The sequence below is a fragment of the Aquabacter albus genome (assembly GCF_040049275.1).
In the GTDB taxonomy this organism is placed as follows: domain Bacteria; phylum Pseudomonadota; class Alphaproteobacteria; order Rhizobiales; family Xanthobacteraceae; genus Aquabacter.
The window spans coordinates 54,934-112,604 of the sequence record NZ_JBDZDT010000012.1 but is presented as its reverse complement, the minus strand read 5'-3'; the positions used below and the strand labels follow the sequence as shown (position 1 = coordinate 112,604).

Genomic DNA, 57,671 nt, shown 5'->3' with positions numbered 1-57,671 from the left:
TTGCTCTCGCGGCTGCTATCCGGTCAGCTCCTGCTTGTGGGTTTCGGGGTGGTATATCTCACCGAGGTCTACGGTTTTTCGAACCAGGTGGCTGCCCTGGTTCTCGGGCCATTCGGCCTCGGTTATTTCCTAGGTGCCGTCGGTGGGGCGATGGTCGTCGACCGCATGCACAGGAGATGGCCGGGCACGGGGCGCGTCCTCTTCTTTCAGGCGGCACAGTTTCTATTCGCCGCTATCGCTTACTTTGGCACTCAGTTCGATTGGGGCCGGATCTCTATCTTCATGGCCTTCTGGTTCCTGATGGGTCTCACGATGGGGGTGAATCCCGGCGTCAACAGGCCGATCGTCATGGCGGTCGTGCCGCCGGCGCTGCGCACCCTCGCTTTCGCCATCTTGGTGGCGATTGTCGAATCCCTCACCTGGGCTCTGTACAACCTCGGCGCCGGCTGGCTGGGGGACATATACGGGCTCAAACCTGTATTTCTTGCGGTACTGGTGGGCGCTATGCTCGCCAATGGGATCGTGGTCACCTTGCTTTATGGAACCTACGCGCGCGACGTCGAAGCCATGCCTGAGCGCGGCGCGCGGCGCTCCCAAGCATTGGTTCTGGGTGAGGGGACGGCCAGCTAGGCGTGCAGAGACTGCGTCGGGAACGATGCAGGCCAGGTGATTTCCGGGGCGATGATGCTAAGTCGACCCGCACGCAGGATGGTCACGGGATCCCGCGCATCTTGAGCCGACAGAAGGCTGACGCATTCCGATTTGACCCGCGCATGGGTGCGTCGGCGCATGTCTTCGATCGCCTCCAGCCGTATGCCCGGGAGAAGCTGACCATGATAAAGCTTCAGGGTGGCATCGAGTGCGTCCAGCCGGCGCGCCATCGGCGCCGCCGCATCGGCAACGGCATCGAGCGAGAGGTGCAGGTCTCTAAGATCGGTCCGCACATGGTCCACATTGAGTCCCACGTGGTCGTTCTCGTGCCGGATGCTCTTTGAGCCGATGAGGAGGCGTAACCGGTAGATCGTGGTGCGCAGCGCATGCATTGCCCTGTCTCCATCGAGCTTCGGCCACAGCCAATCCGCTAATGCCTCCTGCGGAAAGTCCTGGGTTTGCGCGAGCAGATGCCACAGAAGCTCCAGCGGCTTGCGCGGCGCCTTTCCCTCCGGCGTCTCGAGCCGCTTACCATCGACATGAATTTCGAACCCGCCCAGGGAACGGATGCGCACCGGATAGGGCCATGTCTCATGAACCGCGCCCTTGCGCGGTGGCGCGAGCCGCCATAGCGCGATCAGCCGGCGGGTCTCCGCCCCCGCCCCCAGTGCCAAGGCGTCGTTGGCGAGTTCCGCGATGGCTTCGCGCTGCATTCCGGTGATCTGCCGCCAGCCTAGCCGCAAAGCGATCTCGACCATGGCCTGCCATGAGGCAGCGAAGTCCTCCCGGCGCCCCTGAACATGGGCCAGGACGGTCTCGGCGAAAACGGCCTGTATCCGAAAATTGGCGTTATCGGTGCGTTCCGCGGTCTGCCGCACATCTTCGATATGGGCCAGAGCTCGGTCGTCACCCTTCATGGCGAGCGCTCTCGCTAGCACCATGGCCTGATGCCCGGCCTGCTGCGGCCCTCCATATCGCTCGGCGTACTCGTGCCCATGCATTGCTTCGGCGATGGCTTTGTCCGGGTTGGACCTGCACAGTGCCACCACGGCCCGTAAATAATGAGCGCCGAGCAGGTCGGCGCGCCTCCACCTCTCCGGGGCACTCGCCACGTAGCGCGTGATGGCGGCCTCTGCCCGACCGAACTCGGCCGCATCGGCATAGGCTTGCGCCACCACCCAGAATGCATTGGAAAGCCGGTGATTGACGCCACGCTGCTCTGCGAAGGTAACGGCAGCGTCGGTCAGCTCTTGCAGCCGGTCCAGCGCGCCGTCGCGATAGGCAAAGGACAGGGCTCCGTAATACCAGGTCATGATCGCCAATGGTGGCATGTCGCCCCGGCGCGCGAGCACCTCCAGGCCTTCCAGATAGGGCCGCGCGGCCGTCAGGTTACCGCGCCACCAGATCAGGTAGTTCATCAAGGCACTGCCAAATAGCAGCTGGGACCCCGGCGTCAGCCGCGGCAGCAAGGTCTCGATCTGTATGCGGGCGGCTTCGATCTGAGGGTGTGTGGGCCAGCCGAGGAGCATCGCCATGCAGCGCACCAGGGTCAGGCGCTGCTCCAGAGCTGCCGGCAGTCCTCTAAGGCGGGGCCGCACACGATCGATCTCTTCGATGAGCGGCGGTAGTTCTCGATAATCCGACCATTCGGAGAGCGTCGCGTGCACCTCACCGGAAAGCGCCAGCACATACTCGACCGGCGCCTCGTCCGGTGAGAGGGCTCGGCGGATTTCGCCCAGCAGATCGCGTACGGCTGCCGGCTCGTGGGGCAAACGGGCGAACGCCGACCAGATCGCGAACAACGGGCGGTCGCGCTTCTCCGGCGGCAACATAAGAATGCTGTCACGCAGGTCCTGATTACGGCCTGAGTAGAGCAGCGTGTTGAGCCAATCCAGCACAAGGGCTGCCTCCGCAGGCACGGCGCCTGCGTCGAGCGCGAGGACCCCGGCGGAGGTGAAGCCCAGGCGTGCCATGCGCTGCGCACCCGCCTGTAGATCGGCCTCATTCTCGAGCCCAAGCCGGTCGTGGCGCGCAGCCTCGGCCTCGGCGGCGTCTACCGGCTTTCCAGCCGCGTCGTGGCTGCCGTGCGCCTTGAATGCGCTCATGATCGTAGATCCCCCCAATGATGGGCTCCCGCACTACACGGAATGTGGCGGATCACGCCAGACGCCAGATTTCCAGATGTATCGGAGGCAGCAGGCGGTATCGTTCAGAAGGCATATAATACCGCCCTATATTCTTGCGGCGTGTCATCGATGAAGATCGCACGCTTCATGAGTTGAATCCGTGACAAGCCGCGCAAGCCCGTTCACTTATAGTGTCCTTCTTGGCGATTATGCACCGCTCATTCGCCGGTTTCGCAGGCACCCGCCCCGGCTTTTGCGTCGCCATGGCCGGACGGCGTCGACACAATAGATATTCCCGTGGACCACAGGGGGCGGGGCATCAGCGCGGCTTTTACTGACGATTGCTCATGTCTCCGCTCCGCCCTTGTGCGGACATTGGCGTTGATGGAAGGACAGCATTGCAATGACGGGACGGATGGAACTTCCTGTATCGCTCGTGATGGCCGATCTGCAGAGTCTCGCGGAAGCCATTCGCACGCGGGCTGTTTCCTGTGTCGAGGTAATGAGCGCCTACCTCGATCAGATCGAAGAGTTCAACCCCAAGATCAATGCAATCGTCGCACTGCAACCGCGCGATGTACTTCTTCGCGAAGCTGGGGGACGCGACGCCGAGATTGCACGCGGCCAGTATCGCGGCTGGATGCACGGGCTCCCCTGGGCGGTAAAGGATCTCGCCGTCACCAAGGGGATCAGGACCACATTTGGCTCGCCACTGTTCAAGGACTACATCCCGACCGAAGACGGCCTTATGGTGAGCCGCCTGAGAAAAGCCGGTGTTGTCATCGTCGGCAAGACCAACGTGCCCGAGTTTGGTTGCGGCTCGCAAACCTACAACACCGTCTACGGCGTCACCGGCAACGCCTATGACCCCACCAAGACCGCGGGCGGCTCAAGCGGCGGCGCCGCATCGGCCATCGCGCTGCGCATGCTGCCGGCCGCTGACGGCAGCGACATGGCGGGATCGCTGCGCAATCCGGCTGCATTCAACAATATCTATGGCCTGCGCCCCTCTTTCGGTCGCGTGCCGCTCGGGCCTACTGACGACGTCTTCCTCCAAAACCTCGTCTATGAAGGGCCACTGGGCCGCACCCCGCGGGACGTCGCCATGCTGCTCTCTGCGCAGGCAGGTTACGATCCCCGTTCCCCCCTTTCCATCACGCAAGATATGGCGTCGTTCACGGCACCACTCGACCGGGATTTCAAGGGTGCGCGTCTCGGCTGGGTTGGGGATTGCAGCGGCGAGCTGCCGATCGAGCCGGAGGTGCTGGAGGTGTGCCGATCAGCACTCGCGAGCTTCGAGGCAATCGGCTGCATTGTGGAAGATATACCCCTCGGCTTCTCCACCGAGCGTCTGTGGAAGAGCTGGCTTGCGCTGCGAAGTGTATGGGCGGCTGGCCATCTCATCGATACCTATAAGGATCCGGCGCAACGCCCGCTGATAAAGCCGGAAATCCAATGGGAAATCGAAACCGCCCTCGGCGTCTCGGGCATCGATGTCTACAACGCTGGCGTCGTGCGTTCCGAATTCTATCTCCACGTGCTGAAGCTGTTTGAAACCTACGACTATCTGCTCGCACCGACAGCGCAGGTCTTCCCGTTCGACAAGACCACCCACTGGCCAACTGAAATCTGCGGGCGGAAGACGGACGCCTATACGCGCTGGATGGAGACGGCCATCATCTGGTCATTGGCCGGCGGTCCGGCCATCAGCGTTCCCGCCGGTTTCGGAAAATCCGGCCTGCCCATGGGCCTCCAGATCATCGGCCGCAACCACGCGGAGTTCGCCGTGTTCCAGCTCGCCCACGCCTATCACGAAGCCACCCGCTGGAGCGAGGAGGTCCTTCCGCCACTCCTCCGGGAGGTTTGAATACGTGGATTGTTCCGCCGGCCGCATGAGGTGCGGCGCGAGTAGAGATCGACATGCACCTTTTAGGACGCGCACCATTTTCGGAGACGGACCGTGAAGTTTGCAATGTTCCGCAGCCATGCCGCGTTGTTCTTGGCAGTCTTCATCGACATTTTTTCCTTCGGGCTGATGTATCCGCTGATCGTCGGACTGTTCCACACCTCACCGCTTCTCGCGGGTACCGCGCCCGCCATGCGCGACACCCTGATGTCGCTAGCCTTTGCCCTATTCCCCATAGGTGCTTTCTTCGGCTGCACGCTGCTCGGCGACCTTTCCGACGCCCTGGGGCGCCGGCGCACGCTCGTCATCTGCATGGCGGGCCTGGCGCTCGGCTACGCCCTGATGTGGCTTGCGCTGGAGGTGGGGATGCTGTGGCTGTTCTTCCTCGGGCGCCTGGTGGCGGGGCTTATGTCCGGCACAGCGCCCATCGCCCAGGCCAGCGTGGCGGATGCGGTTCCCGCCAGCGAGCGCGGCGATGCCTTGGCACAGATCACGCTGGTGAACACCATAGGCCTTATGGCGGGACCGGCCATCGGCGGCCTGCTCGGCGAGGTGGAACTGCGCCTGCCGCTCGCTTTCGCGCTCGCCCTGTGCGTGATCAATGCGGTGCTGCTGGCGCGCGCCCGGTTCGGCGAAGAGACGCGGCGGCGGGCTTTCTCGTTCGACTGGCGCCAGCCCTTCCTTCTATTCGCCCGCATCGGGGAACGGCCGCAGGTGATGGCGCCGCTCGCCTCGTTTTTCCTCTTCCAGCTCGGCTTCCTCATCTACTACACCCTCATCCTCATCGTGATGCAGCGCGAGCATGGGTTCTCCACCGCCCAGCTCGGCCTGTTCGCCGTGGTCATGGGCATCGGCTTCACCTTCGGCTCCGGCATGTTCTACAAGCTCGTCGCCGCGCGGCTTTCGGGGGAACGCGCCGTCGCCATCTTCGGCATGGTCTCATGCGGCGGGCTGGTCCTCTTGTGCGCCCTTCCTTTGCCAGCCTGGGGGCAGGTGGCGCTCACCTTGGTCATCTGCGTGACCAATGTGCCCGCCTTCGTCTCGCTGCTTTCCGCGCTCTCCGGCTGCGTGGAGGAGACCGAGCGCGGCTGGGCCATGGGGCTTTCCAGCGCCAGCGTCGCGCTCTGCGTATTCGGTGCGGGCATCCTCACCAGCCTGCTGACCCTCGTGCCCGCGAGCGTGCTGCTGTTCGCGGGCGGCGTCATCCTGATCGCCGGTGCAGTGCCCGCCCTGCGCATTCCGACGGCCTTGACCGTGGCGGAAAACTGAAGCGACGCTGCACCGCGCCGCGACTGCCCGGAAAAGCTGCGGATCCGCACGGAGCCAGGGCTTCTATGCAGTCGCCGCGCTGCCGGATATGTACCGGGCCGGTTGGGAGAACGACAGCTATCATCGATGGGGGACGCGTTGGTGGGGGCAACGGCAGCATTGCGGACGGTTAGCTTGCCTCACCTCGTACTGACGGGCGTGGTGCTCGGCATTCTCACGGGGCTCGTCTTTGGCGAGCGTGCAGTGGTGCTCGCGCCCGTTGGCTCCGCCTATACGATGCTGCTCGAGATTGCCATCTACCCCTATCTCGTCTGCTCGGTGCTGCAGGGGCTCGGGCGCCTCGCGCCGGGCCGGGCGATGCGCTTCTTCCAAGCCAGCTGGCCCCCTTTCCTGGCAGCTTGCCTGCTTGCCCTATCGTCGGCCTGGCTGCTGGCTCAGGCGATGCCGCCTACCCCGCCGCCCCTCGTGCTGGATCCTGCGAAGGATGCCGCCACGCAGGATTTGCTCGCTCTGTTGATCCCCGCCAACCCCATTGCAGCCCTGCTGAACAATCGCGTGCCGGCAGTGGTCGTGTTCGCCGTCCTCTACGGCATTGCCGTTCAAGGCGCTCCGCGGCGGCAGACGTTCCTCGATGTGCTGGAGACCGTGAGCAAGGCGAGCGTGACCATCTGGAACTGGATCGTAAAGCTGTCGCCCATTGGCGTGTTCGCGCTCCTCGCCAACACGGCCGGCACGCTACGCCCCAGCGAGGTTGGAGGCTTCCTCACCTACAACCTCCTCTTCTTGAGCGGCACCATCATTCTCGCTTTGGTCGTCCTGCCGCTCGCCGTCACCGCGCTCGCGCCCGTCACCTGGCGGGACTACCTGAAAGCGATGCAGCCAGGTTTGGTACTGGCGCTCGTCACCACCTTGCCGGTCATGGCCCTGCCGGCCATCCAACGCGCCGCTGAGAAGATCGCCGCTCAAGCCGGATGCCCGGAGGGAGAGGAGAATGAAGACGTCCTGAAGGCTGCCGTCGCCCTGAGTTATGTCTTCGCCCAGGTCGGCAACCAGTTCTGCAACCTGTTGATCTATTACGCGGCTCTGCTCGCCCATCGTCCCCTCGATCTCGTCGAGCATCTTCTTCTGCCGCTGCTCAGCCTGCTCTCCTGCGTGGGCACGCCGAGCACCACAATCGGTGCGGTCTCCTTCCTCTCGTCCTGGCTCGGCTTGCCACCCGGGACCACCGACCTGTGGGTCGAGACGTCAGCCCTGACGCGCTATGGACAGGTGCTGCTCTCGGTGAGCGCACTCGGCTTCGTATCCATCCTTGTGCCGTTGATCTATTGGGGCCGTTGGAGGCTCCGGAGCAGGCGCGGGCTGCTTGCATTGGGCAGTTGGGTCATCTTGCTTGGCCTCGTCGTGGGCATGATCGTCGCACTGCGCCCTGCCTTGTTTCCGCTGTCCGATCACAACCGCCTGACGGCCTTGAGCCTCGATCCCGCGCTCACACGGGGTGTCGAAGCCACCGTCTTGCGGCAGGCAGCAGCCTTCTCCTCTGTCCTAGACACACCGCCCACCGTGCCCGCCATTCGCGCATCTGGCGTGCTGCGGGTGGGCTACAATCCAAACGTGATGCCGTTCAGCTATTTCAACGCTCGGGGGGAATTGGTCGGATACGACATCAGCCTTGTCTACCGCCTAGCACGGGACCTGAATGTGAAGCTTGAGTTCATTCCCTTCACTTGGGATGGCCTTGAGACCGACCTCGTTGCCCACAAGTTCGACCTCGCCATTTCCGGCATTTATGTCACTGACAGCCGTTTCGCGAGGATAACGCCCGGCCCGACCTATCTATCGAGCCCGCCGGCCCTCATCGTTCGGACCGATGCGGCGCAAAGCTTCACCAGCCGCGCAGCGGTCAACGCGCGACCGAACCTTCGGCTCGCCGTATTCCGCAGCGATGAGATGACTGCACTCGCGCGTCAGCTGTTCCCCAATGCCACGATCACCATGGTCGAAACCTACGCCGACCTGGAGGCCGTGGGCGCTCGGGTGGATGGAGCGCTATGGACCCTTGATCAGGCCCGCGCCTGGGCCGAACTCCATCAGGGCTGGACGGCGGTGGTGCCACGCGATGTCGGCGCTCCATTGCCCATGGCCATCATGCTTCCACCCGATGCGGCGCTGTTCAAGGCCTATCTCGACACCTGGATGAGTCTGCAGTTGGAGGATGGCTTTGCCGATGCCCAGCGGGCCTATTGGCTGGAGGGCAAACCACGCATGCAGTCCCCTTCGCGCTGGAACCTCATCGACGCGCTCTCCGGCAGCGGCAATAGCCAGGACCGATAAATGCCCGGCGCAGACTCCCGGCTCACGCGCCGTCAAGGATCATGGGCTCCGCCACGAAGCGGAAACCGCTGCCCACGCGCGCCACATGGCCAATGCCGGGCCACGGCGCGTGATAACTGATCACCCGCGCGCGCTCGTCAGCCACCTGGCCAAGCAAGGCGAGCCGTGTGGCAGCTCCGATCTCGGCGTCATAGTCATAGGCGCTCGATGTCGCCGGAAAGTCGAACGACAAGGGCACGTGAAAAGTGGTGTCCGCGAGCACGTAAGCCCGCTCCCCTTCAGAGGAAACCAGGAAGGCCGTATGCCCTGGCGTGTGGCCGGGCGCCGACAGGGCATAGATGCCGGGCAGCACCTCGTCGCCGCCAGCGAAGAAGCGGATCCGGTCCCGCAGCGGGACGACCTGCTGCCGGAACCCGGCCACCGCGAGTTCCAGCGCCGGCTCGTTGCATGCGTCCCAGAAGCCCCATTCGGCCTCAGAGATATGCACGGTGGCATTGGGGAAATTCGGGATGCCGTCCGCGCCCATGGTGCCCCAGCAATGATCGGGATGGGCATGGCTAAGGATAAGATCGGTGACCATCTCCGAGGAGACGCCCGCCCGGGCCATGTTCTGCCTCAGGCGCCCCGCATGCGGGCCGAACAGATCCGATTCCCCCATGCCGTCGTCGAACAACGCGACCCTGTCATCCCATTGGAGCAGAAGGCAGTTTTGCTCGGCGCGGATCGGGCCTTGAGATAGAAAGGCAGCATCGAGGCTCGCGCCGATCTCTGCTTCGGAAAGCGCCGTAAAGATCGCACCGGGCTCAGGCAGGAGAATGGGTCCATCCGACACCACAGCACCTCGCATCTTACCGATGCGGAAGCGATAGAAGCCCGGTGGTGTCTCCCATTCGCACGTCAAAGTCGCCTCCGGTCTGGTCCGTCCGTCCTTCTGGACTGCGACCAGATCGCGGGCAAGCTGAGAAAACGCTTTCAAGACTTCAAATTCGCCTCCGCCCTATCTCAGGTTCTGCGTGAGTTGAATCCGTGACCTGTCCGCCGGAACCGCTCGCTTATAGTCCGGCGCCGTGATCATCGATTTCAGATCACCAGCTTCGCCTTTCAGATACGGGGCCGGGCCTATCGAAGGTATGGGCGTTGACGGCCCCAGGCGCGAAAGCCGGCGAAGAAAATGCGGGAATTCGGCTGCAATCAAAGGATGCATGCAATGAAGATGTCTGTGTGTGGGGTAATTCTGTCGATCGTTTGCGCGGTCGCGTCCGCGCAGGCTCAAACTACAAAGCCGCAGGAAAGCGCAAAAACCCAGGACAGCAGCAGCTTCGAGATGCCCCCTGCCAATTGGCTGCTGGTTCAAAGCGCCGCTCAAGCGAGCTTCGATGGTAAGACCCTGACCCTGAAGGGGATCAATCCGAAGATTGTCATGTTCGCGGACCGTCCAGACCGCATGACCGGCAGCGTTGACGCGCAGTCCTTCGTCGACAACTGGACCAAGGGCAAGGACAGCCTGGAGAAGGACCCGCCGAACGCGACTTTGAGCACCATCGTTGACGGGAAGGAGGTTCTGTCCGTGGTCGAGCTTACGTCGCCGAAGCTCGAGGGCGATACGCTGAGCTATTCGGCCCGAGTGCTACAGGGAACTCCGCCGACGAGCGGCACCCTGGCGACCCTGTTCATCGACTGGTGGATGGGCCCGCGCGGCGGCATCTGCCGGCACAATGCCTGGGGCCACGTCTATTGCGTGCCAAGCTACGGCAGATACCCCAACCCAGCCTACTACAACTGAGTCCATCAGAAGACACCTTCCAGGCGCCCGCCACCGCGCGCGCCTGGAATTAGTTGCCGTCGGGCTCCGAGATCGCCAGACGGCACCCGGGAGAAGGCCTTGTTACTCACGCGACGCGACTTCGGTCTGTTGGGCGGTGCAAGCCTCTACCTGACTTTGTCGAACAGGTCCGAGGCGGCCTTTTCAACCCTGTTCCCCGGCGAAGAGCTGATCGACGCTGCCGGCTTCCCCTCCCTGGTGAAGTTCGTCAAGGGACGCCCGGACAAGCCGCTCGTGGTGTTCGTTCCGGGAACCTCATTCCTGGGCCGCATCTCCTACGGATTTCCCGGTGGGCGGCCTGCGGACTTTCTCGCGCACTGGATCGTCGAGGAAGGCTATTCCTTCCTCGGCACGTCCTATCCGCTCGATCAGCCCGTCTATGGGCGCGCCTGTCCCGAGTTCAACGTCACCGACTGGGGCCGACAGATCGTGGCGGCGGCACAGCGTGCCATCGCTGCCAACGGGCTCGGCAAACGCATCATCGTTATCGGTTGGAGCATGGGCGGCAAGCCGGTGCAGACCATAGCCGACGCCGCCCGCGCGGCAGGCCTCGACCTCTCGCTGTTCGTCGCACTCGATGCGCTTCCACCCGGCCCCAATCTCTTCCCCGGCAACGCGGAGCAGTTCACCCTCGCCCCGGACGGGATGGTGGACCAAGCTCGCTCCCTCATGCCCTGGTTCCTCGCCATGATGGCGAAGCAAAATGAGATCAATGCCCACACCATCATTCCGGAGGACATTTTCCGCGCAGACTTCACCGGCAATCCACCACTGGACATCCAGGGCGAGAATGCGCGTTTCCAAAATGGCCAAATCGTATCCGACCCGGCCGCGGCGGCGGCGGATGCCGGCACGTCCCGATATGACTCTTATCCCCCAATGGCCCTCATGATCAGCGACAGCGTCGCCGACTATCCCAACGTCCTGCTCTGCCAAAGTAATTGGGGGGAATTGATCGGACAGCAGCTTTACCGGGTGCATGTCTATCCCCGTCGCGAGCAACTCGCTGGGATCACGCCGACGCAATGGAAGGCGCTCCAGGACCTGTTCAAGTCGGCCATAGACCGACTGACCATGCAAATCCACGGAACCCACTTCCTGTTCGTCGGCGAGCAAGGCGCGCGCGCCGCCGCCAAGGGCGTTACCGAACTTGCGGAGCGGGCATCGCAGCTCGACCACGAGATCGACGCCCTGCTGCGCGTCCGCTGATCGAAGGGGCGAACTAGTGGTCGACATGCGCGCCACACGTGTCCAAGGTGGCGCCATATGGTCGCCGACACTCGACAGTGGTTTCCGCTTCCGCCGATCCAGAGCGTTTTCATGACGGGTCAGCGTCTTTAAATACCCATCAGCGAAAACGCGGTCTTGCTGACGACGCTGCCCGGTTCGGCTAGGCGCTCCGGCTCCTGGAAATGGTTGGCGTCAAAGACCACTTCGCGCGTGGCAAGCCGACCCATGCCTGCCAGCGCATCCGCAAAGACCTGAGATTGGCGCTTGAACTCGGGGCTGTCCTGGTCGGCGGAAAGCACTGCGATGGGGCAGCTGACCTGGCTCAGATGCCGCATGGGGCTGAACTCTGCCTCCTCTTCGGGGGTGATGTGGAGGAAGGCGCGGCGGGACGAAATGAGCACCGGATAGAGGTCATACATGCCGCTCATCAGCATGGCGCCTTTGATGGCATCCTTGGGCAATCCGCGCTTCGTCCAATCGGTGATGAGCACACAGGCTGCCAGATGCGCGCCGGACGAATGGGCGGAGAGGAACACCCGCTCCGGGTCTCCACCGAAGCTCGCGGCGTTGCGCACGGTCCATTCCAAGGCAATCCGGCAATTCTCCACCATATCCGGCAGACGCAGCGTCTTCAGACTCCCGAAGTCCGGGGCCAGCCAGGCTGCGCCTCGCCCCACAAAGGTCGGCGCTGGATAGGAAGCGTCCTGTCGGGTGTTGCGAGTCCATGCGCCGCCATGGATGAACACCATCACCGGGGCGTTCTTGGCACCGGCCGGCATGAAGATGTCGATGAGGTCGGCTTCGTTCGCCCCATAGCGCTGGGTGCGCGGCGGCATACTGTTGCGCACCGCCGCACTGTTCGTCCCGTCCTGCGCTTCCAGCTCCGCCATCTGCGGTGCCCAGAAGGACTGGTCGTAGGCCTTGTCGATCTGCTCCTGGCTGTAGTCCAGGAAGACGGGGCGCGTGTCAGCCATGGCTCTGGCTCCAAGAAGGAGAGGCAACGCGCCCGTGGCTGCGAGGAATGACCTACGATGCATGGAACTAGTCCGATTTGTCGTTCAACAGGAGCCTGCCGCTTCGGATACACACGTCTGCTTTCAGATTCCCCTGAACTCGGGCTTCCGCTTTTCGAGAAAGGCGTTGATGCCTTCCTGAAAATCCGCACTGTCATAGACCTTCCGCCGCATATCCTGGATGCGCTCGAAAACCTGTGCAGCAATGGGCTGATAGTCGGAAAGCACCCGAAGCTGCTCCTTGATAACGGTGACCGCCAGCGGCGCCTTGGTGGCGATGCCTTCCGCCAGCGCCCACGTAAAGCTCTCCAGCTCGACCGACGGAACCAGATGATTGACGATGTGCCAACGTGCCGCGTCCTCGGCCTTAAGCGGCATGGCGGTGAAGAACATCTCTTTGATGAGGTTCATGGGCAACCGCCCGATGAAGTGCAGCAAACCCGTGGTGTTGTAGGGCAAGCCGAGATTGACCGGTGTGGTGGCGAAGCTTGCCGTCTCGTCCGCCACGATCATGTCGCACGACAAAACAAGGTCGACCGCACCGCCCCACACGGTTCCGTGCACCATGGCGATGACCGGTGTCGGAAATCCGCGGATCGCCCGCAACGCTCGTTCGAGAGGATCGGCATAGCCCAGCGGGTCCTCGTGGCCGTGCGGCAACTCCCTGATATCGTGACCGACAGACCAGACCTTGGCATCCGCAGAAGCCCGCAGGATAACCACACGCACGTCCCGCGCTTTCAGGCTGTCCAGCGCGGCGATGAGGGCATCCAGCAACACCTTGCTGAGGGCGTTCCGCTTGGCGGAATTGTTGAGTGCGAGGGTGGCGATACGGCCCTCGACTGCCACCGATACCATTTCGGAGGCGGGGTTTTCGCTCACGCCCCCATCCCTACGAACTCGCTAAGGATTGCGGCGCGGTTGGCATCGAGCTCGGGCGGCGGCGAGAAAGTCTTCAGCTCCGGCGCGCCCACGACCTTGATGGGATTACCCGCCACCTTAAGCTCGCCGGCGACGGGGTCATCAACGGTGACAATCATGTTGCGCGCCGCCACCTGCGGCTCGGCCATCATGTGCGGAATGTCGTTGATGGGCGCGCAGGGCACGCCTTTTCCATTCAGGGCTTCGAGCCAGGCAGAAACCGGCTTCGTGCCGAGGGTTTTCTCCATCTCGGCCTGGAGCACGTCGCCATTGGTGTGGCGCAGGTCGTTGGTCTTGAAGCGCTTGTCGTCGAGCAGGTCAGGCCGCTCCAGCGCGTGCGCCATCAGACTGAAGAGGTGATCATTGCCCGCGGCGATGATCACATTGCCATCCTGCGCGGCATAGGACTGGAAGGGGCAAATGGACGGGTGGCGCGTGCCCTTCGGCCCGGGCACCTCGCCGGTCTTCGCATAGGCTGTGACAGCGTCCTCCATGATCGCCACCTGACAGTCCAGCATGGCAATGTCGATCCTGTTTGCGACCCCCGAAACCGCGCGTTTATAGAGCGCTGCCGTGATGCCGTTGGAGAGATAGATCCCGGCGGTGATGTCGCCGATGGAGATCCCGACGCGCGCCGGCGGTTGGCCGGGATAGCCGGTGAGGCTCATGACACCGCCCATGCCCTGCACCACCATGTCGTAGGCTGCGCGCTGCGAGATGGGGCCGCTGTCGCCGAAGCCGGAGGCTGCGCCATAGATGAGGCGTGGAAACTTCCGGTGCAGCACGTCCCAGCCGTAGCCGAGTTTCTCCATTGTGCCGGGCCGGTAGTTCTCCACCAGCACGTCGGCCTTCTCCACCAGCTTCTCGAAGATGGTCCTGTCTTCCGGGTTCTTCAGGTTGAGAGCTATGCTCTCCTTGTTGCAGTTGATCGCAGAGAAATAGAGGGATTTGCCGTTGTGGAACGGCCCGAATGCACGAGCATCATCGCCGGTGCCGGGAATTTCCACTTTGATGACCCGAGCTCCCATATTGGCTAGCGTCATCGTGCAGAATGGTCCCGCGAGGACACGGGAAAGATCAATAATAGTCACGCCCTCCAGCAATCCACCGGCAGTTCCAGCCTCATCAATCATAGCCATTCCTCGCTGCTGAAAAGGTGAGTTCAGAGGCGTCTTTCCAGAGTGTCGGCCCAGCCCATCAGAAGTGATAGGCGAACCGCGCATTGGCGCTCTGGCTGAGGTAGGAATTGCCGATATCGGCGGTGTATCCCACCTTCAGCTCGAAGCCGTTGGCGCGGTAGACCTGCAGGCCGAGGTCGATCCGCCCGAGAAATTCCGGCGTTTCGATATAGTCCACAAACGTCCCGTTATTGACGGTCTCGTTGGCGAAGCTCGACGCGATGGCCCGGGTATTCTCCGGCAGGTAGCTGACGCCGAAACTCACATAGGGCCGAAGCGTGGTCTCTCGATCCAGATTCACCCGTCCGCCGAATTCCATCATCGCCGAGAGCGCGACGCTCGTCTGGCTGCTGCCCTGGACGTTCAGCGCGTAAAGCGAGGTTCCCGATTCCTGGACTGCGGGCAGGTCCGTATAGACCACGTCGAGATCGCCGTAGGGCCGGAGATACCAGTCGCCGAAGGTGAACTCGTAGCCGGCACGCAGGCGGGCACCGGCCAGGAAAATGCTGGGATTGCTCTCCAAAACCTGGGTGAGGCCTGGAAGGTTGATGGCGCGGTAGGTGTCGTACGAGCCGTAAGCCAGAGCCACCGAACCGGCGAAGTACCAGGGGCCCATGGTATGCTTGAGGGCAAGAGAGCCATCCACGGTGTAGCCATCGCCCGTGGAGCCGCCATCCATGTTCGCGGACGTGTCCCCATAGGCCAGGGAGCCGCCGAGATACCAGTTGGGCGCGACCTCATGCTGGCCGCCGATGCGATAACCCGCGGTGGTGACGTTGTATCCCTGGGTGCTGTTGGTGGTGCCCTGGTTCGTCCAGCGCCCGGTGATGGTGGCCCAGGCGCAATTGTCTTCACTGAGCAGCACGCTTTGATCGACGAAGACCGGGCAGCTCATGGAGGCGCCGAGGATCGCTCCGGCATTATTGGCCAGGGCGATCGACTGCGCCTCAATGTCCTGGGCGGAGAATGCATTCAGCATCACCGTATATTGCTGGCTCGTCGTGATCTGCGACATCGACGCGAATTGGCCGGCGAAGGCGGTGTCCGCATTCGCCCAGGCCTCAGAGAAATAATTGGCCAGCGAGGCCTGGCTGCGGTTGAGGGGCACGCCCGCCGGGGTGAAGGTCGAGTTGGGCGTGATTGAGAGGGCATTGCCGGACTGCGAGGCATCCCACCGGAACAGCAGGGAATCCTGCGCATCGGCCGTGGAGGCCAGGGACCTGGCAGTCACCACAGGCACCGTCCCCGGAAGAAGCGTGATGGCCGTTGGAACGATGACACCGCCAATGGAGGCGGCCCCGTCGATGTCCAGCTGGTCCGCAGCCTTGAGAAGGGAGTGGATGGTCACACCGAGCTGGCCGCTGCCGGTCTGCGTAAAGTTGCCGGTAATGCGGGTGGCGCGCAGTTCCTGGGGCAGGCCGATATTCATGACGCCATGGTTGACGACGTTATCCTGCGCGCCCGCGCCGGTGTTATGGACACCGCTACTGGTGTTGGTGAACGTGCCACCGCCCAGGTAGATCGCGCCCGTCACCGTGCCGGAATTGGTGACATTGGTGGTCCCGCCTCCCGTCTGCACGATGGCCGTGCCGCTGGTGCCGGACATCGTGTTGAGCGAGCCGCCGGAATTCACGGTCACCTGGTTGCCGGATCCGCTGTCGATCTGGATGGCGCTGCTGCCGGGCTGGGTGGGCGTGGCGGCGGTGCCGCTGCCACCCATCACACTGCCATTGACGGTGACGCTGACCTGCCCATTCGCATGCGCCGTGTAGCCCGTGCTTTGCGCGAAGATGCCGATCCCGTTCGCACCGGTGGACGAGACGGGGCCGTTCGTCGTCACCGTGACGGCGCCCCCCTGGCCGCTGGAACCGGAGGCGTAGAGGTTGGGGGAGCCCGCATAGATCGTATTGCCGTTCGCGATGAGCCCGCCGCCGGCGCCGACGCTCTGCGCGAGAATGCCGACCGCGCCCGCGCCGGTGACGGCGATGCTGCCATCGGCTTCGACGGTCACGTCCCCGCCCATGCCGTTGCCCGGAATGGATTTGGCGATAGAGGACAAGTCCGTGGTCAGCGCCGGAGTGTCGCCGGAGAGGTCAACCAGGCGTATGACGCCGCCGCCGCCGCCGATGGATTGTGCGACGACGCCGTGTGCACCGATGCCCGCCGTGGTGATGGTGCTTTGGCTCCCCAACGTGACCGTCACGGCCCCGCCATAGTTGTTCGGCGCGTCGAACCACGTGCCGCCGCCGATCGTCAAGCTGGGGGAAGTCGTAGAGCTCGGCTGGCTTATCACGAGGCCGCCACCGCCGCCGATGCTCTGCGCCAAGATGCCGAAGGAATTGTTGCCGGTCGTCGAAATGACGAGGGGGGTGTCGGATCCGCTGGAGGGCGCGAAAGTGACCGCGCCGCCGGCGCCACCGGCCCCCGCGCTGCCCCCCGCGTTGAGCGTCAGTGTCCCCGATTGCTTGAAGGCCCCGCCGAAGAGGCTGCTGCCGGCACCCGCGGCGCCGCCGCCGCCGCCGATCGATTGCAGGATCACGCCGTCGGCCGCCTGGCCGATGGTGGTGATGGTGGTGGTATCGGGGTTGTAGTAGTTGAGCGTGACCGTGCCGCCATTGCCGGCGGAACCGCCCGAGCTGCCGAGGGTCCCACCCACCGAGAGCAGGCCCGTCGCGCTATCGGAGCCGTCGGCGCCGATGCCGCCGCCACCGCCGACCGACTGGGCGATGATGCCCGCAGCGCCAAATCCAGCCGTGGTGATGCTCGTATTGTTGTCCCAGGAACCGCCCTGGTTGCCCTGGCCCAGATAGATCGTCACCGGGCCGCCGTTGCCGGCGGTCCCGCCTTGCCCGCCGACGGCCATGTCGACATTGATCGTGACCTCGGGAAGCCCTCCCGTGCCGCTCGCCGCGGCCGAGCCACCCTTGCCGCCGCCGCCACCGATGCTCTGCGCGACCACGCCGCTGGCCCAGTCCCCTGACGTCGTGATGGGCGCGTAGAGGCCCGCCCAGATGGAGTTGCCGTTGCCGCCTGTTCCACCCTGGCCGCCGATGGCGAAGGAGAAGGTGGCATCGACGGAGACACCCGGACTACCCTGGAAGTAGCTCTGGATATTGCTTTGCGCTTCACGCGCTGCAAGCGCGGCGACCACCGGATTGTCCGCCGACGCGTCGGAGCCGGCCGATCCGCCGAGGCCGCCGCCGCCGCCGATCGACTGAATCAGTATACCCGTCGCATCCCCGCCATGGGTCGTGATTGGTGCCTGCGCTGATACCGTGACGTTGCCGCCATCGCCGCCGGTGCCGCCCGTGGTGCCCAAGCCTATTTTCACCCCCGGGCGGAAGCTGTTGTTGCCCACAGAGAACGTCTGGCCGGCACTGACGGAACCACCCTGCGACGCCCCGCCGCCACCGCCGATCGACTGCGCAACGATACCGATCGCCCCCGAGCCGTAGGTCGTGATGCCGTTTCCCGCGAAGAGATAAGCCCAGATATCGCCGCCATTGCCTCCGGTGCCGCCCGTCGAGCCCAGGGTCACGCTGACCGACGTGTTGTTGCCGCTTCCGAACGCCTGGGTATTGGTGCTGCCGAACCCCGCATTGCCACCGCCGCCGCCGATGGACTGCAGGAGGGCCCCGTCCGCAAAGTCGCCATAGGTGACGATGGAGGTCGGAGCACTGCCGGATGGGTCTTGCGAGAAACTGCCGTTCACGACGGTGCCGCCGAGCGCCAAGTTCACGGTGTCGCCGGAGCCGCCTGCACCGCCATTGCCCCCCATCGCGAATGCCACCGTCAGGGACAGTGATTTCGCGCCCTCGGGCAGAGTCTGACCATACCCCACCGCTGCCGCGACCGAAGAGGAATCGCCGCCCGTGCCGCCGCCGCCGCCGATGCTCTGGACCAGCACGCCGGTGGAACCCTGGCCCATGGTGGTGATCGTGCCTCCGTTGGACAGCGCAAACTGCGCAGCCCCGCCCGCTCCGCCGGCGCCACCGCTGCCGCCCATGGCGACGGATGCCGCCACCGCAATCTGATCGCCGGCCTCGGAAACGGGGATCGAGACCGCGACCGCCTGTGCCATCGCCGATCCGCCGAGACCGCCGCCGCCGCCGATGCTCTGGACCAGGACGCCGAAGTCGTCGACCGGAAGGAGGTTGCAGGGCAACGACGGGCACGGCGTGCCGCCGGCATTGCCGTACATCAGCAGCGGATTCTGGCCGGTGGCGATCGAGCCTCCCTGCAGGGTGTACGCAACTGAACCGCCGTTTCCGGCCGTCCCGCCCGAGCCGCCGATTCCCACCGCGGCCGAGAAGCCTGCGCCCACCGAGCCGGCGAAAGCCGCGCCGCCCGCCCCGCCGCCGCCGCCGATCGACTGCGCCACGACGCCCGGTGATTTGGAGCCGATGGTGGTAATGGCAGAAAAGAAGCTGATGAGGTTTACCGACCCGCCGTTACCACCGCTACCCCCGCTGCCGCCGACGCTGACGGATGTGAACAGCCCGTTGCTGCTGGCATTGCCCGCATTCCCGCCGCCGCCGCCGATGGATTGCATGACGATGGCGGGCGAGACGTCGCCCGATGTGGTGATACTCGAGCCGGTGTTGAATCCGCCACTGACCGACCCGCCGCTGCCGCCGGCCCCGCCGCTGCCGCCGACGCTGACCTCGACACCCGACGCGCCGCCGCCATCGCCGCCACCGCCACCGATCGACTGGCCTAAGACTGCGATTGCGGAGAGGCCGCTCGTGGTGATGTTGCCATAGTTGTTGACCGACACGGTGTTCCCGTCGGCCGCAAGCGGATTGGTGGTGGCGCTACCGCCGACCGCAACGAAGCCCGAGGCCTGCCCGCCGGCGCCTCCTGGACCGCCGATGGACTGCGCGAGGATGCCCTCCGCATTTGCTCCGACGGTCGTGATCGACCCGACATTCCCAACATTAACTTGGCCGGTTTGACCGCTCGATGCCCCCGAGCCGCCATTACTGTAGAAGCCGATGCCCGTGGATCCCCCCGATCCGCCGGTCCCCGCCATCGACTGCGCCAGGATGCCACGGGCTGTCGCGCCGTTCGTGCTGATCGAGCCACTATTCTCAACCGTCACATTGCCTGCACTGCCGCCGGCGCCACCATTGCCTCCCCAGGTGGCAGTCCCGCCAGCTCCGAAGGAGTTGCCGCCGGCGCCGCTGAGGCTCTGTGCCACGATGCCCGAGGAATCGGTTTCCGAAGTGTTGATCGAAGAGGCGGCGTCCAGCGTGACTGTCACGCTACCCGCGCTGCCACCGGCCCCGCCGTTACCGCCCGTGCCCGAGCCCAGGCCCCCATTGGCCTCGCCTCCCTCGCCGCCCATGCCCCCCTGAGACTGGGCGACAATTCCTGGAGACGTGGTCCCGGACGTCGTAATGGAGGTGGAAGCCAGGGAGACGGTAATGTCACCACCCGGTCCTCCGCTGCCGCCATTGCCACCAACGGTGTCATGGCCGTCCCTCTGGGCCCAGCCGCCATCGCCGCCGGCGCCGCCGGCGCTCAGGGCCGAGATGCCGGGCGAGGTGTTGCCCGAAGTCGTCAGATTGAGCGGATTTTGAGCCGACCCGGTAAGCTGGATGGAGATGGGTCCGTTGATGCTGCCGCCGGCTCCGCCATTGCCGCCAGTGGTTGAGCCAAGAGCATTCGCGTATCCGCCCGCCCCGCCGGCTCCCCCCTGGACAAGCGCCACGATGGCCGGTGAACTGGTGCCGGCCGTCGATATGGTGACCGGTAGCGTGGCAGTCGTGACCTGAATGGTCGCGGCATTGTTGCCATTGCCCGGGCCAGCGGCCCCGCCGTTGCCGCCGTTCTGGTAGGACTGACACGTTAAGCTGCAGTTGGGGTCACCGCCCAGTCCGCCCGCGCCCCCCAGCTCGTGGACCAAGAGGCCGGGCAGCAGGTTCCCGGATGTCGTGACATTCGCGTCCGTGACCGTGATTTGCGCGGCGCTGACGTATCCGCCATTACCTCCACTTACGCTTTCGCCGCTCGCCCCCTGCCCTCCGTTACCGCCGACGATTGCCGCCGCGACGCCGGCGCTGGGACTAGGGGAAAACGCCGCCGTTGGGGGAGTGCCGTTCTCCACGACGCTCACGTTACCACCCGCGGTGAGAGTAACCGCTGCGGCAAACCCGAAGCCACCGTCCCCGCCATTGCCCGTGCCATTGGAAACGGCACCATTTCCACCCACCGACTGCGCCAGGACACCGTACACGCCCCAATTGGAAATGGGGTTCTGCCAGGTCAGATTGACGTTGACCGGAGCGGAGTTGACGACCGTCGAGGTGCCGCTGTTGCCGCCGGATCCAGCGCTTCCGTTGGACGCCCCGTTGCCCCCCAGCGCGAGCGCCTCGATTCCGCTGTATTGATATTGGACGCCGACCGAGGCGGAGATTGGGCCGCTGTTGGTGATGCTCGCGCCGCCCGAACTCCCCCCCCCGAGAGGGTTGCCACCATTTCCGTCACCTCCCTGCGCCAGCGCGTAGAGGGCGGTTCCACCCCATATCCCGAAGCCTTGCAAGTTGATGGCGATGGGCCCGGAATTGGTGATGGTCAACGGCGTCGGAAGAGGCGAAGCGCTCACATAGGTATTGCCGCCGGGATTGTCCTTGCCGCCGTACATCGCCGCGGACAGCCCATAAATGGCACCAGCAACGGGATTCTGTCCCCCTGGCGTCATCGTCAGCGATCCCGTGTTGGTGATCACCATGCCCGAGGTGTCACCACCACCGGTAAATCCCGACCCAAAGGCCCAGATGTTTAGTGCAGAACCCTCGTTAGACGCCGCCGTGCCGGTGATATCGGCCGCAGTCGTCACGGATATGGGCGCGGCAGTTCCGTCGCTGTTGCTCGGTCCGGTGAACGATATTTCGGAAGAGTGGGATCCGGCGGGAAAGTTACAGGTATAGACATTGTTTTGTAGCGAGCAGATTTGGGCCGTCGCCGGGGCCGGCACGACGAGCCAAGCCGCGCTTCCAAGAAGCCCGGCCGAGAAGCCCTGCCGGATCACATTTCGCCTTCCTTGCATGGGCAACCCTCAACGCTGCGGTTCGTTTCCGAAGGGCTACGTCTAAGGGATAGGTCACCCCGGCTGACTCACAGATGGGTCACAGATTGCGTCGCAGGCGAAAAAAATTCGACCTTTTCTTCTTGCCGGCTGATCCAAGCATGCCGATGGCGGGCAAAGCGCCGCCGGGTCTGGCATTTACCCGACAACAGCGGGTCTATTTCCACCTGCCGGATAAAAATTCGGGATCGCGAACGCTGGTGTAAGGGCGGCGATGTCGCTCGGCTCACAGCGGTTTTTTTGGCTCCACCGCGTCGTGACCGTCGCGCGCTTTGGCTGCGCTCCTGATAGCACACCAACCCAAGATGAGGCTCACACACAACATGGAATTCGTCTGACCCCGCAAGATGAACGTTTATAAATGTAAGACGGCGGGAAAGCCTTATTTAGCCGCCCAACAACACCTCCATCCAATTCTTCTCTCTGCAGGCTCCATGAGTTGAATCCGTGACCGATCGCACACCCGCACTCACTTATGATGTCTTGCCTTTAAGTATGTAGCGTTCGCTCACCAGCTTCGCAGCTGCCGGTCTTGGCCGAGGGAGTTGGGAGATAGGAACACTACCAAGCGGGATTCGCGTGCGTTTACCCTGACACAGCTTGCCATTCGCGGCCTCGCTCGAAGCCGTGAACCAGCAAACTGAGTTGCGTGTGACGTTCGGTGGCGTGGGCGGTTGGTCCAACGGGAGGTGTGTTGTGCACGATGTTCTCGAAATGACACGTAGCGAAGCCATCGCTATCGATCGTGATCGCGACGTAAAGAAAAAAATAATGGATGCGGTCACGCAGACGCTCATTGCTTTGGGTGAAGACCCAGACCGGGAAGGGCTGCGGGAAACCCCGCGCCGTGTCGCAAAGATGTATCTCGAAATATTTTCCGGTCTTAACGAAGATCCGCGCAAGCATCTTACGACGCAATTTTGCGCCGACGGGCACGAAGACATCGTCATCGTCAAGGACATCTCATTCTTCTCGATGTGTGAGCATCACCTTTTGCCTTTCTTCGGAAAGGCCCACGTTGCCTATCTGCCACAGGACGGCCGGCTGGCGGGCCTGAGCAAGATTGCCCGCGTCGTGCACACGTTGGCGCGCCGCCCACAACTCCAGGAGCGTCTCAGCACCCAGATCGTCGAGGCGATGTGGGATGCGCTGCGGCCCAAAGGCGTCTTCGTGCTCATCGAGGCGGAGCACCTCTGCATGGCCATGCGCGGCGTCCGCGCGCCGAATAGCGCTACTTTAACAGTTGTGTCCAAGGGCGTGCTCGAAACAGACGCCGCGATGCGCGCCGAAGCTTTCAAACTCCTGCGCGGCTGATCCGTGGCCGTCAGTGGCCCGGGACGCGCGGGCCGGTCGATATGGTCAAAGGCATCGGCTGCGATGTCGGGCAATCCTCGCGTCCGGCATCGCCTCGCCCGTGTGGCATCTGAGGTACGGCATCGAGGCTGGCCATGAAAACGCTCGTCGTCGACAACTACGATTCCTTCACGCATAACTTGGTTCATCTTCTGGCGGTCGTGAACCAGGAAGACCCGATCGTCATTCGCAACGATGAGGTCGAGTGGGCAGAACTCGATCGCTGGTCGTTCGACAATGTGGTGATCTCGCCGGGGCCGGGCCGACCGGACCGAACCATTGATTTCGGCATCTGTGCGCGGCTCATCTCCGACTGCGCCCGCCCGCTCCTCGGCGTATGCCTCGGGCATCAGGGCATCGCCGCTATGGCCGGCGGCGCGGTGGTACGCGCGCCCTCACCGACGCATGGCAAGGCGAGCCGGGTGACCCATCACGGCGTTGGCCTGTTTCACTCCATTCCCTCGCCCATCGCAGTGGCCCGTTATCATTCCCTGATCGCCCATCGTCCGCTTCCCGGCAGCCTGATGGAGACCGCCTGGACCGACGACGGCCTGATCATGGGCCTCGCGCATAGGATCCGGCCGCTCTGGGGCGTGCAGTTCCATCCGGAATCGATCATCACCGAGCACGGCCGGACGCTTATTGAGAACTTCAGGAATATGACCCGGCGTGCCGCGCCGCGGCGGACCTCGGAGGGATGGAACGGTCGCCTGTCGCAGAGCCGTGCATCGCAGCCCGCTTCGGCATCGGTCTCCATCTGGCAGGAGATTCCGCACGCCATCGATGCTGAGGCGGCATTTGTCCGACTGTTCGGCACCGCCTCCACCGCCTTCTGGCTGGACAGCAGCTTGATCGAGGCGGGGCGTTCGCGATGGTCCTATTTTGGAGACGCGAGCGGCCCCGGCGCTGGTCTCTACACGTATGACGCCGTCGCGCAGCATCTCGATGTCCTGGATGCTAGCGGGCGCCGTCACGAACAGACGAGCGTCTTCGACCATCTCGACCATAGCCTCCCCGCAACGGTGGAGAACCCGCCGCCTTGCCCGTTCACCGGCGGATACGTGGGTTGGCTCGGCTATGAGCTCGGTCGCGAATGCGGCGGTGACACGTTGCGGAAAAGTGAGACACCAGACGCGCTGCTCCTGCGCGTCGGCCGTTTCGTAGCGGTCGATCACCGCGACGACCGCACCTATGTGGTTTCGGTCGGGGACCGGGCCGGGCTCGAGGACGCCCGCCTCTGGGTTGACGCTATGGCGGAGCGCCTGGCGCAGATCGAGCCGGTGCCGGCACCGCAGATGGGCGCGCGCACGGAGCCCATCCACTTCCGGCTGGACCGGGACCGCGCCACCTACCTCGCCGACATCGATCAGTGCCTTGAATGGATCCGGCAAGGCGAGACCTACCAAGTTTGCCTGACCAACGAGATCACGGCGGCGGTCGATATGGACCCGCTCGTGCTCTATCGCATTCTCCGGCGTGTCAATCCGGCTCCCTATGCGGCCTTCCTGCGGTGGCCCGGTGGCGCGGTCCTCAGCGCATCGCCGGAGCGTTTCCTGCACGCCGATGCGCACGGCCAGGTCGAAGCGAAGCCGATCAAGGGCACGATCAAGCGGCATGCCAACGCGGTGCTCGATCGCCAGTTTGCCCAGCGGCTCGGCACGAGTGAGAAGGACCGAGCCGAAAATGTGATGATCGTCGATCTGCTGCGCAACGATCTGTCCAGGGTCTGCGAACCCGGCAGCGTCGTCGTTCCGAAACTCTGCAACATCGAGAGCTATGCGACCGTGCACCAGCTCGTCAGCACCATACAAGGGCGGCTCAGCGATGGGCGCTCGATCGTCGATCTCGTCCGCGCCTCGTTTCCCGGCGGTTCCATGACAGGCGCCCCGAAGGTACGCACGCTCCAGTTGATCGACCGGCTGGAGCAGCGCGCCCGCGGGATCTACTCCGGCGCACTCGGATGGTTCGGCAATAACGGAGGAGGTGAGCTCAGCATCGTCATCCGCACGATCGTGCAGACAAACGGGTGCCTTTCCATCGGCGTCGGTGGCGGCGTCGTGGCGCAATCCACGCCGCAGGGCGAGTTCGAGGAGATGCTGCTCAAGGCGGAAGCATCGATCCGCGCCGTGGTGCTCGCCGCGACCGGCAGCTTCGATGCAGATCGCTATATCCTGGAGGGGGCGGACGACGTGTGCCCGGGTCTTGAGCATGCGCCGCAGATCGCCGGCTGATACCCGGCGCCGCGCTTCAGAGCTGGTCCGGCCGCGGGGTCACCAGCCGGTGAAGGATCGGCCGCACCGCGCCGACGACGTGCAGGGACCCGGTGACAAGTATCCAGTCTTGCGCGGCGGCGAAGGCGGAAGCCTTTGCAACCGCATCGCCAGGGTGCGCCGCCACCACGGCGGCGAGCCCGAGGCTGTCGGCGAGGTTGCGGAGTTCGGAGGGCTCGTAGGAGGGCGGCCCGGAGGTGGTTCGGGTGCAAATCACGATGCTGGCGTGCGGCTTGAGGACGTTCAGCATTTCGCGTGCCTGCTTGTCGCGCCCGAGCCCGAATACGACGGCGCAGGGGCCTGCGAGGTCGGCCATGTTGCCGAGGTCGGCCAGCACGGCCTCGAGGTTGAAGGGCACGTGTGCGCCATCCAGGATCACCGGCAGGAAGGCTCGCGGCGCATAGTCAAGACCGTTCGCCACGGTGGCCAGCGGCAGATCGAACCGCTCCATGCGGCCCGGCAGGCGCGCGGCACGGCGGGTTTCCGCATCAACGAGCCATCCCGCCACCGGGCCGGGCGGCAGATCCGGCCGGCAGATCGACACCCCGCGACGTCCAAGCTCGTCGAGCACCGCCTGCGCGAGCCCGGTATTGATCTCGGCTATGGCCTCTCCGGGTCGCGGCGGACGAAACACGATAGGGCATCCGAGCTCTTCCGCTGCAGCACGCACGACTGCTCCGGCCTCACCGTCCGGCTCCACCGCGGTGACAAGCGTCGCACCCCGTTTGAGGATGCCGACCTTCTGGTAGGCGATCGCGGTATGCGTCGTGCCGAGGATCGCAGTGTGTTCCAGCCCGACATTGGTGAGGACTGCTACTTCCCCGTCGACGACGTTGGTCGAATCGGAGCGGCCGCCCATGCCGCATTCGAGTATCGCCCAATCGACACCGGCCTCGGCGAAGGCAAGGATGGCTGCCAGGGTTTCGAGATCGAACCGCGTGACGGCATACCCCGGCCCGCCTTGCCGGAAGGCCTCTTCGCGGACCGACCATGCCCGTTCCAGGGCTGCGGCGAGCGAGCGCTCGTCGATCTCATGCCCGCCGAAGGTCACGCGTTCCGTGACCCTCTCAACATGGGGCGAGGAGAAGCGTCCCACCTTCAAGCCCGCGCGATGGAGCCCAGCCTCGATGAGGGCGGCAACGGAGCCCTTCCCCTTCGTGCCGGCCACGTGCACGGTGCGAAAGGCGAGCTGAGGGTTGCCGACACGATCGAGCAGATCGCGCAGCGGATCGAGCACGACCGGCATGCCGCCTCTCCGATCCCTGTTCTCCCAATCGATGAGGCTTCCAAGTTTCGAGAGGACCAGAGCCAGACTGGGATCGAGCGCGTCGCGTCGCATCACGTCATTCTTCCAATTTTTCGATGTTACGGCCCAAGGCCCGCGCGAGACGGGCGACCAGAGAGAGACCATTTTGGAAAAAATAAGGAACAGATTCAAGTTGTTACGATAATATTCGTACTAATTCTATATATCTTACGGAATAAGATTGACAAACTCGACCAGATAAAAGGACAAGAACGACGCAAATACGCAATAGAAAGCTTCGACGTGGCGCCTGTTCTCCGGAAGAAGGGCAACCTTAGCCTCGCCACCGTGAAGATGCGCCAATATGATCCCGGGCATTTTCTTTTTTTGAGTGTGCGGGGGCGCCATGACTGAATTCACGCTCTCGTTGGGTAGCAATGTCGGCGACAAGGCTGAGAACCTCCGGCGCGCGATCGAGCGGTTCGGAACGGAGCCCGATATCTCGATCATCACCGTTTCGCCGTTCTACCGGTCCGCGCCATGGGGGAAGACTGACCAGGACTGGTTCGTCAACGCCTGCGCCATCGGCCGCACGCGCCTCTCTCCGTTGGAGTTGCTGGGCCGGTGCCAGAGGATTGAGGCCGATCAGGGCCGTGTGCGCGGTGTGCGATGGGGACCGCGGGTGATCGACGTCGACATCCTCATCTACGGCGATGTCGAACTCGAAACGGAGACACTGACCCTTCCCCATCGGCGTCTGTTCGATCGCGCCTTCGTCCTCGTTCCGCTGGCGGCGATCGACAGCACTCGCGTGATCAAGGGGCGGCGCGTCGCCGATGCGCTTGCCGCGCTGCCGGACGGCGGCGCCGATGTAGAGAGAATGGACCACATGCCAGCCATGGTCCTGGAAACAGCGATCGCCCTCAATCCGATGGAGGAACGGCCATGAGCATGAACGAGACAGCCGTCTATGAGCCCTTATTATTCAGTCGCGAGACTATCTTCTCGCTCAGCGCGCTCGATGACGAGATACAAAAGGCGCTCCCGGTTGCGCAGGCGGCTTATACCTACATGCATCGGAACCCGGAACTCGGACATGCCGAGTACAAGGCACATGCTTATGTGTCGGAGCAGATTTCGGCGCTCGGACGATTCTCGATCTTCCCCTCGCAGAGCGCGCCCACCGCAGTGATCGCCGTGTACGACACGGGCCGACCGGGACCCGTGATTGCGATCCGCGCCGAGCTCGATGCGCGCCCCCTAGATCCCGGAGTCGTCGAGCCGCACGATCACAATCCCCGCTCCGAGATCGACGGGCTCATGCACAATTGCGGCCACGACGCGCACACCGCCATGCTCCTGGCGATGGCGCGCGTGGTCCACGCCCAACCCCACTGGTTCGCGGGCAGGATCGTGCTCGTGTTCCAGCCGGCGGAAGAGATCGGCCGCGGGGCCGACGACCTCATCCAAGAAGGCATCATCGCCCGCCTCGGCGTCGAGCAGGCCTTCGCACTCCACGTCTCTCCCCCCCTCCAGCTCGGGATCGTGAGCATCGCCTCCGGCCCCCGGCTTGCGGGCAGCAACTATTTCAGGCTGGTGATCGAGGGCAGAGGCTCCCACGCCGCGGCTCCCTATGCGGGTGACGATATCCCCTCGCTCGCGGCCCGGCTCGTCGAGGCTCTCACCACGTTGCCGGCGCGGCGCCTCGATCTGGCGAACCGTCCGATGGTGTTGTCGGTCACGAGCCTGAAGGCCGATTCCGGCGCCTCCAACACCTTGCCCGGAAGCGCCGAGCTCGTGGGCACGATCCGGGCGTTCGAGGACCTCCGCGTCGCGCCGCCCGGCGAGAGATCGCTGGAGGCGATCATCACCGACACCATTGTCTCGGTGTTACATGGCGTGAGCTATGAATGGTCGCTCCGGCAGGCCACTCCGTCCATGCGGAACGACGAGGAGCTTTTCTCCAGGATCGTGCCGCCGTTGCAGCTCATTTGGCCCGGCGCCCTCGACGTGCGGTCTCGGCGGGGCATGTTCGCGGATGATTTCGCCTATTACACGCAGGTGCTGCCGGCGCTCTATTTCGGCCTCGGCGTCGCGAAGGACGAGTTCGGCCGGTCCGGCGAGCACACGGCAGACTTCAATATCCATCCGGACAGCCTAGCCAGCGGCATCCGCCTCATGACGCTGCTGGCACATCTCGCCACGAATGCCGAGAAGGGCGCGTAATCATTGATGCCGGCTTGCCGGGCAATGACGCTCGGCAAGCCGGCATCACGCGCACAAAGGTCTTCACAGACAGATTTTTGAACTGACACCCGCCATCAGGGAGCGATCGATGTCGAAGGGATCCGTCGACCGGGACTACTGGTCCGCCGTAGCAGACGAATGGATCGCCTGGGCCCGCCTGCCTGACCATGATGCATTCTGGTCCTATCGCAGTGCACTCTCCGGGTTCATCGGCAAAGGCAACGGTGCGGCGCTTGATGTGGGCTGCGGCGAAGGGCGCGTGTCGCGTGAGTTGAAGACGCTGGGATATCACGTCACCGCCTGCGACGCGGTGGACGCGATGGTGGCCGCCGCCGCCGCGGCCGAGTCGGCCGACGACTACGCGGTCGCAGATGCCGCCGCGCTTCCGCTCGATAGTGATCGGTTCGATTTGGTTGTCGCCTACAATATGCTGATGGACGTTGAGAACGTGCCGGCCGTGCTGAGGGAGATCCGACGGGTGCTGCGGCCAGGCGGGCGACTCGTGTTGTCACTGGTGCATCCCTTCCGCAATCGCGGTCGCTTCGTCAACACTGCGCCGGACGCCCCCTTCGTGCTGGACGGCACGTACTACGGGCGGGAGCGTTTCGAGGGCGAGGAGAAGCTCGACGGCGTGCGCGTCCGCTTTACCGGATGGTGGTCACAGCCGCTGGAGACCTATGTGGATGCGCTAGCGGGCGCCGGGCTGGCGATCACCGCCTTGCGCGAACCTCTGCCGGAGCAGCGGGACGGGCGGAATGCCTTGCAGCAATGGATGCGGGTACCACTGTTCCTTTGGGTAGAAGCGAGGCCGCTGGCCTGGTGAAAGGGCTGTGCAGTGGTTCGCAACATCCCGATCGAGCGACCAACTCGCGGCGGCCGACCGGACACGGGCAAGGTTGGTCGCGTCCAGTGCATCGTGGCGGCGGACAGGCAGAGATAGCCGATGTGGAGGAGCGTGAAATGGGGCATGAGAGCGAGATGCCGCGAGCTTACTCGAACCTACATCAGATGATGTCGATGACCGAGCCGGCGATTAGCCTGCTCGCCGCCGTTTGCGAAATAGGCCCCGTGCTCGCCACACGCGCCCACGACATCGAACGCGAGCGCCGAATACCCATCGACGTAGTGGAACGCCTGAAGGCGATCGGCGTATACCGGCTGTTTGTGCCGCGAAGCCATGGCGGGCTGGAGCTCGATTTTCCGGCGGGACTGGAAATCTTGCGCGAAGTCGCGAAAATCGATGGATCGCTCGGCTGGACCACTATGATTGCTCTCGCCGGCGCGCTTTTTACGCCCTTGTTGCCGCGCCAGACCTACGACGACGTTTATCGCAATGGCCCGAATGTCATCGTTGCTGGATCGGTCCAGCCAATAGGGACTGCCGAGCTTAGGTGTGGCGTCTGGCATGTGAGCGGCCGATGGCCGTTGGTCAGTGCCTGCCAACATGCCGACTGGCTCGTCGGCGCCTGTGTTGTTACCGAAGGGGGAAGCCTGGTTCCCGGATCAACCCGCTCCTTCGCCTTGCCTGCCTCGGAGTGGCAGATCGAAGATACCTGGCACTCCGCAGGACTGAAGGGCACGGGAAGCCATCACATCACCATCGAGCGTGTGGCGGTTCCGGAGAAGAATTTCTTCGATTCAGAAAAGCAGACGTCATGCGTCCCGGGGCCACTCTACAAGACTTTGAAACTGTTCATCCCGCTCCTGCATGCTGCTGTCTCTCTCGGAATCGCCGAAGCCGCCTTCGATGACATCGTTGCGATAGCGAAGGGGGGCAGGCAACAGGAGAAGGCAACCGCACCGATGCGGGAGAGTGAAATGTTTCGAAGTGAACTCGGCCGTGTGGATGCCGATCTGCGCGCAGCACGCGCGTATTTCCGGGACCAGGTTGCACGTCAATGGCGCCACGCTCTCACTGTGTCCCTAGATGATGCGACACTGCATGTGGAAGGCGTTCAGAGCGCGATCTGGGTTACCAACAGGTGTGTTCAAATCGCTGACATGTGCTTTTCGCTTGGGGGCGCTGCTGCCCTTTATGACAGCTCGCCTTTGCAACGGCGAATGCGCGATTTGCATGCTGCCGCCCAACACCCGACCGTACAGATGCGACGCTATGTTGAGGTGGGCACAAGGCTTCTGAGTTGAAGGGCAGCATGATATCCCTGAGCGCGCTGGAGGCAAGAATGGCTTTTTTTGTGTGTACCGGGTGCGGAACTCAGTATCCCAAATCGGAAATGCCGCCCTCACATTGCACGATCTGTGAGGACGAGCGGGAGGCAACGCCTTCGACCGGTCAGAGGTGGACGACGCTCCCGGCACTGCGCCAGACCCATTTCAATGGGTGGCGTCGCTATGAACCGGATCTGTTTGGGATCGGCATGTTCCCTGCTTTCGGAATCGGCCAACGGGCCCTTCTCGTACGCACGCCAACGGGCAATGTGCTGTGGGACTGTGTCACCTTACTCGACGAAGCAACGGTCGATCTCATCAGGTCGTTAGGCGGAATCGACGCCATCGCAATAAGCCACCCGCACTATTATTCCTCGATGGTGGAGTGGGCTCATGCCTTCGACGCCCCAGTCTGGTTGCACGAAGGTGATCGAGACTGGATCATGCGCCCGGACCCCGCAATTTGCTTATGGGCCGGTCATACCCACGAGCTGAAGCCGGGGCTCACTTTGATAAATATTCCAGGCCACTTCGATGGCGCAACGGTGGCCCACTGGGCGGCTGGCGCAGACGGCCTTGGAGCACTTTTGTCGGCGGATATCGTGAACGTCAATCGGGACCGTAAGTCCGTTAGTTTCATGAGGAGCTTTTCTAATTTTATTCCATTATCACCTGCCGATGTGCAGATCGCTAGAGATCAGCTGACACCATTCGCGTTCGATCGCCTCTATTCCGCGTGGTGGAACCTTACGATCACCTCGGAAGGCAAGCAGGCCATAGCCAACTCCGAAGCACGCTATATTGATCGGGTCAGGGGGCTAGCATGACGAGGCTGGATAGGAATTCCGCCTTCTCAACGGCACCCAATCTGTCTGTTCAACCGAGCCTCGAAAGCACGTTCGTATGCGGGGCCGAGCTTCGTGGCAAACGGTATAGCCGAAGAGATTTGAATATTGCTCAAGCATACCCGCTCCCGACGAGGTTACCACCCTCGCCTCCACCCGCCATTCTGCGGGATAGCGCGGGTCACGCAGGGGGCGGACCGCATGATGGCCGCCAGCATGACCATGCCGCAAGTGGCCATGCATGCCCGGGAGCGGGCGGGAGACGACGTGGTGAACCGCATTGTGGTTGCCGTTCCCGGCCTGCGTCAGGTGGCGTGAGGTGCTTTAAATGACCATGGGCGCCGCACCGGCCCGGGTAATCGAGGCATGCGACCGGCGCCTGACGCTGGGGCCGCGCACCCTCGTCATGGGCATCCTCAACGTGACACCCGATTCCTTCTCCGATGGAGGGCTGAGCGCCACGCCGGAGGATGCCGTCGCCAACGGCCGTCACATGGCGGCTGAGGGCGCGGACATCCTGGACGTGGGCGGGGAATCAACGCGCCCCGGCCATACGCCGGTGCCGGCCGACCAGGAATGGGCGCGCGTCGCGCCTGTCATCAAGGCGCTGGCGCGGGACGACATGCCCCCCGTCTCCATCGATACCTGGAAGGCCGAGGTGGCGGCAAAAGCCGTCATGGCGGGAGCGGTGATCATAAACGATGTCTGGGGCCTCACCCGCGATACGGACATGGCCCGCGTCATCGCGGACACGGGTGCGGCGGCGGTGCTCATGCACAATCGCGAAACCATCGACGGCACACTCGACATCGTTCAGGACATGCTCGCCTTTTTCAAGCGGGCGCTGGAAAAGGCAGAGAAGGCCGGCGTGAAGCGGGAGCGCATCGTGCTTGATCCCGGCATCGGCTTCGGCAAGACCTTCGAGCAGAATCTGTCCACCCAGAAGAACCTTTCCGCCCTGCGCGCGCTTGACCAGCCGCTGCTGCTTGGCACTTCGCGCAAATCCTTCATCGGCAGGATCATCGAGACCACCACCGACGAGCGCCTGCCGGGCACCATCGCCTCCAATGCCATCGGCATCCTGGCCGGTGTCGAGATCATCAGGGTCCATGACGTGGCAGCCCATATCCAGGCCGCGCGGGTCACTGAGGCCATCCGCGACGCGCAATAACGGCACGGAGGTCGCGCAATGCGGACTGATCGGACGATCGCTGCTGCAGGCGGAGCGTATTTCACGTCAAGGAGAACCCGAACGCTTTAGCCGCGGCTCCTGGCAAACTATTTGAAAATGGCTGGGGATACAGGATGTCCATTGCAGTCGCGCGTTCACACCGTCACTTGGTCTTTGGCACCATCATGCTCGCGACCTTCATGGTTGCGATCGAGACGACCATTGTCGCAACCGCCATGCTCCGCATCGTCGGGCAACTCGGCGGATTTGCCTCCTATAGCTGGGTTTTCTCCGCATTCCTGCTTGCACAGGCGGCCACGACACCAATCTATGGCAAGCTGTCGGACATGTTCGGTCGCAAGCCGGTTCTGATCGGCGGCGTCCTGCTTTTCCTCGCCGGCACCCTGATGTGCGGCTTTGCGTGGTCGATGCCTTCGCTGATCCTGTTCCGTGCGCTGCAGGGGCTCGGCGCGGGCGCAATCTACCCCGTGTCCATGACGGTTGTCGGGGACCTCTACACTCTCGAGGAACGGAGCCGTGCACAGGGTATGCTTGCTATTGTCTGGGCGGTGTCGGCGGCCGCCGGGCCAGTAGCGGGTGGCGTCATCATCGACAGCTTCTCGTGGGCATGGGTCTTCTGGATCAACCTCCCGCCCGGAGTGCTCGTAATCACCGGATTATCTTTCTTTCTGCGGGAGAACGTGGCGTCCCGACAGGTTCGGATCGACTACGTCGGCGCGATCCTGTTTTCGATCGCGATCGTTGCGTTCCTGCTCATCCTCACACAAACTAATGCACTGGGGTGGGAACTGGCGGCGCTCACCTTCCTGTGCGTTGTTGCAGGTTGGCTTTTCATTCGTCAGGAAAAGCGGGCTACGGAACCGATCATTTCCATCGACCTGTGGACGCGGCGCCTGATCGCGAGCAGCAATATCGCCACGTTCCTCGTCGGCATGGTGTGGATCGGGCTCACAACCATCCTGCCAATCTATTTCCAGGCCGTGCTCGGGCGCTCGCCGATCGCCTCTGGCGTGACCTTGACGACGCTCGTCTTCGGTTGGCCGATGGCCGTGATGCTGTCGGGCCGTCTCTACAGGACGTTCGGCATCCAGCGCACGGTGCGGGCCGGGAGTTTCATGTTTCTGCTGGGCACTATCTTCCTGTTGTTCCTGACGCCACAGAGCGGCCTCGTGCTTGCCGGCGTGGGATCGTTTCTAATGGGCTTTGGAATGGGCATCATCAGCATCACCGGCATCATGCTGGTACAGGAAAGTGTCGGATGGTCTATGCGCGGGGCCGCAACATCATCGATCATCTTTTCACGCAGCCTTGGCAATACGCTCGGAGCGGCAGCGCTTGGCGCTATTCTGAGCATCGGTATCCAGCACTATGCCGGCGGCGAACGCGCGACCCAGCTTCTCGCACTTCTCAATGAACCTACCGGGTTTGCCGAGCTTGCTCACAATACGGACATCCGCATGATCTTCTACCACGCAGTGTGCTGGAGCTTCTGGGGCGTCATTCTTATCGCGACGCTCGCGGTCGTCGTCACTTGGCTCATTCCCGATGAGAGCCGAAATGACGATGTGGCCGCTGAGGACGTTATGGAGGCTGTGGTGGAGTGACCTTGAATGAGCACCGGTACTTCCAGCACGAACGGGCATCCTCCGCGCGATCTCGAATAGATCACGGACTGCGCAACAAACTAAAAAGCCTGCCTATGAATGCTGGCACGCGGTGGGTTTTTACGTGTGTTGAATCGGTGGCGCGTCTGCATCGTCGAACTCGCTATTGAAGCGGGGCATCCGTCGCCGGCCTTCCCCGAGGTGCTGAGTTCATTCCGTCGATCGAGAAGTCTTGTCCATGGCAGAAATTCTCCCAACCGCTAACGCCTGTGATTGCCATGTGCACATCATTGGCCCGAAGGTTCGTTTTCCGCTCGCGACCCCGCGCAGCTACACGCCCGTGGACGCGCCGCTTCCCGATTTGGAGGCGATGATGGCCCGGCTCGGTCTAGAGCGGGCGGTGATCGTCCAGCCGAGCATTTATGGCAGCGACAATGCCTGCACCCTTGATGCGCTCGATCGCCTCGGCCCCAAGGCGCGGGCTGTGGCAGTGCTGGGTCCCCGCACACCACTCTCGATGCTGGACGATCTTGACCAGCGCGGGGTGAGAGGATTGAGAGTCAATATTGTCTCTCACGGCACCAAATCCACGGCAGAAATCCGAGACGAGCTCCGGGCGGCGGCGGACCTCTGCGCGCGCAACAATTGGCATGTACAGGCTTTTGTCTCGGCCTCTGCACTTGAAACCATCGCTCCCCTGGTGCGCGAGTTGCCGGTGCCGGTCGTGTTCGATCATTTCGCCATGGTACCGCCACGGGAGGCGGACGGGCCTGCGGCCGACACGGTGTGTCGGCTTCTCGAGGAAGGCCGGGCCTGGGTGAAGCTCTCCGGCTCCTACCGTCTCGCAGACAACCCATTCGACCCCGCTTTGGACCGCCTCGCCGCCCGCTATGCGGCGGCCAATCCCAACCATCTGGTGTGGGCGTCCGACTGGCCGCACACGCCGGAGCACACGGGCATCTCAGGCGGGGACGAACGCGAACTCCCCTATCGCGACATGGATACCCGCGGCCTCTTGGGCCTGTTTGACCGGTGGGTGGGCGAAGCGCACCGCGAGCGCATCCTCGTGACAAATCCCGCCCGGCTCTACGGCTTCACCTGAGACACTCTTTCGGAGTTGCGTGTTGAATGCACATCGGACCGAATATTTGTGCCTAGCGTCCGTCGCCGGCGGTACTGCCAATGATATTCCATATCCGCTTTGGAATGCAGGGAGAGCCGGTCGCAACGACACGGCCGCAATCTGATGCGGCATCAGGCGGGAGCAACCATGGCGAAAGAAGAGACATTTGACCTGGTCATCGCCAACGGGCGCGCGATGGACCCGGAAACCGGGCTCGACGGCATCCGGCATGTGGGGGTGCGGGCAGACAAGATCGCCGCCATCTCGCTGACGCCGCTTTCCGGTGGCGCCGTCCTCGACGCGAGCCGGCATGTCGTGGCGCCCGGCTTTATCGACGGACATTCCCATGGCGCCAACGATGCCTTTGCAGTGAAGCTCGGCCTGATGGATGGCAGGACCACGCAGCTCGATCTCGAGATCGGCGCCTGGCCGGTGGATCGCTGGTATGACCGCCTGAAGGGGCGCTCCCAGAGCAATTACGGCGCCTCGGTCAGCCATTTGGCCGTCCGCGAGGAAGTGTTTGGCGGCTTCGTCCCGGCCACCGGCAATTTCTTCCTGGAGGTCTGGAAGGCCAAGGGGTTCTGGTCAACCAGCAAGGCGTCGGAGAGAGATCTCGAACACATATTGGCCAGTATCGAGAAAGGGCTCAATCTCGGTGCGCTGGGCATCGGGACGCCCGTCGGCTACGCAGTCGAGGGCATGACCGCCTATGAGATGAACCAGGCATGGCGGCTTGCCGGCAAGCATGGTCTGTTCGCCACCGTGCATGGTCGCTTCTCCAGCCTATCGCTGCCGACGGAAGGCCTCCTTGGCCATCTTGAAGCGATGGCCAACGCCCAGATGCACGGCATCGGCCTGCTGATCCATCACTATCATGGCCAGGTGCTGAGCCAGGTGGAGGAGACGGCTCGCATTGTCGACCAGGCGCGGGCGAACGGCATGAAAGTGCTGCTAGAAGTCTACCCCTACACTTTCGGCTCGTCGATCATGATGGCCGATTACCTGCACCCCGAGAATTACAAGAAGAACATGGGCCACGACTATGGCGACATCACCCTCGTGCGTACCATGCAGCCGCTGACCAAGGAGACTTACGAGGCGGAGCTGAAGAACAGCCCTGGCGCAACCATACTGTTCGAGCACTGCACCGAAGAAGACATGCTCAAGGGGCTGGCCTGGCCGAGCGTCTGCCTCGGCAGCGATAGTGTTCCCTACATCGACGCGGCATCGAGCCATGATAATGAAGAGGGCGCGACCACCGTTCCCTACGACTATCCCTTTGAGGCCGCGAAAGGCCACCCGCGCAGCGCGGGCACCTATGCCCGCGTCTTCCGCTATGTGCGTGAGAAGAAGCTGATGTCACTGATGACGGCGGTGGCGAAGTCGAGCTACCTCCTCGCCAAGTTTCTCGAGGAATGCGGTGTGCCACAAATGGCCACCAAGGGCCGGCTGCAGGTCGGCGCCGATGCGGACATCACCGTCTTCGATCCCGAGACCATCACTGACAATTCAACCCGCGAGAATGGTGCCCTGCCATCCAGCGGCATCTCCCATGTGATCGTGAACGGCCAGTCCGTGCTGCGTGACGGTCAGATCATCGAGGGCGTCTATCCCGGCCGGCCGATTCGCCGACCTTTTGCCTCGGCATGACAGGTGTGGCGACGCCCGTTCCGGTCGTGGTCGTCGCCGGCTTCCTCGGCGCTGGCAAGACCAGCCTCGTCAACCACCTCGTCAGCCAATGCCACGACCTGCGGGCCGCGGTGGTGGTGAATGATTTCGGCGCCATCAACATCGATGCGGAACTCGTGGTGGGCGTCGATGGAAATGTCTATGGTCTCGCCAATGGCTGCATCTGCTGCGCTATCCGCGACGACCTCGTTTCGACCTGTCTCGGCCTCATCCGCACCTTCGGCGCGCTCGACTTGGTCATCGTGGAGACAAGCGGAGCGTCAGATCCCTTGCAGGTGGCGAACGCCTTCATGCGCCCGGAGCTTGCCGGCATGATGCAGGTTAGCGCCATCTTGGGCGTGGTGGACGCTGTTCATTTCGGGCGCCACGAGGGCGACATCGCGCAGCTCGCCAGGACGCAATTGTCGGTCGCCGACATCGTGGTGCTCAACAAGGCGGACCTGGTCAGTGTCGGCGGCTTAGCCGAAATGAAGGCCGTGATCTCCGAGACGGCGACACGGGCGCGTATCCTGGAGACCTCCCACGGCATTGTCCCGCTCAATCTTGTACTGGACCTAACACGTCTTCCTGCCTTGGGCGGCAGAGCGCGTTTCCTTGCGGATGGCGGCGGGAATGCGCACACCTACCTCGCCACCTGGGTGTGGGAGCAATCGCAGCCGCTAGCCCTGAACAAGCTGCGCGAGGCCTTCGATGCACTTCCCGCCGGCCTCTATCGCGCGAAGGGCTTTATTCACCTCGACGAGATGCCAGATCGAAAGATCCTGCTGCAGATGGTTGGCCGGCGCTCCAGCCTCAACGCCGGTGGCCCATGGAACGGGCAAGGCCCTGCCACACGCGTTGTGATGATTGGCGCGCCGGACGCCATGAGCCCAAATGCACTACGGGACACCCTGGACGCTTCTGTTGCAGATCCAGGCTCTCCCTCCGCGCTCAGGCTGCTCGTGTCTCAGTTGTCTGTGCAGACGCACGGGGCGCCCGATGCGCTCTAGCGCCGGGAGCGGAAATTGGCGAGGTCTCGACTGGGACGCATTTTGTATTGAAGGTGGAGGGAATCGAACTTGCGGAATGCGCCTGGAGCGAAACTTGGCCTCGCTTCGAAAGCAATCCGTCTCAGCAATCGCCGCCCGGCAGGCGTCCAAGACCCGTTCGCATGACCACGCGACACACTTAGTTGCCACCGATTCCACGTGGCCACCGTGCTATCCCGATTAAGTGTGGCGCCGATACAGAGCGGACATGATAGGGTCCCTTAGAGCGTCAGCCTCGTTGCCTGTGTTGACGGCCGTTCACTGCCGAGTGATGGCTCGCCCCGCGAGTTTTCGGCCCATGAGGGCCACGTCGTGTCGAAAGAACCGATCGAGCATTTCGAAGCCGCAAGCACGCTTGCCGTGGTGGTCTCATCAAACGAGCCGCTGCTTTTCCTGTCCGAGGACCAGACTGTCATTGCGGCGAGCACATCGTTCTGCCGAGCCTTTGAGATCGATCCCGCGACAATCATTGGTAAACGCCTCAGCGACGTTGGGAACGGCGAGTGGGCTATGCCCAAGCTTGCCTCGCTGCTGAAGGCGACCGCTTCAGGAAGCGCGGATATCGAAGCCTACGAAATTGACCTCGAGCGGCCAAACCAGAAGACACGGCAACTGGTGGTCAACGCGCGGACCCTTGATGATGGCGACAAGGGTCGTATCCGGCTTCTCGTGGCAGTAACCGACGTGACTGCTGTGCGCGCCGAGGCGCGCCTGAAAGACGATCTCGTCAGAGAGAAGGCCATCCTCATCCAGGAGGTCCAGCACCGGGTCGCAAACAGCCTTCAGATCATAGCCAGCGTTCTCATGCAGAGCGCGCGCCGGGTACAGTCGGAGGAAGCGCGCGGACACCTCCACAATGCCCATCTCCGGGTCATGTCGATCGCGGCCGTGCAGAGGCAGCTCTCGACGTCCACGGGCGGAAATGTTGAACTGCGCAGCTATCTGACGCAGCTTTGCGATAGCTTGGGCGCTTCGATGATCGCAGACCCGGACCGGCTCTCGATTGCGGTGACGGTTGATGACAGCGCCACGGAAGCGGACGTTTCCATCAGCCTGGGGCTTATCGTGACGGAACTGGTCATCAATGCCCTCAAGCATGCCTTCCCGGATCAGCCAACCGGCAGGATCGCGATCGACTATCGCTCGACGGGCAGCGATTGGACTCTCTCGGTGATCGACAACGGCATCGGTATGCGTACAGGGCGCCATGCACCCAAGGCAGGCCTCGGCACCGGCATTGTCGAGGCGCTCGCCAAGAATCTACTGAGTGAAATCCAGTTGAGCGATGCAAATCCCGGCACCGCGGTGACAATCAGACATAGCGGAGGCTCCGATCGCCAACCCGAGGCTCCCAGGGCCGCATAGGAACCTATTTCCCACCCAGCGCTTATCGCCCTCCTCGGCTCACTTAACCCGAGCAATGAATGTTTAACGGCAAGGCAGTCGTCCTCGTAGTCGAAGACAGCCCGATCATCCGAATGGGTGCTGTCGACCTTGTGCGATCTGCGGGTTACGTGGCGCTTGAGGCCGATAGTGCCGATGAAGCAATTCGGATGCTGGAATCGAGGGCCGATATCGACCTGGTGTTCACTGACGTGCAGATGCCGGGGACAATGGACGGCATCAAGCTATCCCATCACATTCGCGATCGGTGGCCGCCGGTAAAGTTGATTGTTGCTTCCGGAGAATCAGTCCTCGAAGAGATATATCTTCCTCAGGGCAGCCAGTTCTTCTCGAAACCCTACCGAGACCATGCAGTTGCAGACGCAATGGCCCGGATGCTTTTGAGCGACTAGGCCCGCTTCAGACAGCGGCCGTCATGTCGTCCTTCGCATCGAAGAAGCCTTGGTCGACTACGCCACCATGATCGGCGCAATCACCTTGGCGCGGATCGTATCGCCAGCGTCCGCCGCGGCTTAGTCGCGCGATATGGACAGCCCCGCAAGAAGCGGAGCGTGCGCAGCGAGCCTGCGAGATACGAACTCGGTGAAGAGTCGCACGCGCTTCGTCTTGCGTGTCTCCCCCTGTGTGAGAAGCCAGAGTGTTCCGTACATGTGGAGGTCAGTACCCGGCACTCTCTCCAGCATGGGGTCCGCGTCTCCGACAAAGCACGGCAGCGTCGTGATCCCGAGCCCTTGCCGTACAGCAACGATCTCCGCCGCGGCATCCGTGACCCTGAATGGGACCCCCGTGGTACGTACCTCACCCTCGCTGGCCCACTCCGGAATGCCATGCATGCTTATGACGATCCACCGGATGGGATCAGGCGCGCCCGCACGCCATGCGGCGAGTCGATCGCGGGATATGTAGACGCCGCCGAACAGCTCCGGTCCCTTCAGGCCGTGAAGATTGAGTGGCAGGGTCTTGCGGTCGTAGACGACGCGGATCGCCACGTCGGCCTCGCGGTTGGTCAGATTTGCCAGCTCGCCAGACGATAGGATTTCCATCTCGATGTCCGGATGCAGACGCGCGAACTCGGCGAAGTCCGGGATGAGCAGGTGTGTCGCGAGGATGGGTGTCAACGTCACCCGCAGAAGCCCGCGCACGCTTTGGTCGCGCCCGAACACGCGCGTCTCCAGCTGGTGCGACGACGCTTCCATCTGGATGGCGAGCTCGAGGACCTCCTCGCCCGCAGCCGTCAGCCGGTAGCCCGAAGGCAGCTTTTCGAACATCTGCGTCCCGAGCCGGTCCTCGAGTTGGGCGATACGTCGCAGCACGGTCGCGTGATTCACCCCGAGGCGCCCGGCGGCAGCCCGCACTGAACCTCCCCGCGCGGCGGCCAGAAAATAGCGAACATCATCCCAGTCGATCATGGTGCATTCCCGCGCCGCGAGCCGCGCCTTGCGAAGCCCAATGTAACACGCTGCACCGCAGTGCGCGCCAAAGCCGCGGCGATCAATCGCTCAACTGGATCGTTTTCGCACCACCGATGTGCGCGATTCCGCACTCACCGCCTGCCTCCAGCGAACCCATTTTGAGGCTCTCGGGGGACCTCCCCGTACAGCCAACGACCCGAGAGGGTGAAGCAGGGACTGCGCGACATGACCAGATTGAATGGAAAGACCGCCGTCATCACGGGCGGCGCCACCGGCATCGGCCTTGCCGCAGCAAAGCGATTCATCGAGGAGGGCGCCTTTGTCTTCATCTTCGGTCGCCGGCAGAACGCGCTCGACGCGGCTGTGGCCGAGCTTGGGCCGAATGCCAGGGCGGTGAAGGGCTCGGTCTCGGATGAGAGCGATCTCGACCGACTCTACGTGGCGGTGAAGGCCGAGCGCGGAACCCTCGACATCGTCTTCGCCAATGCCGGGGCGGGAAGCCCGCTTCCCCTCGGCCAGATCACCGCCGCGCACATTGATGAGACCTTCGACACCAATGTGAAGGGTACGATCTTCTCGGTCCAGAAGGCGTTGCCGCTGATGGGCGCGGGCGGTTCGATCATCCTGACAGGATCGAGCGCGGGCACCACGGGCGCCCCGGGTTTCACTGCGTACAGCGCCAGCAAGGCAGCCGTGCGCAACCTCGCGCGGACCTGGGCGGAGGATCTGAAGGGCACCGGCATCCGGGTGAATGTGCTGTCGCCTGGGGCGACGGCGACCGAACTCGCGAAGGAGGCGCTCGGCGAGGAGGGCCAGAAGGCCTACGGCGCGATGACGCCGCTCCAGCGCATGGCCGATCCGTCGGAGATCGGGGCCGTCGCCGCTTTTCTCGCGTCGTCGGACAGCAGCTTCATGACCGCCAGCGAAGTCGCCGTCGACGGCGGCCTGGCGCAACTCTGACCCCAGCGCCGTCTCCCGCCTGACCCACACAAAACCAAGGATTAAGACTATGAAGAAGCTAGAAGGCAAGGTCGCCGTCATCACGGGCGGCAGCAGCGGGATTGGGTTGGCCACGGCCAAGCGCTTCGTGGAAGAAGGCGCGCACGTCGTGATCACCGGGCGAAGAGAGAAAGAGCTGAAGGAGGCCGCTGCCTTCATCACGAGAAACGTTACGACGGTCGTCGGCGACGTGTCGCGCTTGGAAGATCTGGACCACCTCTATGCCCTCGTAAAAGAGAAACATGGTCACATCGACATTCTCTTCGCGAACGCGGGCGCGGGGACGATCGCTCCGCTCGCGGCAGCGACCGAGGCCCATTTTGACCAGACCTTCGATGTGAACGTGAAGGGTCTGTTCTTTACGGTGCAGAAGGCCCTTCCTCTCTTCAAAGACGGCGGTTCGATTATCCTGAACTCTTCCGTGTCGAACGTGTTGGGGCTTCCAGGGTTTAGCGCCTACGCCGCGAGCAAGGCTGCTGTGCGCAACTTTGCGCGCGCTTGGACCCTGGAGCTGAAAGACCGCAAAATCCGGGTGAATGCCATGAGCCCGGGGCCCATCGAGACACCCGCTTTAGCGACAACGACAGGCCTGTCCCCTGAGCAAGCCGAGCAAGCGGTTGCCCAGTTTGCATCCCAGATCCCAATGGGTCGCAGGGGACAGCCAGAGGAAATTGCGGCGGCCGTCACGTTCCTGGCCTCCGATGAAAGCTCCTACATCACCGGCATAGATCTGGCCGTCGATGGCGGCATGGCGCAGGTCTGAACTGGGGCCATCTGATCTTCAAGGACTTGGTCAAGTTCGACTGATGAACACGACCTGCCCACCGGCAGGGCCACGATGCACGGATCGGATCGAACGTGATCCGATCCGTGCGAGATGGAGACATTCCCATGAGCATTGAGACCAACATCCAGACCGTGAAGGACTTTTTCGCCGCGATCGGCCGCGGCGACAGGGAGGCTCTGCTGGCGCTGGTCGCCGAAGACATCGAGTGGATCATTCCGGGCAAGGACTGGCCGCTGGCCGGGACGTACCGCGGACGCGCGGGGCTGGCGGATTTACTTGAGACGGCCTCCAAGTCGATAGAAACGTCCACGGACCCCCGGGAGTTTGTCGCGCAAGGAGACCGGGTCCTGGTCGTCGGCTTTGCGAGGGGAAAGATCAAAGCGACGAACAAGACGTTCGAGGACGACTGGATCTTCGCCATCACAGTGCGGGGCGGCAGACTGACCAACATCCGAGAATACGTCGACACGCAAGCACTGGCCCAGGCCTCGCAGATGGATTTGTCCGGGCCTGCATAGCGCCGCTTCTGCAGCCATCGGCTCGGGGCAGACGGTTGATCAGTCGTGAATTGCCGCCTCGCACACCGCCCGCTGGTCGAATGCCTAACCGTAAGGGAGATTCCGATGTACGAGCAATCCAAGCTATCTGAGTTGATCCGGTTCGCACACATAGATGCGGGCAGCACTGTCATCGACGTTTACCCAGGTGACGGCGACTGGACGCGTCTCTTCTCTGACACCGTGGGACCCAAAGGACGAGTCTACAGCTTTGTGCCGGCGGAAGTCGCCCACTTCAAGAACGATCCGGTCGGCCTCATGCGGACACTCGCGAAGGAGCCGGGCCGAGAGAACGTCGAAGCCGTCTCGGCGGACCTCGTGGCGATGCCGGAGGTCACGCAGCCAGCGGATGTCCTGTGGCTGCACCTGTTCTACCACGATCTCCACACCACGCTGATCCAGGCCAGGGGCGCGACGGCGGCCGACTTCAATCAAGCCGTCTACGAGCGGCTGAAGCCCGGTGGGCGCTACGTCATCATCGATCACGCCGCCGCCGCCGGGACAGGCACGAGCGACACCCAGTCGCTGCATCGGATCGACCCTGCCTCCGTCCGCGAGGAGGTGGAGGCGGCAGGCTTCGTACTGGACGCGGAAAGCACCATGCTCGCGAACGAGGACGATCAGCACTCGATCAAGGTGTTCGATACGTCGATCAAGGGCCAGACTGATCGCTTCGCCTATCGGTTCGTGAAGCCCTGACAGTGAGTCAGGCTCCGGTAAAGCTGCCGATCGAGACCATTAATCTGGTCGGCCCTGACACGTTTATGGGTCCGGAATTGGCGGCGATCTGGTCGGAGGTTCTGGGTCGCCCCGTTGCCTATGGCGGAGATGTCAGCGACGGTATTATCTCGGACGCATGCGACGTCGAGTGTTATACAAAGATCCTGGACCGCCCGGTGCACTCCTATCGTGACTTCGCAGTCGAGCTCGCCTCCGCGGCGTGACGATCGAGCAGCTGTTCGCCGTCATCACAGCATGACGCGGCGAATAGCCGGCTCATACCACCGAAGCGGACACCGGAACCGGCTCTCGATCGGGGATTCGGCACAGGTCGGAGCAAAGCCTTACCGAAGCGGCCTTCGAAGCCATCCCAGGCAGAGTGTACTCTGGCAAGGTCGCCGTGTTCGCAGACGCTGTCGCCGAGGGCAGGTGCAATCGGCAGGTACGCTCATCAATCTAAAGGATAGAGCCAAATCGGCGGGCGACGTACTCGTGCGCATCGATCTAAACGACGACATTCAGAAACTGGGTCTGCCGCCGGGAGCTGTGGCACAGGTCGCCGGTCTACAGCGATCATTGGTGGTCGGTGGTGATCCGCCGGATCCTGTTACGGATGAAAAGTTGGCTGAACTATGTTCTTTGATCCGCGATGAGCTAGGGTCAGGACATCGTTGATCACAGCCAGAAAATGACGGTGGCGCCGAGCGCGATGGGGGAAAAGACGGCGCCCGGACGCGCGATTTTCCCCCCGACGCCGGTGCGCCAGGCCGTAGGATGGCGACCATCGATGACGATGGGAATCACCATGGTGTGCCAGCGCCTTCTCTTCGCTCTGTCCGGTCTCATCCTCTCCGGCCTCGCCTGCTTCGCAACCGCCCCGCTGCTCGCGGGCCCGGCCGAGGCGCAGGCCATCACCTGCCCCGGCCCCGGCGCCGGCCCCACCGGCGCGCGGCAATGCCGCTACCGGTTCGATGCCGCCACCTATTATCCCACCCCCGAGGGCGGCCCATGGATTCATGTGGACCTGCTCAGCATCACCCAGGAGCGCCTCCAGGCGATGCACGACGGCACCACCAACTTGCCGGTCTTCCCCGGCGCCGGCGCGCCCCCGCTGCCGCCGCTCGGCATCGTGCACGCCTATATCTGCCTGAGCAGCAGCCCCTCGCCCGCCAACAACTGCCCGAACAACGGGACGCTGGGCGCCAGCGGCACCACCTCCAACGGCACCACCTGGAGCATCCCGGAGCAGTTGAAGGACAAGCTGGCCCTGGTGCGGGCGTCGGGCCTGAAGGTCATCCTGCGCTTCATCTATAATTACGGCCCGGCCAGCGTGTTCGATGCCGGCGACAGTACCTGCAGCGGCGCCACGAGCGTGCCGCCCGACCGCTTCATCTCCGACATCCTCACCGACATGCAGGCGGTCTCCACCGTGGTGCTGGAGAATGCCGATGTGATCTATGCGCTGGAGGCCGGCTTCATCGGCTTCTGGGGCGAATGGCACAATTCATCCTGTAGCGAGAACGCGACGCCGGATGCCCACAATATCTTCCTCGACCAGTTCCGGAGCACGTTCCAGTCGCGGCTCAATCTGGAAGTGCGCTATCCCTATGTCCTGCTCGACTACGCCAAGCACAAGGGCAGCGCGCCGCCCAACTACAGGGCGCTCGGCCTCGGCATCCATAACGATGCCTTTGCCTCCAGCCCCGACGACCTCGGCACCTTCACGGCGAAGGAGGGTTATTCCTCCGGCGAGCTCCGGGCTGCGGCCCAGGCCGCCGGCGCGGCGCTGACCACCACCGGAGAATTCGCGCAGCTCTATTCCACGCGTCAGGACTGCCAGCCATTCGTCAGCTACGCCCGGCGCTATTCGCTCTCGAGCCAGAACATCCAGAGCTTCTCCAGCGTCCTTGAGGGGTGGTATGACAGCAAGCCGCCTTGCTATGCGCAAATCATACGCGCCATCGGCCCGCATCTCGCCCTGGACAGGGCGGCCTTTTCCCCGGCCGGCATGGCGCCTGGCCTTGGACTGACCGTCCACATGAGCCTGCGGAACTTCGGCATGAGCCGGTTCGCTCGCAACCGGCCGATCCTGCTCTATGCACGCAAGACGACCGGCGGCGCCCCGTTCCAGATCGGCACGATGAAGGGAGACCTCACCCGGCTTGAGCCGAACGGCGCCGCGCCGCTGCTGCTGACCGGCAGGGCGCGGTTTCCGGGCCGAGGCAGCTACGAGCTCCTGCTCCGGCTGCCCGATCCGCACCCGAGGTTGGCGGGACGGGACGAGTATGCCTTACCGGTGGAGAATGTGGGGGTGGGCGATGTCCTTCCCGGCTACGGCCTGCTGGGGCGGATCACCTATTAGGCGGGGGGCGGTGCGGCGGGGCCGGCGGCGCGGTGCTCCGCCAGGGCGTCCCGCAGGGCCGTGGCCAGATCCTCCTGGCGCGGCCTCGGCCGTCGGCGCATCACCGCGTCCGGCTACTGGAAGAAGGGCGAGATCAACTTCCGCGATCGCGAATTTTCCGACCTTGACTCCTGGCCGGAAAACGGGCCTTCGGCTTCGCGCCTTTTTCATCGCTCGGGGCGGTCGTGTTCCTGCACGATCAATTGGGGAACGACAACCCTGGCCGTCGTCGCATTCCTTTGCGAACCCCCGTCTTTCTCGCGGCGCGGTCCGCGGCCACTACCATCTGCCGCTGTCCCTGACCTCCCGCTAGCACGAGCGAAACGTCATCCGGCGGCGCGGCCGCGCCAGCCTTCCGTCCCACCCGAATCGGCCGACTAGGTCGGAAGGAGAGAGCAATCACGTTCTGCCGCGTTGCTTCGCTTTGAAAGCCCAGCGTCTCAGGCGGGCTCGATGAGGTCCGGGTTAAGCCGGGCGACGGCAACCGCGGGTCATCGTGAGGAGCCTTCGAGGAGCGGCCATTGACATCGGGAAGCGCGTCACAGCGTGATGAACACCGACAACATGGCGAGTTCGGGTGAGACCATCGATTACGGCCCCTGGGCCTTCCTGGACACCTACGATCCGGCAAAGGTGTTCAGTTCGATCGACGAGTTCGGCCGCTACGCCTTCGGCAACCAACCCCGCGTCGCAGCCTGGAACCTGGCGCGGCTGGCCGAGGCCCTGCTGCCCCTGATCGACGAGAACCGGACCGGGCGGTCGCGGCTGCGCAGGAGGTGCTCGTCGGTTTCAAGGAACTGTTCGAAGAGGCCCACTTGCGCCGGATGCGGGCGAAGCTCGGGCTCACCACCGAAAAGCCCGAGGACGCCGGGCTTGTCGAGGATATCCTGGAGGCGATGCGCGAGGGACAGGCGGACTTCACCCTCACGTTCCGAAGCCTGTCACGGCTGCCCGCAGATGAAAGCGCTCCTGCCGGGTTGGCCCCGATCCGAAGCGTCTCGAGGCCTCGTACGACCGGTACAAGGTCCGCCTGCTGCGGGATCCCGTCTCCCCGCAGGGAGGGCGCGCGCCAGGCGGCTTCGCGCCCTGGAGGAAGCGACCGGCGCCGCCTTGTTCCAGCGGACCCGAGACGGCTTCGTCCTGACCGACGAGGGGCAGGCGATGTTCGGGCATGCCGTCCGCATGGAGGACGAGGCACTCTCCATGCAGCGGGAGCTCGCCGGCAGCGCCGGCAGCCTCGAAGGGTTTCTGCGCCTGTCCTGCTCCGACTGGTTCGCGACCACGCTGCTCGCTCCGGTGCTGGCGGAGTTCGCAGGCCTCCATCCGAAGGTCACGGTCGAGCTGTTGACCGACACTCGGATCTACAGCCTCGCGCAGCGCGAGGCGGACCTTGTCATGATGGACGCGGCGTTCGGGGGAATGCCGGATGTCGGGTGGGCAAGACGCATCCTGCCTAACGCGACGATCGTATCCCGCAGCAACAGCCGCGAGGTGCAGGCCCGGCTCTGCGCCCTCGGTGCGGTGCTGCCACGCCCGCTCGGGGACGGCACGCCGGGGATCGCGCTCGTCGACCTCGGCGAGCAGCCCCCCGCCCCCGAGACCTGGATAGGCTACCATCGGGACCTGCGGAGGCTGCCGCGCCCGAGGGCGCTCCTCGACGTGATCATCGCGCGAATCGCGCGCGACTAATCCCGCCTGCCGCGCGACCTGGCGCCTGTCCCGCACCCTTGGCATCGCGCGGCGGCATTCGGCAGCGCCGATCCCTTACTTCGTCAAAGCGGCGTCGATGATCGCCGCCGCCACTTCCTTGGGATGGCTGAGCGCAGCGGCATGGTCGCTCTCGATGAGCGTCACTTTCGCCTTGATCTTCTGCGCCATCGCCTCCTGAAGTGCCGGCTGGATCATCTGGTCCTTGGCCGTCAGCACAAACCAGCTCGGCTTGGTCATCCAGGCGGCATGCTGGACCTTCTCGCCGAAGCTCGCCGCCTTGATCGGCCCCTGAGTGGCGATCAGAAGTGCCTGCTCGGCCTTGCCGGCCTGCGGGGCGAAGAACTCGCGAATGCCCTTGGCACTCAAACGCGCGAAGCCGTCCTTATCGGCGACCACCTCGGCAAGCCCCGGCGCTGGCGGGAACTTGCCGGCCAGCTCCTGGAAATTGGTGTTCTCGTCATTGGCAAAGGCGGTGACATAGACGAGCGTCTTGACCTTGTCCGCCGTGCCCGCCTCGGTGATCACCGAGCCGCCCCAACTGTGCTCCACCAGCGTCACAGGTCCCGACGCGCGGGCGATCGCACGCTGTGTGGCGGCGACGTCATCCACGAGCGACGTCAGCGGCAACTGGACGGCGATGACTTCCAGCTTCCTCTCTTCCAGCAGTGGGATGACCTTGGCCCAGGAGGAGCCGTCGCCGAATGCCCCGTGGACGAGTACGACGGAGCCGGTCGCCTGAGCGGCGGCGGATGAAATGGTTGCTGGAGCCGCGGCGGCGATCAACGTGAGCGCCGCGAAGGCGACAAGCGGCATGGTCCTAAACATAATGGGAATTCCCTTCGATGAAGATGGAGGTGGGGTTCAGCTCGGGAAGCCTTCGAGCACGACCTTCCCACGCGCCTGCCCCCCTTCGAGGAAGGCATGGGCGCGCTTCAGGTTTTCCGCAGTGATGGGGCCAAAGTGCTCCGCGAGGGTGGTCCGGATCGTGCCGGCGTCGACGAGGCGGGCGACTTCATCGAGGAGATGCGCCTGCTCGACCATGTCGGCGGTCTGGTACATCGGCCGCGCGAACATGAGTTCCCAGTGGATGGACACCGCCTTGTTCTTGAGCGGCACGATATCGAACGTCGCGGGATCGTCGATCAGCGCGAGACGTCCTTCGGGCGCAATGAGCTGGGTGATCTCCGGCAAGTGAGTGTCGGTGTGCGTGGTCGAGAAAACGAAGCCCGGCGCCGAAAGGCCGGCCGCCCTAATTTCCGCGAAGAGCGGCTTCCTGTGGTCGATGACGTGATGCGCGCCGAGCTCGGCAACCCATTCGCGCGTGTCCTGGCGCGATGCGGTGGCAATGATATCGAGGTCGGTGAGCCGCCTTGCCAATTGCACCGCGATCGAGCCGACGCCACCGGCGCCGCCGATGATCAGGAGGCTATTCGCGCCGGGGACGGGACGCTTCACATCGAGCCGGTCGAACAGCGCCTCCCATGCCGCGATGCTGGTGAGGGGGAGCGCCGCCGCCTCCGCCCAGCCGAGCGTGCGAGGCTTGTGGCCCACGATCCGCTCGTCGACGAGATGGAGTTCCGCATTCCCGCCGGGACGCGTGATGTCGCCCGCGTAGAACACCTCGTCCCCCGGGGTGAACATCGTCACCTCTGGCCCGATCTCGGCCACGATACCCGCGACGTCGTAGCCAAGAACCTTCCATTCGCCGGCCCGCGGACGCGAACTGGCACGAAGCTTGGTATCGGCCGGATTTACCGAGATGGCGCGGACCTCGACGAGGAGGTCGCGGCCGGTGGGCCGGGGGCGCAGCAACTCGATATCGACGAGGGAATCCGGCCGGTCGATTGGACCTGGGCCGGTGTAACCTATTGCGCGCATGTGTGTCTCCGATCTCCGCCGGCGGGGAATCCGTTCGCGAGGGTTCAGGGCTCGCTCGGCGGCACCGCCGCCGCGGCCGAGGCGCGACCGTCCAGCCAGTCTTGTCGGGCGGGGGCAAAGAAATCGATGTCGATGGTGTCTTCCGTGCACACGAACTCATGCGGCACGTTGGGCGGAATGACGAGGATCATCCCAGCCGTCATCACGAACATCTTGCCCTGCGAGTAGACTTCGCAGCGCCCCTGGGTGATCCAAGTGATCTGCTCGTAGACGTGGTGATGAAGTGCGAAGATCCCGCCCTTCTTCACGATCCATCTGACGAAGGTGGTTTGAGATCCGCTGAGGAACTGCCGCTGCACCAGCGGCGAGATCTGCTCGACAAGCTGCTCATCTAGATCGTACAGCGTCGGCAGGACGGCCATGTGGCCGCTGACGCTCGGGATGATGCCGCGCCCCGGCGCCTCGACGACCGCCGGAGGCGCGGTGAGCGCCGGGGCCGGCACCCTTTGCGTGGGTGCGGCGGCGCTGGAAATCAGGGCGCTCATGGCTTCAGTCCCAGGTCGATGCGGAAAAGCTGGATCGGCCACCGGGTCTTCGGCGTGCCGGCGTTGAACAGCGCCACCCGGTCCATCTGGGGTACGGGCAGCCACATGGCGCCGGCCTCGTCGATGAAAGGCGCGTCCACCCAGTGAAGGCGCGGATCCCTGATGATGGTCGTCACAGTGCCGTCGGGTGCGCGCCGCTTCAGCGCGTCCTCGGCGAGATCGGTGAAATAAAAGTCGCCGCTCGCGGCCATGGCGGTGCCGCCGACCGGTGGGATGTCGGCCCAGGCCTCGACCTTCGCCGCAAGTTCTGCTGGGCTCAGGGAAGGATCGTCGAGCCAGCGCGTCTCGATGCGCGACCAAGGCCCCGTCAGCGGGCCAAAATAAAGCCACGCACCGTCGGGGGAGAGTTCGAGCGGATCGCTGTGAACACGCAGAGGCGAGCCGTCCGGTGCCTTCAGCACGGCGCCATCGAGAATGATCGGCCGGTTGGTGGGCGCAGTGGTGGAGGAATGATCATCCAGCACCCGTCGAGCCTCGCCGGTGACGGTGTTGAGGACGATCAGGCCAGGACGGCCGGCATCGGTCAGGTAGCCGATGTCGCCCTTGATACGGATGTCGTCGACATAGCTGCCGTGCTTGGCGATCCCGGGCCCAAGTGGATAGGCGCGGACGACGCGGTTGGTGGAGAGGTCGATCTTCACCAGTTTGGCGGCGCCGGGCAGCGGATCACCGCCGAAGTCCGGGCAACCCGTATCGATCACCCAGAGGTTGCCGCTGCGATCCAGATGGATCGCATTGATGTTGACGAAGGCGTTCACCGTCTCCGCCCCCGGCCGCCAGCCGTTCCATTTGTCGTCCGGATAAGGCTGAGGCCGGCCTCGCCCATCGATGAAGGCGAGCGCGGGTCCTTTCGAGCCGGTCCAGCGAGGACCAGCAACGAATATGCGCCCGCGGTCGACGGCGACGGCATTCCAGATCATCTCCGGACTTTCGGCGACCACGGTGAGCGCCGGCGCCGCCGGTTGAGCAAACACCGTGGGAGCGGCCAGGAACGAGGTGCTCGCGAGGAGTGCGGCCAGCAGGGACGACTTCATCTCAGCCTCTCGTGAGGGGGAGGGAGGACGGCTGCCGCCCCGCCTTCGGGATAGATCGGGAGGAGCCAGCCAGCGCGGCAACGGCGATGCCGGCGAGGATGGCAAGGGAACCGGCGGCGAGCCCGATGGTCAGCGGCTCGCCAAACAACGCCACCGATATGGCGACACCGGTGACGGGCACCCCGAGCATCGCGGTGGACATGGTACCGGCGGGCAGCCAAGTGCTCGCGGCATTGACCGCGCAGAAGCAGAACGCCGTGGCGAGAGGTCCGACGAAGAGCAGGATGGCCCAGAAGCTCATGGAGCCGTCCCCGGTGAACGGCCCCTCGGTGTAGTTGGCCCCCATGGCAAGCAGGCCGGCGGCCAGCAACATCTGCCATGGCGCCAGTTCGAATGCCGAGGACGGGCTGCGAAAATAGCGCAGATGCAATATGCAGAGCGCCCAGCACAGCGAGGCCACGAGCAACATCGCATTGGCGCCGACAGCGCGGCCGCTGGTCCAGTCGATGGTTGCCGGGTTCAGCAGGATGGCGACGCCCGCGGCGCAGATCGCCACGCCCGCGACCATCCGGCCCGAAACCCGTTCGCCGAAGAACAGTAGGGAGGCGGGCACGACCCAGAGGGGCGTGACATAAGAGAGCATTGCCGAGCGGCCGGCGGGCAGATGTGTCATCGCGGCCGCGCCGAGCGCCGTGAACGCCATCATCTGGAGCAGTCCGACCGAGGCGATGAACGGCCCGTCGCCGCGACGCGGAAGACGAATCTCTCCGCGCATTGCCTGCCAAGCAAGCAGGCTGAGCGCGCCCGAGGCGAAACGCAGGCTGGAGAACCACAGCGGCGTGATGTGCTCCAAGCCGAGCTTCATCACCGGCCAGTTCGCGCCCCAGATCGCGATGGCAGCGACGAGCGCGACGAAGCCCATCTTCGACGATGTCGCCCGCGGCGGCGGCCATGATGGCCGCTCAGCGGCGCGCAGAGTGCAGTTTGCGACCGTGCCGACGCACGGCCCTTCGAAGTGAAGACGCATGGGTGTGTCCTTGCCGCCCACGAAGAGGCGATCTCAGCTGATATCGATGAGGATCTTTCCGGTGGCCCGCCCGGATTCGAGGTGCCGGTAGGCGTCCGGTACCTGATCAAGCGCGAAGCGCCGTTCATCGATAAGCGGGCGCAGCCCGCCGGCCTCCACAAGTCCACCGAGCTCGCGCAGGATGCGGCCATGACGCTCGAGGCCGATGCCATAGAGCATCGGGATCATGACGAAGACGATGCTGAGCGACAGCGACTTGCCGTGCATCGGTGTCAGGTCGTTGGTGCTGCGGCCGGCCGTGCCGGCAATCCGGCCATAGAGCGCGGCCGCCTCGAAGGACTTGTCCAGATTTGCACCGCCGACGGTGTCGATCACGACGTCGAAGCCGCGCCCCCCGGTGAGGCGCTCGACGTATTTCGCGACCTGCTCGCGGGTAAAGTCGATCGTCTCGTCAGCTCCGAGCGAGCGCGCGAGCTCGGCTGCCTCCTCCGACGGGACGGTTGTGGCGACGCGCGCGCCGCGTGCCTTGGCAAGCTGAACGCCGACATGTCCCACACCACCCACGCCCCCATGGACCAGCACATGGTCCCGGTCCGTCGCCGCGGCGCGATCCAAGGCATCCCAGGCGGTGATCGAGACGAGCGGCAAGGCCGCGGCCTCGCGCATGGAGAGATTGCGGGGCCTGGGCGCAACAAGGCGAGCATCGGCCAGGATACATTCTGCGAGCGCGCCGCCGTCCTGACCCTTCACGCCGCCGGCAAAGCCGTAGACCTCGTCACCGGGACGGAAGTCGGCCACGCCCTCGCCGACAGCGACCACCTCGCCGGCAAAATCCGACCCGAGTATGGCGGGTAGTTCCGGCCCGATCGGCAGGCCCTCGCGGATCCGCACATCGATCCTATTAATCGCCGCCGCGGCAATCCGCACGAGCAGCGTTCCGGGCCGGATGATGGGCCTTGCCACCTGCCGGAGCTCAAAATTCTCCGGGCCACCATGGGCTATGAGAACTTGAGCCTGCATCGATCGCTCCTGCCGTTTCTATTGACGCCAGGAAGCTAGGGGCGGATTATCCATAAGAGAAACGCATTGTTCAAATAGCAGCAATTTGCATCTCAGCTAGATTGCTTCGCTGGAGAAATGGGTGCACCCATGCGCTATCCCGATCTTGAGATCGATCTGCTGCGCGCCTTCGTGGCGGTCGCAGAGACGGGCAGCTTCACCGCGGCCGCCGAAGTGGTGGGCCGCTCACAGTCGGCAGTGAGCCAGAAGATATTTCGTCTGGAGGAGGTGCTGGGGCGGCGCTTGTTCGAGCGTACCAGCCGCTCGCTGAGCTTGACGCGTGATGGCGAGACCTTCCTTGTTTCCGCAAGGCGAATGCTCGAACTCAACGACCTGACAATGCGCGGTCTGCTGGACCCGGCGCCGATGGGGAGCCTGCGGCTCGGCGTTTCGGAGGATTTTATCCCGAGGCAACTCCCGGCCGTGTTGGCGCGTTTCCGGCGGCTCTACCCACAGGTCCAACTGGAGCTGAAGACCGGGCTGAGCTGTGACCTGCTCGACGCCTACGACGCGCAGGGGCTCGACGTTGTCATCGCCAAGAAGGACGGGCGGGCCCAGCGCGGACGGGTGATCTGGCGCGAACCGCTGGTGTGGATGGCGGCAGCCGACTTCATGCCGGACATCTCTCAACCCGTGCCCCTCGTCCTGCTGGCGCCGCCCTGCACCTATCGCGAGGTCATGGTGCGTGTGCTGGATGAGGCACGGCGGGAGTGGTTCGCCGCATGCACGGCCTCGAGCCTCATGGGCGTCCAGGCGGCCGTCGCGGGCGGGATCGGAGTCACCGTGCTCGGACGCTCATTCGTGCAGGATGGCATGCAGGTCCTGCAGTCGCCTGAGCACTGGCCGCCCCTGCCGACGACCGAGATCGTTCTCCTGGGCGAGGAAACGGCGCAGTCTGACCTGGTGCGGCCGCTGCTGTCTTATCTGACCGAGAGCCTGTCCACGTCGAGAGCCCAGTCGGACTACGCGACCCTACTGCGATGGCACTAAACGCTATGGCGGTTATGGGCTCCTCCCTGCAATTGGGGCCCGATGCCCTGCGGCTCGCCCAATGGGATACGGCATCATTAATTCGTACGCCCGATTGCTGTTATTAATACTATGCGTTTTCGAATGCAGCGACTTTCGATCATATGATTTGAGGCGTTGTTGTCCTGCTCTTCGGGCAGCGCGTTTGCACATATACGATGTCATTGTTGACGCGTTGTGTATGCGATCACGCTCCAACGCCGCCGATGCCAGTGTCCATTGCTGCACGGCGATGTTCTCGATCAGAGGTGCTGCCGGATGGAAACTGGTGAACTGCTGCAAACGACCCGACAGCTAACCTACGCGGCGGCTCTGATCGGCGTTTCCGCCGCCGTCGCGAAATGCCGGGAGATCGGCGCGCCGGAATGTATCGCCATTGTCGACGCCGCGGGTCAGCTTCTCGCCTATGCGCGCGTCGAAGGGGCGGCCGTGCTGGCGCGGGATCCGGCGATCGCCAAGGCCGCCACCGCCGCCGCTCTCGGGACGCCGAGCGGCACCATTCCCTTCGAGTTCGGCGTCAATCTTGGCGTCGCCAGCCGGGATGCGATCGTCAATCTCGGCGGCGGTCTGCCGATCGTCCATGAGGGATGCGTTGTTGGTGCCGTCGGTGTCGGCTCCGGCACGACGGAGCAGGACATCGCTGTAGCGGAAGCCGGCCGCGACGCCGTGCTCGCAGCGCTGGCGGATCACCCGCCGCTCGCATCCTAACCCGGAGTCGCCCATGCCCTTTTCCAGGCGTAGCATGATCCTGTCGGCACTCGTGTCGACGGTTCCGATGAGCCTCAGTTTCCGCCCGGCACTATCTCAAACCCGAGGAGACGACGGCATGAAAGCGAATATATCGGCCGGCAACACCCCCGCTTACGCAAGCGATCGGACCATCGGCCACATCGAGCCGGTATCTGAATTCTATGACGCCATGCCGACGGGTGTGAGCGTCGCCGCTGATGGGCGCATCTTCGTCAACTATCCCCGTTGGGGGGATGACGTGCCGTTTACCGTTGCCGAGCTTCGGGGCGGCAAGGCCGTCGCGTATCCCGATGCGGCGATCAACGTCTTCGATCCAGCAAGGCCCGATAAGACACTGAGCAGCGTCCAGAGCGTCGTTGTTGATCCGGCGAACCGTTTGTGGCTGCTCGACACGGCTGCGCCTGGCTTTGCCAGGCCAGTTGAGGGCGCCGTCAAGCTGGTCGCCGTCGACCTTGCGACCGACAAGGTGAGCCGCACGATTGTCCTTTCGGGTCCTGCCATCCTCCCGACGACCTACGTGAACGACGTGCGTTTCGACCTGCGCAAGGGCAAGGCCGGCGTCGCGTACATCACCGACTCCTCCATCAGCGGCCCAGGCGGCATTATCGTCGTGGATCTCGACAGCGGCGAGAGTTGGCGAAAGCTCAGCGGCGATCGTTCAACCTCCCCGGACGCTCAGTTCATTCCCGTCGTGGAAGGTGAGCGCTTCGCGATCCGGGACAAGGGCAAGCAGCCAAGCTCGCTGACCGTTGCCTCCGACGGCATCGCCCTCTCGGCCGATGGCGAGACGCTCTATTACTGCCCCCTTTCGAGCCGACACCTCTATTCCGTTCCCACGGCGCTCCTCTTGGACCGCTCCATACCGGACAAAACGATCGCTTCCGCTGTCATCGATCTCGGCGAGAAGGGGGCTTCCGACGGGCTCGAGGCGGATGACCGGGGCCGCATCTATGCCGGTGACTATGAACGCAACAGCATCAGGCGCCGGAATACGGACGGTGAATGGACGACCATCGCCCATGACCCGCGCATCCTGTGGCCCGACACGCTCTCCGTCGCTGCGAACGGTTATCTGTACTTCACCGCCAATCAGTTGCACCGACAGCCGCAGTTCCATCAAGGCGAGGACTTGCGCGAGAAGCCGTACGTGCTGTTCCGCATTCGAATCGATGCCGGACCGGTGCTGTTGAAATAGACGCTGCGGGGATGCGCGCGGGCCAATGGCTCCCTAAAGCCGCAGCTCGCTCATCACGTGGCCGGTCCGGTCATATTTATGGGGATGCTTCGAGCTCGCGAAGCGCCCGCTCCGCCTCGCCGTATCGCAGGAGGGTAAAAATCCCATCGTCGATCCGCGGGAGCAGGCTCACCTTGCAGACCACTCACACGCGATGTCGACGCTACCTATTCTCAGGCACCATTTGGCTTGCCCTCGCGAACCGTTCCCGGGGCCGCTCCCTTGGCGATCGAGACGCTAGGCCGGCCATGTGCCGGAACCGGCGAACAGCTTTGTCCGACAGCCAAGGGCGGGAGCCAAAGCTCCATTTTAGATTTATCTCGTAGGGACGAAAAAACTTCGAGAGGGCACCTAGCGGTCCTGGGAGAGATCTCTTTGGCAAAGCCGTGAGCCGTCCGCGTCTTCAACCCTGCGTGGGTGTTTTTGGCAAAGGCCGTGGGCTGTCTTCCTCTCAGGCCTCGTCCGTGTCCGCCGGCTCATCGGCGCGGTCGAACGCGGCGTCGTCCGCCTCTTCTTCCACCGCAAGTCCGAAGGGCAAAAGATCCCCCGCCAGCGCCCGCTCCTTGCTGAGCAAGCCGGCATCCTCAAGCGCCGCCATATCCGGCAGGTCACGCAGGGTGTCGAAGCCGAAGTGGCTCAAAAACTCTTTCGTCGTCACGTAGGTGTAGGGCGCCCCCGGCACCGGACTGCGCGGCCCGGCGGCGATGAAGTCGAGGCCGCGCAGATGGCCGATGGTGTCGCGGGAAATCTCCTTGCCGAAGA

46 protein-coding genes and 1 pseudogene (2 of these 47 only partly in view) are annotated in these 57,671 nt (G+C 63.8%); 31 read left to right on the top strand and 16 right to left on the bottom strand.

What is annotated here, in order from left to right:
* Positions 1 to 630, top strand: partial view of an MFS transporter gene (locus ABLE91_RS25850; RefSeq protein ID WP_348935423.1) — the end only. Its footprint begins 744 nt before the window's first position; 630 of the gene's 1,374 nt are visible here — the last part of the coding sequence; the start codon falls outside the window, past its left edge; it ends in the stop codon at positions 628 to 630.
* On the opposite strand, the gene ABLE91_RS25845 is transcribed toward ABLE91_RS25850, so the two are convergent.
* On the bottom strand, positions 627 to 2,756 hold the full coding sequence (locus tag ABLE91_RS25845) for an AfsR/SARP family transcriptional regulator (protein ID WP_348935422.1): 2,130 nt from the start codon (positions 2,754 to 2,756) through the stop codon (positions 627 to 629). The genes ABLE91_RS25850 and ABLE91_RS25845 overlap by 4 nt on opposite strands.
* A 436-nt stretch (positions 2,757 to 3,192) precedes the next feature.
* Here ABLE91_RS25845 and ABLE91_RS25840 point away from each other — a divergent pair, with 436 nt between their 5' ends.
* The 3 genes from ABLE91_RS25840 (at position 3,193) to ABLE91_RS25830 (ending at position 8,283) form a co-directional block, all read left to right on the top strand.
* Positions 3,193 to 4,644, top strand: a complete 1,452-nt coding sequence (locus ABLE91_RS25840) for an amidase (protein WP_348935421.1) — start codon at positions 3,193 to 3,195, stop codon at positions 4,642 to 4,644.
* A gap of 93 nt (positions 4,645 to 4,737) precedes the next feature.
* On the top strand, positions 4,738 to 5,952 hold the full coding sequence (locus tag ABLE91_RS25835) for an MFS transporter (protein WP_348935420.1): 1,215 nt from the start codon (positions 4,738 to 4,740) through the stop codon (positions 5,950 to 5,952).
* Positions 5,953 to 6,126: 174 nt separating this feature from the next.
* The gene (locus tag ABLE91_RS25830; RefSeq protein WP_348935419.1) at positions 6,127 to 8,283 is read left to right on the top strand and encodes a cation:dicarboxylate symporter family transporter; all 2,157 of its coding nucleotides are present in this window, start codon (positions 6,127 to 6,129) and stop codon (positions 8,281 to 8,283) included.
* Positions 8,284 to 8,305: 22 nt separating this feature from the next.
* Here ABLE91_RS25830 and ABLE91_RS25825 read toward each other — a convergent pair whose 3' ends face one another.
* Entirely contained in the window at positions 8,306 to 9,259 is a 954-nt protein-coding gene (locus ABLE91_RS25825; protein WP_348935418.1) for an MBL fold metallo-hydrolase, read from the bottom strand.
* A 231-nt stretch (positions 9,260 to 9,490) separates the two neighbouring features.
* Here ABLE91_RS25825 and ABLE91_RS25820 point away from each other — a divergent pair, with 231 nt between their 5' ends.
* Both ABLE91_RS25820 and ABLE91_RS25815 read left to right on the top strand, forming a co-directional pair.
* Positions 9,491 to 10,066, top strand: coding sequence for a hypothetical protein (locus ABLE91_RS25820; RefSeq protein ID WP_348935417.1), 576 nt, complete (start codon positions 9,491 to 9,493; stop codon positions 10,064 to 10,066).
* A gap of 99 nt (positions 10,067 to 10,165) precedes the next feature.
* Entirely contained in the window at positions 10,166 to 11,314 is a 1,149-nt protein-coding gene (locus tag ABLE91_RS25815; RefSeq protein ID WP_348935416.1) for an alpha/beta fold hydrolase, read from the top strand.
* 128 nt (positions 11,315 to 11,442) lie between these two features.
* Here the strand turns inward: ABLE91_RS25815 and ABLE91_RS25810 are convergent, their stop codons facing one another.
* From ABLE91_RS25810 to ABLE91_RS25795, 4 genes are all read right to left on the bottom strand, one after another.
* Entirely contained in the window at positions 11,443 to 12,309 is an 867-nt protein-coding gene (locus ABLE91_RS25810) for an alpha/beta hydrolase (RefSeq protein WP_348935415.1), read from the bottom strand.
* 123 nt (positions 12,310 to 12,432) lie between these two features.
* Positions 12,433 to 13,230, bottom strand: coding sequence for a methylmalonyl-CoA decarboxylase (gene scpB, locus ABLE91_RS25805; RefSeq protein ID WP_348935414.1), 798 nt, complete (start codon positions 13,228 to 13,230; stop codon positions 12,433 to 12,435).
* On the bottom strand, positions 13,227 to 14,402 hold the full coding sequence (locus ABLE91_RS25800; RefSeq protein ID WP_348935498.1) for a CaiB/BaiF CoA transferase family protein: 1,176 nt from the start codon (positions 14,400 to 14,402) through the stop codon (positions 13,227 to 13,229). Before ABLE91_RS25800 ends, scpB (ABLE91_RS25805) begins: the two co-directional genes overlap by 4 nt.
* 64 nt (positions 14,403 to 14,466) lie before the next feature.
* A complete protein-coding gene (locus tag ABLE91_RS25795; RefSeq protein ID WP_348935413.1) occupies positions 14,467 to 21,180 on the bottom strand; it encodes a hypothetical protein in 6,714 nt (2,237 codons plus the stop codon).
* 1,053 nt (positions 21,181 to 22,233) lie between these two features.
* On the opposite strand from ABLE91_RS25795, the gene folE reads away from it, so the two are divergent.
* Together folE and pabB are read left to right on the top strand one after the other, a co-directional pair.
* On the top strand, positions 22,234 to 22,851 hold the full coding sequence (gene folE, locus ABLE91_RS25790; protein WP_510182000.1) for a GTP cyclohydrolase I FolE: 618 nt from the start codon (positions 22,234 to 22,236) through the stop codon (positions 22,849 to 22,851).
* A 134-nt stretch (positions 22,852 to 22,985) separates the two neighbouring features.
* Positions 22,986 to 25,121, top strand: a complete 2,136-nt coding sequence (gene pabB / locus ABLE91_RS25785; protein ID WP_348935412.1) for an aminodeoxychorismate synthase component I — start codon at positions 22,986 to 22,988, stop codon at positions 25,119 to 25,121.
* A gap of 16 nt (positions 25,122 to 25,137) precedes the next feature.
* Here pabB and ABLE91_RS25780 read toward each other — a convergent pair whose 3' ends face one another.
* The gene (locus tag ABLE91_RS25780; RefSeq protein ID WP_348935411.1) at positions 25,138 to 26,406 is read right to left on the bottom strand and encodes a bifunctional folylpolyglutamate synthase/dihydrofolate synthase; all 1,269 of its coding nucleotides are present in this window, start codon (positions 26,404 to 26,406) and stop codon (positions 25,138 to 25,140) included.
* 406 nt (positions 26,407 to 26,812) lie between these two features.
* Between ABLE91_RS25780 and folK the strand changes: the two genes are divergently transcribed.
* The 12 genes from folK (at position 26,813) to ABLE91_RS25720 (ending at position 40,099) form a co-directional block, all read left to right on the top strand.
* A complete protein-coding gene (gene folK, locus ABLE91_RS25775) occupies positions 26,813 to 27,355 on the top strand; it encodes a 2-amino-4-hydroxy-6-hydroxymethyldihydropteridine diphosphokinase (RefSeq protein WP_348935410.1) in 543 nt (180 codons plus the stop codon).
* 2 nt (positions 27,356 to 27,357) lie between these two features.
* On the top strand, positions 27,358 to 28,632 hold the full coding sequence (locus tag ABLE91_RS25770) for a M20 metallopeptidase family protein (protein ID WP_348935409.1): 1,275 nt from the start codon (positions 27,358 to 27,360) through the stop codon (positions 28,630 to 28,632).
* 109 nt (positions 28,633 to 28,741) lie between these two features.
* A complete protein-coding gene (locus tag ABLE91_RS25765; protein ID WP_348935408.1) occupies positions 28,742 to 29,476 on the top strand; it encodes a class I SAM-dependent methyltransferase in 735 nt (244 codons plus the stop codon).
* 185 nt (positions 29,477 to 29,661) lie between these two features.
* Positions 29,662 to 30,798 carry an acyl-CoA dehydrogenase family protein gene (locus ABLE91_RS25760; protein ID WP_348935407.1) on the top strand — a complete coding sequence of 379 codons (1,137 nt, stop codon included), beginning with the start codon at positions 29,662 to 29,664 and terminating at the stop codon, positions 30,796 to 30,798.
* 38 nt (positions 30,799 to 30,836) lie between these two features.
* Complete coding sequence (locus ABLE91_RS25755) at positions 30,837 to 31,649, top strand: MBL fold metallo-hydrolase (RefSeq protein ID WP_348935406.1); 813 nt, start codon at positions 30,837 to 30,839, stop codon at positions 31,647 to 31,649.
* 346 nt (positions 31,650 to 31,995) lie between these two features.
* On the top strand, positions 31,996 to 32,838 hold the full coding sequence (gene folP / locus ABLE91_RS25750) for a dihydropteroate synthase (RefSeq protein WP_510181999.1): 843 nt from the start codon (positions 31,996 to 31,998) through the stop codon (positions 32,836 to 32,838).
* A 134-nt stretch (positions 32,839 to 32,972) separates the two neighbouring features.
* Entirely contained in the window at positions 32,973 to 34,463 is a 1,491-nt protein-coding gene (locus tag ABLE91_RS25745) for an MDR family MFS transporter (RefSeq protein ID WP_348935405.1), read from the top strand.
* A 238-nt stretch (positions 34,464 to 34,701) separates the two neighbouring features.
* Positions 34,702 to 35,565: an amidohydrolase family protein gene (locus ABLE91_RS25740; RefSeq protein ID WP_348935404.1), complete on the top strand. Its 864-nt coding sequence runs from the start codon at positions 34,702 to 34,704 to the stop codon at positions 35,563 to 35,565.
* A gap of 144 nt (positions 35,566 to 35,709) precedes the next feature.
* Entirely contained in the window at positions 35,710 to 37,236 is a 1,527-nt protein-coding gene (locus tag ABLE91_RS25735) for an amidohydrolase family protein (RefSeq protein ID WP_348935403.1), read from the top strand.
* Positions 37,237 to 37,241: 5 nt separating this feature from the next.
* Entirely contained in the window at positions 37,242 to 38,264 is a 1,023-nt protein-coding gene (locus tag ABLE91_RS25730) for a CobW family GTP-binding protein (RefSeq protein ID WP_348935402.1), read from the top strand.
* A gap of 351 nt (positions 38,265 to 38,615) precedes the next feature.
* Positions 38,616 to 39,668, top strand: a complete 1,053-nt coding sequence (locus ABLE91_RS25725) for a sensor histidine kinase (protein WP_348935401.1) — start codon at positions 38,616 to 38,618, stop codon at positions 39,666 to 39,668.
* A 59-nt stretch (positions 39,669 to 39,727) separates the two neighbouring features.
* Positions 39,728 to 40,099, top strand: coding sequence for a response regulator (locus ABLE91_RS25720; RefSeq protein ID WP_348935400.1), 372 nt, complete (start codon positions 39,728 to 39,730; stop codon positions 40,097 to 40,099).
* Positions 40,100 to 40,219: 120 nt separating this feature from the next.
* Here the strand turns inward: ABLE91_RS25720 and ABLE91_RS25715 are convergent, their stop codons facing one another.
* Positions 40,220 to 41,116: a LysR family transcriptional regulator gene (locus ABLE91_RS25715; RefSeq protein WP_348935399.1), complete on the bottom strand. Its 897-nt coding sequence runs from the start codon at positions 41,114 to 41,116 to the stop codon at positions 40,220 to 40,222.
* Positions 41,117 to 41,344: 228 nt separating this feature from the next.
* Here ABLE91_RS25715 and ABLE91_RS25710 point away from each other — a divergent pair, with 228 nt between their 5' ends.
* From ABLE91_RS25710 to ABLE91_RS25690, 5 genes are all read left to right on the top strand, one after another.
* A complete protein-coding gene (locus tag ABLE91_RS25710; protein WP_348935398.1) occupies positions 41,345 to 42,079 on the top strand; it encodes an SDR family NAD(P)-dependent oxidoreductase in 735 nt (244 codons plus the stop codon).
* Positions 42,080 to 42,128: 49 nt separating this feature from the next.
* Positions 42,129 to 42,881, top strand: a complete 753-nt coding sequence (locus tag ABLE91_RS25705; protein ID WP_348935397.1) for an SDR family NAD(P)-dependent oxidoreductase — start codon at positions 42,129 to 42,131, stop codon at positions 42,879 to 42,881.
* Between the two features lie 128 nt (positions 42,882 to 43,009).
* Positions 43,010 to 43,423, top strand: coding sequence for a nuclear transport factor 2 family protein (locus ABLE91_RS25700; RefSeq protein WP_348935396.1), 414 nt, complete (start codon positions 43,010 to 43,012; stop codon positions 43,421 to 43,423).
* Between the two features lie 105 nt (positions 43,424 to 43,528).
* Entirely contained in the window at positions 43,529 to 44,161 is a 633-nt protein-coding gene (locus tag ABLE91_RS25695) for a class I SAM-dependent methyltransferase (RefSeq protein ID WP_348935395.1), read from the top strand.
* 2 nt (positions 44,162 to 44,163) lie between these two features.
* Complete coding sequence (locus ABLE91_RS25690; RefSeq protein WP_348935394.1) at positions 44,164 to 44,406, top strand: hypothetical protein; 243 nt, start codon at positions 44,164 to 44,166, stop codon at positions 44,404 to 44,406.
* A gap of 451 nt (positions 44,407 to 44,857) precedes the next feature.
* On the opposite strand, the gene ABLE91_RS25685 is transcribed toward ABLE91_RS25690, so the two are convergent.
* The gene (locus tag ABLE91_RS25685) at positions 44,858 to 44,989 is read right to left on the bottom strand and encodes a hypothetical protein (RefSeq protein WP_348935393.1); all 132 of its coding nucleotides are present in this window, start codon (positions 44,987 to 44,989) and stop codon (positions 44,858 to 44,860) included.
* Here ABLE91_RS25685 and ABLE91_RS25680 point away from each other — a divergent pair.
* From ABLE91_RS25680 to ABLE91_RS25670, 3 genes and pseudogenes are all read left to right on the top strand, one after another.
* Positions 44,970 to 46,544 (top strand): DUF4832 domain-containing protein, encoded by a 1,575-nt coding sequence (locus tag ABLE91_RS25680; protein WP_348935392.1) that lies wholly within the window; start codon positions 44,970 to 44,972, stop codon positions 46,542 to 46,544. The two genes, ABLE91_RS25685 and ABLE91_RS25680, sit on opposite strands and share 20 nt — an antisense overlap.
* Before the next feature lie 588 nt (positions 46,545 to 47,132).
* Positions 47,133 to 47,273: pseudogene (locus ABLE91_RS28990) on the top strand (protein adenylyltransferase SelO family protein); the annotation flags it as partial.
* A 279-nt stretch (positions 47,274 to 47,552) separates the two neighbouring features.
* A complete protein-coding gene (locus ABLE91_RS25670) occupies positions 47,553 to 48,272 on the top strand; it encodes a LysR family transcriptional regulator (protein ID WP_510182003.1) in 720 nt (239 codons plus the stop codon).
* Between the two features lie 75 nt (positions 48,273 to 48,347).
* On the opposite strand, the gene ABLE91_RS25665 is transcribed toward ABLE91_RS25670, so the two are convergent.
* The 6 genes from ABLE91_RS25665 to ABLE91_RS25640 all read right to left on the bottom strand — a co-directional run bounded on the left by ABLE91_RS25665 (position 48,348) and on the right by ABLE91_RS25640 (position 53,857).
* Complete coding sequence (locus ABLE91_RS25665) at positions 48,348 to 49,106, bottom strand: alpha/beta fold hydrolase (protein WP_348935391.1); 759 nt, start codon at positions 49,104 to 49,106, stop codon at positions 48,348 to 48,350.
* A 48-nt stretch (positions 49,107 to 49,154) separates the two neighbouring features.
* Positions 49,155 to 50,171, bottom strand: a complete 1,017-nt coding sequence (locus ABLE91_RS25660) for a zinc-binding alcohol dehydrogenase family protein (protein WP_348935390.1) — start codon at positions 50,169 to 50,171, stop codon at positions 49,155 to 49,157.
* Positions 50,172 to 50,215: 44 nt separating this feature from the next.
* Entirely contained in the window at positions 50,216 to 50,716 is a 501-nt protein-coding gene (locus tag ABLE91_RS25655; protein ID WP_348935389.1) for a cupin domain-containing protein, read from the bottom strand.
* Positions 50,713 to 51,810, bottom strand: a complete 1,098-nt coding sequence (locus ABLE91_RS25650; protein ID WP_348935388.1) for an L-dopachrome tautomerase-related protein — start codon at positions 51,808 to 51,810, stop codon at positions 50,713 to 50,715. Before ABLE91_RS25650 ends, ABLE91_RS25655 begins: the two co-directional genes overlap by 4 nt.
* A gap of 1 nt (position 51,811) precedes the next feature.
* Positions 51,812 to 52,732, bottom strand: a complete 921-nt coding sequence (locus ABLE91_RS25645) for a DMT family transporter (protein WP_348935494.1) — start codon at positions 52,730 to 52,732, stop codon at positions 51,812 to 51,814.
* 138 nt (positions 52,733 to 52,870) lie between these two features.
* Positions 52,871 to 53,857 (bottom strand): zinc-dependent alcohol dehydrogenase family protein, encoded by a 987-nt coding sequence (locus tag ABLE91_RS25640; protein ID WP_348935387.1) that lies wholly within the window; start codon positions 53,855 to 53,857, stop codon positions 52,871 to 52,873.
* Between the two features lie 129 nt (positions 53,858 to 53,986).
* On the opposite strand from ABLE91_RS25640, the gene ABLE91_RS25635 reads away from it, so the two are divergent.
* The 3 genes from ABLE91_RS25635 to ABLE91_RS25625 all read left to right on the top strand — a co-directional run bounded on the left by ABLE91_RS25635 (position 53,987) and on the right by ABLE91_RS25625 (position 56,870).
* Positions 53,987 to 54,886 carry a LysR substrate-binding domain-containing protein gene (locus tag ABLE91_RS25635; RefSeq protein WP_348935386.1) on the top strand — a complete coding sequence of 300 codons (900 nt, stop codon included), beginning with the start codon at positions 53,987 to 53,989 and terminating at the stop codon, positions 54,884 to 54,886.
* A 258-nt stretch (positions 54,887 to 55,144) separates the two neighbouring features.
* Complete coding sequence (locus tag ABLE91_RS25630) at positions 55,145 to 55,633, top strand: GlcG/HbpS family heme-binding protein (RefSeq protein ID WP_348935385.1); 489 nt, start codon at positions 55,145 to 55,147, stop codon at positions 55,631 to 55,633.
* Positions 55,634 to 55,751: 118 nt separating this feature from the next.
* On the top strand, positions 55,752 to 56,870 hold the full coding sequence (locus ABLE91_RS25625; RefSeq protein WP_348935384.1) for an L-dopachrome tautomerase-related protein: 1,119 nt from the start codon (positions 55,752 to 55,754) through the stop codon (positions 56,868 to 56,870).
* 490 nt (positions 56,871 to 57,360) lie between these two features.
* On the opposite strand, the gene scpB (ABLE91_RS25620) is transcribed toward ABLE91_RS25625, so the two are convergent.
* Positions 57,361 to 57,671, bottom strand: partial view of an SMC-Scp complex subunit ScpB gene (scpB, locus tag ABLE91_RS25620; protein ID WP_348935383.1) — the 3' portion only. The gene runs 397 nt beyond the window's last position; the window shows 311 of its 708 coding nt (coding positions 398–708); its start codon lies beyond the right edge, outside the window — the gene reads right to left on this strand; it ends in the stop codon at positions 57,361 to 57,363.

What these genes read in the sequence shown, in the direction of transcription:
- ABLE91_RS25845 (WP_348935422.1), bottom strand. Translation starts at nt 2,756, where the DNA reads ATGAGCGCATTCAAGGCGCACGGCAGCCACGACGCGGCTGGAAAGCCG.
- ABLE91_RS25840 (WP_348935421.1), top strand. Translation starts at nt 3,193, where the DNA reads ATGGAACTTCCTGTATCGCTCGTGATGGCCGATCTGCAGAGTCTCGCG.
- ABLE91_RS25820 (WP_348935417.1), top strand. Translation starts at nt 9,491, where the DNA reads ATGAAGATGTCTGTGTGTGGGGTAATTCTGTCGATCGTTTGCGCGGTC.
- ABLE91_RS25810 (WP_348935415.1), bottom strand. Translation starts at nt 12,309, where the DNA reads ATGGCTGACACGCGCCCCGTCTTCCTGGACTACAGCCAGGAGCAGATC.
- ABLE91_RS25800 (WP_348935498.1), bottom strand. Translation starts at nt 14,402, where the DNA reads ATGATTGATGAGGCTGGAACTGCCGGTGGATTGCTGGAGGGCGTGACT.
- ABLE91_RS25795 (WP_348935413.1), bottom strand. Translation starts at nt 21,180, where the DNA reads ATGGTGATCACCAACACGGGATCGCTGACGATGACGCCAGGGGGACAG.
- pabB (WP_348935412.1), top strand. Translation starts at nt 22,986, where the DNA reads ATGAAAACGCTCGTCGTCGACAACTACGATTCCTTCACGCATAACTTG.
- ABLE91_RS25780 (WP_348935411.1), bottom strand. Translation starts at nt 26,406, where the DNA reads ATGCCGGTCGTGCTCGATCCGCTGCGCGATCTGCTCGATCGTGTCGGC.
- folK (WP_348935410.1), top strand. Translation starts at nt 26,813, where the DNA reads ATGACTGAATTCACGCTCTCGTTGGGTAGCAATGTCGGCGACAAGGCT.
- ABLE91_RS25770 (WP_348935409.1), top strand. Translation starts at nt 27,358, where the DNA reads ATGAACGAGACAGCCGTCTATGAGCCCTTATTATTCAGTCGCGAGACT.
- ABLE91_RS25765 (WP_348935408.1), top strand. Translation starts at nt 28,742, where the DNA reads ATGTCGAAGGGATCCGTCGACCGGGACTACTGGTCCGCCGTAGCAGAC.
- ABLE91_RS25760 (WP_348935407.1), top strand. Translation starts at nt 29,662, where the DNA reads ATGATGTCGATGACCGAGCCGGCGATTAGCCTGCTCGCCGCCGTTTGC.
- ABLE91_RS25755 (WP_348935406.1), top strand. Translation starts at nt 30,837, where the DNA reads ATGGCTTTTTTTGTGTGTACCGGGTGCGGAACTCAGTATCCCAAATCG.
- folP (WP_510181999.1), top strand. Translation starts at nt 31,996, where the DNA reads ATGACCATGGGCGCCGCACCGGCCCGGGTAATCGAGGCATGCGACCGG.
- ABLE91_RS25745 (WP_348935405.1), top strand. Translation starts at nt 32,973, where the DNA reads ATGTCCATTGCAGTCGCGCGTTCACACCGTCACTTGGTCTTTGGCACC.
- ABLE91_RS25740 (WP_348935404.1), top strand. Translation starts at nt 34,702, where the DNA reads ATGGCAGAAATTCTCCCAACCGCTAACGCCTGTGATTGCCATGTGCAC.
- ABLE91_RS25735 (WP_348935403.1), top strand. Translation starts at nt 35,710, where the DNA reads ATGCGGCATCAGGCGGGAGCAACCATGGCGAAAGAAGAGACATTTGAC.
- ABLE91_RS25720 (WP_348935400.1), top strand. Translation starts at nt 39,728, where the DNA reads ATGTTTAACGGCAAGGCAGTCGTCCTCGTAGTCGAAGACAGCCCGATC.
- ABLE91_RS25715 (WP_348935399.1), bottom strand. Translation starts at nt 41,116, where the DNA reads ATGATCGACTGGGATGATGTTCGCTATTTTCTGGCCGCCGCGCGGGGA.
- ABLE91_RS25710 (WP_348935398.1), top strand. Translation starts at nt 41,345, where the DNA reads ATGACCAGATTGAATGGAAAGACCGCCGTCATCACGGGCGGCGCCACC.
- ABLE91_RS25705 (WP_348935397.1), top strand. Translation starts at nt 42,129, where the DNA reads ATGAAGAAGCTAGAAGGCAAGGTCGCCGTCATCACGGGCGGCAGCAGC.
- ABLE91_RS25700 (WP_348935396.1), top strand. Translation starts at nt 43,010, where the DNA reads ATGAGCATTGAGACCAACATCCAGACCGTGAAGGACTTTTTCGCCGCG.
- ABLE91_RS25695 (WP_348935395.1), top strand. Translation starts at nt 43,529, where the DNA reads ATGTACGAGCAATCCAAGCTATCTGAGTTGATCCGGTTCGCACACATA.
- ABLE91_RS25680 (WP_348935392.1), top strand. Translation starts at nt 44,970, where the DNA reads ATGACGATGGGAATCACCATGGTGTGCCAGCGCCTTCTCTTCGCTCTG.
- ABLE91_RS25685 (WP_348935393.1), bottom strand. Translation starts at nt 44,989, where the DNA reads ATGGTGATTCCCATCGTCATCGATGGTCGCCATCCTACGGCCTGGCGC.
- ABLE91_RS25665 (WP_348935391.1), bottom strand. Translation starts at nt 49,106, where the DNA reads ATGCCGCTTGTCGCCTTCGCGGCGCTCACGTTGATCGCCGCCGCGGCT.
- ABLE91_RS25660 (WP_348935390.1), bottom strand. Translation starts at nt 50,171, where the DNA reads ATGCGCGCAATAGGTTACACCGGCCCAGGTCCAATCGACCGGCCGGAT.
- ABLE91_RS25655 (WP_348935389.1), bottom strand. Translation starts at nt 50,716, where the DNA reads ATGAGCGCCCTGATTTCCAGCGCCGCCGCACCCACGCAAAGGGTGCCG.
- ABLE91_RS25650 (WP_348935388.1), bottom strand. Translation starts at nt 51,810, where the DNA reads ATGAAGTCGTCCCTGCTGGCCGCACTCCTCGCGAGCACCTCGTTCCTG.
- ABLE91_RS25645 (WP_348935494.1), bottom strand. Translation starts at nt 52,732, where the DNA reads ATGGGCTTCGTCGCGCTCGTCGCTGCCATCGCGATCTGGGGCGCGAAC.
- ABLE91_RS25640 (WP_348935387.1), bottom strand. Translation starts at nt 53,857, where the DNA reads ATGCAGGCTCAAGTTCTCATAGCCCATGGTGGCCCGGAGAATTTTGAG.
- ABLE91_RS25635 (WP_348935386.1), top strand. Translation starts at nt 53,987, where the DNA reads ATGCGCTATCCCGATCTTGAGATCGATCTGCTGCGCGCCTTCGTGGCG.
- ABLE91_RS25625 (WP_348935384.1), top strand. Translation starts at nt 55,752, where the DNA reads ATGAAAGCGAATATATCGGCCGGCAACACCCCCGCTTACGCAAGCGAT.